Raw genomic sequence first — 49,019 nt, forward strand, 5'->3', positions numbered from 1 at the left:
GTGGCCTCATTACGCCGATCCGAGACTGGCTCCAATACGGCGATCACGCCCTGGCTCCATTACGCCGGTCAGCGGGTGGCGCCTATATGCCGATCATGGAGTGGATCCAATATGCCGGTCGGTGACACGGGGCAAGGGGGGAAAGAGCCGCAGGCCGTGGCGTCCAGCCACGCGTTATCGGGGGCATGTGTTGCCACCGAAAACGGATTTCCCCCCTTGCCCCGGCCTCGAAGAGGACAAGGGGGCGCGGTATTGAGCCGTGGGGTGCTCCTAGGCACGCAGACACCGGCGCCTCGTCCAGAGGCGGAAAGGGGGCGATAGGCGGTCTTCTCGATTGAGTCGGATCAGGCGTCTGATCCGACGGGTGTCGTGAGGTGTACGTAGCTACACGTTGCATGAACACAAGGGTGTGTTCATGCAACAACACAAGGAGCTACCAATGAACGACACAACAATGACCCATTTCGAGCTGGCCGCCATGGAGCCGACGCCAAGCGACGACGTGGGCGAACTTCCGCTCGACAAACGCCTGATTGGCGAGCGCTCCCGTACAAACCTGCTGCACTGGATATACCGGTTCGGATGGCTAACTTCACGCATGGCGGCTGCTCTGGGTTGGGCATCGGCCGCGCAGGGCTGGCAAATGGCTCGCCGTACGTTGAAGGCCATGCAGGAGGATGGCCTCGTCATCAAGCGTGCGCTCCCAGGCGCAGGCACCGACGCATTCCTGCTCTCAGCCAAGGGGGCACGCTTGCTGCGAGAGATGACAGGCGCCGAGGCTGCGAGCGGCCAGAGCATGACGCTGGGCAACGCGGTGCACCGAGCCTGCTCGAACTGGGTGTTAATCGACGCCATCCAGCAAGGCTGCGAAGTCGTCACAGAGCATGAGATTGCCACCGACCGAGCTGCGGTTCGCGTTCTCGGTGGAAAGGTTTCGGATGGTCTCATCCTCTACGAGGGAGGCGACGCCTCGTTTTTGGAGGTAGAGAACAGTTGGAAAGCTGCGAAAGGGCGCGAGGCAATCGTCCGGTTTTGTGCTCAGCACCTGGACCAAGAAGCAATGACGCAGTTGGCCCCCGAGCACTGGTTGCGCAAGGTCCATGTGGTCTCAACGAACACCGATGCCTTGCGCCACCTGGCGGGCACGTTTCTCAAGGCTTTTCGTGCGGGGGAACTGACTGAGAGCCAGTTGCAGCTGGTGGATGTGACCTTGCTGCCGGTCTCTCCCAGCTTGGTGCCTGGCGAGCGGGTTCATGGAAATCTCTGGTTGGATGTCATGCTTCCGCACTTGCAGCAATGAAATGAGGGCCCCGAGGGGCCCTCGCAACTGCCGATCACGAAGACCGGAAATCGACAATTTCGGCCTGCACAACCGAGGAGTACTCAGTCTCGGGCCAAATATCATGCTGCCAAGGCTTTGGTCCGATGGCCGCTGCTGCCTCGGCGGCATGGCACAACTCGGTTGGTCCAAACTCTACGGTTGCATCATGGTCTTCTTCAATCATCTTTGCCAATGAGCAGTGCAGGGCCGCGTACAGGTTTGGCGCCCAACCTCCCACCACAACATGACTGACTCCCACCCATGCAATGGGGATAAGTCTCCCTTCGTTGCACGCGGAATCCACAAGCCTCCCGATATGGCGGTCAAGCTGTAGCCACACCTCCGTCGCATGCTGGTCAGCATCTCTGCGTGCCACCCAGCCCAAGTAGGCGGTGTTTGCCTGGCAACTCACATCCAAATGGTTGAATGCCCCTGGTGTGCTGCCAGCCAGAGCTTCCAGCATTTCCAAGTTACCCAGCTCCTGCGGCAGGATAACCACCAATGAATCGTCACTGGCTGCGTAGGGTGGCCGTCCTTGCGGCGCAATGTAGGGCCGCACCACTCCGTTGATATCTTCGGTTGAAACGAGCGCTGCATGGCAAATAGGCCGTGGCCAGCTCATTTCTTCTGACATGTGCTTGACGACGCCCACCAGTGCGCCGACTTCGGATGAGCGAATGGCTGCTTCGCTGTGGGTAAATGCCAGCGGATAGAGTGCACAGCGCGCGGAGGCAATGTCCGCTAAGAGGGCCGCGTCCACGTCCTCCATGGCACTCATATACCCCGCCAGCTCAGCACTGGGTGATGTCAGGACGTGGCCGCTCAGGTCCTGAGTCAATGCGTCGGCGTGGAGGACGTCCGGGACGGACCCAATGTGATGCGCCAAGTGCTGCTCCTGTGATTCAAAAACGATTTGATTGGTCATGATGATGTGGTTCATAGACGCCAGATTGGCTAGATCAAATACAGCTCTTGTATTTATTTATTCAGTACCACTCATCGAGGCCAGCGCCCACACAGCATCTTCTCCGAGCGCATGAACACCTTGAAGTCCGTTACTGGATGTTGGTGAAGTCTTGAGCGATGGGCAAAACACCCCCCTACCCACGAAGATCGTAGGGGGCCGTGGTTTGCCCATGCGATTTCTGGACGTTGGAGCCAGCCCGTCGCTTAGGGCGCTGCGGACGAATGCTGTTCGCCGCTGCACGACTGGACTTAGGCGCAGACAGCATCCGCCCCCGTTCGCGCCTCCCGTCGTACCACCCGGCGCTGCACCTTTGAACTTCCCGCTCGGTGCCGTTGTGCACGGTCGCGGGGTGTTGAGCCCTCTCCCCCGTGCACAACGTGTAGTCACCAGCGTTTCACAACACCAATTTGCCAGCGCCAGCGCCCCAAAGTGATGAAGGTCAGGTCGTCCGCTGGTCATAAGAACTCAAGATCCACGCCGCAGCAGATACAATCGCCGCTTCGGAGAGCTGGCAGAGTGGTCGATTGCACCGGTCTTGAAAACCGGCAACCCGCAAGGGTTCCAGGGTTCGAATCCCTGGCTCTCCGCCAAATGAGATATTAGAGCCTCATTCAGATAATTCTGGATGGGGCTTTTCTCATTAAGGCGTTATTATCGGAAGGCCTGCACTGAGCTTTCCGAACCATCCTGTAAAGATTTCTTTGCAATTCGAAACAGATTTCACCATAGAAAAGTGGATTCTTGCATCGAACATTCCAAAGTTCCTCGTCCTCTTCACTCTCAGCATTTATCCAGCAATCGACACGGTTCTGGTCAGTCGCCATAGAATCGACATCACCCTTGTAACACTCGAAGCACCGGAGCGCCAATTTTTCAGCCCAAGGTTCGGCATCTACGCGCATGTCTAACCAAAACTGAATGCCTTGTAAACACTCGAGTTCGTCGATTTTCTGCGCCTCCAGTTGCCGACTGATTGAAGGCCAATGCAAAGACTGAGTTACAGCTTGTAGTATCGACTTTGCACTGCAACTCTCCCATGTCAAATCTACATCAAACTCAAACTCATGGAAGATAGCTATGCGGCGGCCAGTTTGTTCTGCGGGTGTCAGCTTATTAAATTCATCGTGATATTCAAGCATCATTTCTCCAATCTGTCCCGAGCCTCTATTGACACGGGATCGGATCAAGTTCGATTGGTTTTGATGTCTTGTGAAGTCATTTTAAAGATGTCGCCAAAAATATCAACAGGAAAGTTGACTTTTTAAAAAATACAACATCGAAAAATGTGTTTTTAAACGAGAAATCATTTAAAAATAGATTTTTGGGTACAGAACTCTGTTCTTTCAGGTCCGGTAATACCAGTCGTGCAAGGGCCGTTACCCGCTCTTCACGGCATAAGAGGGCTCGTGCAGCCAGCTCGCAGTGACTCGCTCCACTGAGCACCAAAGAGCGCACATGCGGCATCAGCAAGACCCTCACGTTGAACGTTAGAAGCGTTCAAACGTGCGCCATCTGGGTGTGCCATAATTCGAAACACGACCACACCTAAGTCATTGATTTAATTGAGCTTGTGGAACAGTGAGTAAATTTCTCACAGTCTCCGCCATCCCCCCCTTTCGCGCCATGACACGCCTGGTCAACGACGAAATCGACATCCTCGCCGAACTGGTGCCCGCGCCCGGCCCGCAGGTCATCGAGCTGGGCTGCGGCGCGGCGCGCATGGCGCGGCAGATGCTGCAGCGCTGGCCCGGCCTGCGCTACCTGGGGCTGGAGGTGGACGCCATCCAGCACGCGCGCAACCTGCAGGACCCGCCCGCCGGCATGCGCTTCATGGCCGCCGGCGCGCAGGACATTCCCTGCGAGGACGCGCAGTTCGACCTGGCGCTGATGCTCAAGTCGCTGCACCACGTGCCGCTGGATGCCATGGACCGGGCGCTGGCCGAGGTGGCGCGGGTCTTGCGCCCCGGCGGGTATCTGTACGTGTCCGAGCCCGTCTTCGCCGGGCCGCTCAATGAGGTCACGCGGCTGTACAACGACGAGGGCGTGGTGCGCGCCGCCGCGCAGGCGGCCGTGGACCGCGCGCTGGCCGCCAGCGCCGGGCCCTGGCGCGAGGCGGCGCAGCGGCGCTTCGACATGCCCGTGGAGTTCAGCGACTTCGCCGATTTCGAGCGGCGCATGATGCGCCCGACCTTCGCCGACCACCGCATCGACGACGCCCTGCAGGCGCGCGTGGCGGCGGCCTTCGCGCCCCACTGCACGCCGCAGGGCGCGCGCTTCGTGCGCCCCATGCATGTCCGGCTGCTGCAGCGCAAGAGCTAAAACAGCATTCCCCCGCCCTCCAGCGCCAGCAGCGCCTGCTTGCGCGGCAGGCCGCCGCCGAAGCCGGTGAGGCTGCCGTCGCTGCCGATCACGCGGTGGCAGGGCACGATGATCGAGACCTTGTTCTGCCCGTTGGCCGCCGCCACCGCGCGCGTGGCCGTGGGGCGGCCGATGGCGCGGGCCTGTTCAGCGTAGCTGCGCGTCTGGCCGTAGGGAATGGCGCACAGGGCCCGCCAGGCATCGTTCTGGAACGGCGTGCCGACCAGGTCCAGCGGCACGCCGAACGCCTGGCGCTGCCCGGCGAAATACCCGGCCAGCTCGGCGCGGGTCTGCTCCAGGATGGCGTTCATGCCCTCGCGCGCCGGGCCGCCGCGCGCCGCCTCGACCTGGGCCTGCTCGCGCCCCACGCCCTTCTGGCCGACGAATTCGAGCAGGCACAGGCCCTGGCCGCTGGCGATGGCCAGCATCTCTCCCAGCGGCGTGGGCAGGTGGCAGTACAGCAGAGGCATGGCGCGGTTCCTGGACGGGTGGCGAGGCGCTCCATTCTATGCGTACCGGTTTTCAGCGAAAAACGGCTCTAGCCCTTGCTCAGCAAGCGCCACCAGCTATCAAAATTCAATCCTCGATGCCGCGCTGCGCGGGCACGCCGGCCTGGAAGGCATGCTTGACAAGCTTCATCTCGGTCACCGTGTCGGCCACGTCGACGATCTCCTGCGGGCAGCGGCGGCCCGTGAGGCACACGTGCACGTCCTTCGGGCGCGCGGCCAGGGTGTCGAGCACCTCCTGCAGCGGCAGCCAGCCGTAGATCAGCGGGTAGGTGATCTCGTCGAGCACCACCAGGAAGTACTCGCCCGAGAGGATGTCCGCGCGGGCCCTGGCCCAGCCGTCGCGCGCGAGCTGGGCGGAGTGGTCCAGGTCCTTGCTTTTCCAGGAAAAGCCGTCGCCCAGGCCCTCGACGGGCAGGCCCACCTGCTCGGCCAGGCGGTGCTCGCCGAAGCGCGCGCTGGGCACCTTCATGAACTGGTACACCTTCACGGCCTTGCCCCGGCCCGTGGCGCGGAACGCCAGGCCGAAGGCCGCCGTGCTCTTGCCCTTGCCGTCGCCGGTGTTGACGATGACGAGGCCGCGGCGCTCGCCCTCGGCCTTGTCGTAGGGCTTGTCGGAGGGTGGGGTTTCGATCTGCATGGAAGAAGCTTTCTGAAAAAGGGTCAGACGCGCGGCAGCGCCATCCACATACCGTCGATCTGGCGCACCTGGATGCGGCGCTCGAACACCTGCTCCAGAGCGGCGTGGGTGGCGCCGTCCTGGCAGGGCCCGTGGTGCGCGATGCGGCCCGCGGCCATGATGAGCATGTCGTCGGCCTGCAGCGCGATGGAGATTTCGTGCAGCACGCTGACCACGGTGCCGCCCGCGGCCACCAAGCTGCGCACGGTGTGCAGCCAGTCGGTCTGGTGCGGCGGGTCGAGGTTGGCCAGCGGCTCGTCCATGAAGGTGACGCGCGCCTGCACCGCCAGCGCGCGCGCCAGCAGCACGCGCTGGCGCTCGCCACCCGAGAGCTGCGACAGCGGCCGGTCGCGCCAGTCCCAGGCCTGGGTGGTGCGCAGCGCAGCCTGCACGGCGGCGTGGTCGGCGCCGGAGGGCGGCGCCATCCACGGGCGGTGCGGCAGGCGGCCCAGCATGGCGATGTCGTAGGCGGGCAGGTCTTCGGCGGCGGATTCGTTCTGGCCCATCCAGGCGAGCTGGCGCGCACGCTCGCGCGCCGGAATGTCCGCCAGCGGACGGCCCAGCAGCGCCACCTGGCCCTGCACGCGCGCGTGGCGCAGCAGGCCGGCCAGCGCCTTGAGCAGCGTGGACTTGCCCGCGCCGTTGGGGCCGACCACGCTGGTCCAGCGGCCCTGCGGCAGATCCAGGTCTATGCCGTGCAATATGGCATGGTTTTGCATGCTGGCGCTTATCTGGCGGGCGCTGACAGCTATTTTTTTCATAGTGAAACCGCCAGCGTGCGCCGGTGCATGAGCCACAGCAGGTAGCTGCCGCCCAGCGCCGCGGTGAGCACGCCCACGGGCAGCTCCTGCGGCGCGATGAGCCAGCGCGCCAGGATGTCGGCCGCCAGCAGCAGCACCGCGCCCATCAGGCTGGACAGCCACACGTGCCGCTGGTGCGTGACGCGCACGATGGAGCGCACCAGGTGCGGCGCCGCCAGCCCCACGAAGGCGATAAGCCCGGTGTGCGCCACCGCCGTGCCGGTGGCCAGCGCCATGGCCAGCACCAGGCCCGCGCGCATGGGCGCCAGCGGCAGGCCCAGGCTGGCGGCGGTGGCCTCGCCCAGCATCAGACCGTCGAGCAGGCGCGACAGCGCCCAGGCCGCGCCCGCGCAGAGCAGCCAGCTGCCCGCCATCAGGACGCAGGCCTGCCAGCCGACGAAGGCCGAGCTGCCCATGGTGAAGACCTGCATGGATTCGAGGATCTGCGGCTTGGCCACCTGGATCAGGTCGCGCGCGGCGCTGAGCACCACGCCCACGATCACGCCCGCCAGCAGCAGGCGCAGCGTGTGCTGCACGCCGCGCGCCAGCACCAGGGTGAGCAGCACGGCCCCGGCCGCGCCGATGAAGGCCGCGCCGGTGACGCCCAGGCCCGCGAGCCAGCTCGCGGTGGTGGGCGACACGCCCAGCATGGCCATGGCCACGGCGCCGCCCAGCGCCGCGCCCGATGCGCTGCCCAGCAGGTACGGGTCGGCCAGCGGGTTGCGGAACAGCCCCTGCGCAATGGCGCCCGCCAGCCCCAGCAGCGCGCCCGCCAGCCACGCGCCCAGGGTGCGCGGCAGGCGGATGTCCCACACGATCTGGCGCGCCAGCGGGTCCTGGCCCGCGTGCAGCACGCTGTCGAAGCCCGTGCTGCCCACGCTGGCGCCCAGCACCAGCAGGGCGCCGCTGGCCAGCAGCAGCCACAGCGCCAGCCACAGCGCGCGGCGCTGGCCTGCGGCCGGGGCGGCGGCCAGCGTCGCAGGGGGCATCACGGCGCTCATGGGAATTTCTCCGACAGGCAGCCGGCCATGATGCGCGCGGCCTCGGCCATGCGCGGGCCGGGGCGGATCAGCACGTCGGACTGCTCGGGGCCGAACTCGCACAGCCGCCCGGCCTTCACGGCGGCCATGTTCTGCCAGCCCGGGTACAGCGCCTGCGGCTGCCCCGTGCGGTTGGAGATCATGACCAGGTCGGGCTGCGCGCGCAGCACGAATTCGGGGCTCAGGCGCGGGAACGGCCCCAGCGCGTCGGACACCACGTTGCGCACGCCCATGCGCGCCAGGGTCTCGCCGATGAACGAGGAGCCGCCCGCCGCGTACGGGCCGCGGCTGACCTCGAAGTACACGCGCACGCCGCGCGCGCGCGCGGGCAGCGACTGCGCCGCGGCCGACACGGCGGCGTCGATCTCGCGCCACACGCGCTGCGCGCCCTGCTGCGGCGGCACGCCCAGCAGGTCGCCCACCACGCCGAGCACGCGGCGCACGTCGGCATGGTTCTTGGGCTCCAGCGCCGCGACCTTCAGGCCCAGCGCCTCCAGGCGGTCGCTCACGCGGCTGCTGACCGACAGCAGCACCACGTCGGGCCGCAGCGCGACGACGGCCTCGATGTTGGGATCGAGCCCGCCGCCCACCTGCGGCAGCGTGCGCACGAAGCCGGGCCAGTTGGAGTAGCGGTCCACGCCCACCAGGCGCTCGCAGTGCTGCAGCTCGCATACGCTCTCGGTCAGCGAGGGCAGCAGGCTCACGATGCGCCGCGGCGGCGCATCGAAGCGCAGCACCTTGCCCCGGTCGTCGGTGATCTGTATGGGCTGCGCCTGCGCCAGGCCGGCCATGAGCAGGCCCAGCAGGACGAGGATGGCAAGCACCCAGAGGATGCGGCGCACGGGTGTGGGTTTCATGGGTTCTTGAGGAATAGCGGCAATCCGGCGGCCATCAGCGTAACGCGCGCGCAGGCCTGGGCCGCCTGCTGGTTGAGCGTGCCCAGCGCATCGACGAAGGCGCGCACCTCGCGCCCCAGCGGTATGACGCCCAGGCCGATTTCGTTGCCCACCAGTACCACGGGCCCGGGGGTCTGCCGGATTGCTTCCAGAAAAAGAGCTGCCTGCGCTTGCCAGTCCTGCCCTGGAGGCTGATTTGGCTCATATTCCGGCGCGCTGGCGGGCATGAGCCAGTTGGTGAGCCACAGGGTCAGGCAGTCGATGACGAGCAGCGTGCCGGGCGCGCCGTGGCGCGCGAGCGCGGCGGCCAGGTCGCGCGGTTCCTCCACGGTCGCCAGGCCCGGCACGCGCTGGGCGCGTTCGCGCTGGTGGCGCGCGATGCGCGCGCGCATCTCGTCGTCCCACGGCTGGCCGGTGGCGACGAGCAGCGCGCGGTGCGCGGGCGACTGCGCCAGCCACTGGCGCGCGAGCAGCTCGGCGCGGCGCGACTTGCCGCTTTTCTGGCCGCCCAGGATCAGCTCGCTGCGCGCAATGGCGTTCATGCGTCCTCCACGCCGAACAGGGCCGCCGTGGCGCGCGGGCTGGACGCGAACCAGGCATGGAAGTAGCTCGCCCGCAGGCCGCCCACGCGGTACACGGCCTCGCCCTCGCCCGGCGCGGCACCCTGCCCCGGGCGCGCGGTGCGCGCATCGACAGGAGCCGTGCTGTCGCACACCGAGTAGTGGAAGGTGTGCCCGCGCAGGCAGCCCTGCGCCAGCGCCAGCTGCTGCGGCCCCAGCGCGGCCAGGCGCCGCTGCATGGCCACGCGGCCGGGCAGCAGGCCCCACAGGGGCACGGTGCGGCCGTCGTGCAGGATGATGGATTCGCACAGCGCCATCATGCCGCCGCACTCGGCCCACAGCGGCTTGCCCGCCTGCACGTGCGCACGCAGGCTGGCCTGGAACGCGCCGTTGGCGGCCAGCGCCCCGGCGTGCAGTTCCGGGTAGCCGCCGGGCAGCCAGACGGCGTCGCACGGCGGCAGCGCGGCATCCTGCAGCGGCGAGAAGAACGCCACGCGCGCGCCCAGCTGTTGCAGCGTCTGCACGTTGCCCGGGTAGATGAAGCAGAACGCCGCATCGCGCGCCACGGCCACGGTGCGGCCCGCGAGCAGCGGCGGCACCGGCGCGCACGCGGGCGGCACAGGGAAGTCAGCGGCGAAGCGCTGCAGGTCCTGCGCGTCCATCCGGCCCAGCGGCGTGGCGGCCAGCGCGTCGGCGGCGGCGTCCAGGCGCTGCAGCGCGTCGGGCAGCTCGTGCGCGCTCACCAGGCCCAGGTGGCGCTCGGGCAGCAGCGGCGTGCGTCCATCCGCGTCCAGCGACAGGCGCGGCAGCGCGCCCAGCCAGTCGGCGCCGTCGCGCAGGCCGGCGCGCAGCATGTCGGCATGGCGCTCGCCCACCACGCGGTTGGCCAGCACGCCGACCCAGGGCAGGCCCTCGCGGTAATGGCGCAGGCCGTGGACGATGGCGCCCAGCGTGCCGCCCATGGCGCCGGCATCGACCACCGCGAGCACGGGCATGCCGAAGCGCTGCGCCAAGTCGGCCACGCAGTCCTCGCCGTCGAACAGGCCCATCACGCCCTCGACCAGGATCAGGTCGGCCTCGCATGCGGCAGCGTGCAGGCGCGCGGCGCAGTCGGCGGGGCCGGTCATCCACAGGTCGAGCTGCTCCACCGGCGCGCCGCTGGCGAGCTGGTGCCAGTACGGGTCGAGGTAGTCGGGCCCGCACTTGAACACGCGCACGCGCCGCCCCTGGCGCGCGTGCAGGCGCGCCAGGGCGGCCGTTACGGTGGTCTTGCCCTGCCCCGAGGCGGCGGCCGATACGACCAGGGCCGGGCAGCGTGCGTCGCGGCTCATGCCGGCCTCAGTGGGCGGGAGCCCATTTCACGCCCACGAAGAACGTGCGGCCCGCCGTCGCGTAGTTGCGCGCCAGCTCGTAGTTCTTGTCGGCCAGGTTGTCCAGGCGGGCATAGACGAGGTAGTCGCGCGCCACGCGGGTGCTGGCGTACAGGTTGAACAGCGTGTAGCCGCCCAGCCGGGGAGCGTTGGCGTTGTTGTTGTCGTAGCGCTTGCCCGAGATCTGCGCCTCGGCCCCCAGCGTCCAGCCCGCGAGAAGCGTGTCGGCGCCCAGCACGGCGTGCTGCTTGGCACGGCGGCCCAGTTGCCTGCCGGTGTCGAGGTTCTTGGGATTCTGCAGGTCGAGCGAGCCGCGCAGCCGCACGCCGCCCAGGCCGTACGCGCCCGCCAGCGTCAGGCCCTCGTAGCGCGCCCGGCCCACGTTGGCGTAGCAGCCCGGGTAGGGGCCGGAGTTGCCGGCGCAGGTGCCGGTGTTGCCCTGCCAGTCGATCAGGTTGCTCACGTTGTTGCGGTACAGCGTGGCCGAGAAGCTGTTCGAGCGCTCGGCCCATTTCAGGCCCAGCTCCACGTTGCGGCTGGTCTCTGGGCGCAGCGTGTCGTCGCCATACATGCTGAAGCGCTGGTACAGCGTGGGCGCCTTGAAGGCCGTGCCCGCCGAGGCGGTGGCCCGCCAGTTGGGCGTGAAGGCGTAGCCGTAGGCGGCGCTGCCGGTGGTCTTGCCGCCGAACTCGCTGTCCTCGTCATGGCGCGCGTTCAGCTGCACCGTGTGCGCGCCCAGGCGCAGGCCCCAGCCCAGCGCCAGCGCGTTCTGGGCGCGGTCGCGCGTGCCGCTGGAGATGCTCGCGTTGGTCAGTTCATCCTCGCGCCGCTCCAGCGCCGCCGTGAACTGGTGCGCGCCCACGCGCAGTTCGTTGAAGAACAGGTAGCCGCGCTGCCGGGTGTCGGTGAAGTAGGCCGAGGGCTTGGTCTCGTAGCGGTCGCGCGAGTCGGTGACGGACAGGCGCGTCTTGTAGCTGCCGCTCCACTGCGCCTGCCAGTTCAGGCCTAGCCCCTGCAGGCGGTGCAGGCTGCGGTCGTCGGCGGTCTTGCTCACGTCGTAGCCGCTGTCGGTGTCGTTGTAGAGGAAGTTGCCCTCCAGGCGGTGCGCCGTATTGAGCTGCCAGCCCAGGCGGCCGCTGGCGGAGGTGCCCTGGTAGTCGTCGCGGTCGGGGTTGCCGTCCTTCTTGGCATTGAAGCCCTTGCTGGTCTCGCGCGCGATGCCCAGGGCGTAATCCACCGCGCCGCTGGCGCCGCTCACCCCGGCCTCGGCGCGGTAGGTGCCGTGCGTGCCCGCGCCCACGCCCACGTAGGGCGCCACGCCGGCCTCGCCCTTCCTGGTGAAGATCTGGACCACGCCGGCCACGGCATCGGAGCCGTAGATGGCGGCGGCGGGGCCGCGCAGCACCTCGATGCGCTCGATCTGCGCGAGCGGGATCGCCTCCCAGGTCGTGCCGCCCGAGCCGGCCTGCGAATCGACGCGCACGCCGTCGATGTAGACGGCGGTGAAGCGTGTCTCGGCGCCGCGCACGTACATGCTGGTGGTGCCGCCCAGGCCGCCGGAGCGGCTCATCTCGATGCCCGGCAGGCGCGCCAGCACGTCGCCCAGGGCAGCGGCTCCGCTTTGCTCGATGGCTTCACGGTCGACGATGGATACGTCGGCCAGGACATCGGTGAGCGGCTGCGCGGTGCGCGTGGCCGTGACCACGACATCACTCAGGACAGGGGCGGCGCCCTCCTGGGCCTGGACGGCGCAGGCGGCCAGGGCGGCCAGGGCGAGCGCGGAAGGACGCAATGCGCCAGCGCGAAGGAACGGATTCATCATAGGGAACCAGAGTCAGCAAAGTTACCCGTGCCAGCCTCCCCGCCAGCGTTGGGTGATACGGCCGCACGCGCCTTGGCGCGCACGACCACCATGTTGGCCGGTATCCGGGCTGGCGGAGCAGCTTTCATGGCCTTCCCAGGCGCTTGTTCAAGGCACCCAGTGGCATGTGCATGAAAGTGGAGCCGGCATGCGACTCATCCGCTGACCGTTGCGGGGGCAGCGCAGGCTCGGGGTGTGCTTCATGGCGAAGGCCCCCTCCCTGCTTCCCGTTGAACTGCGGCATGTGAACCACGCCGCGAGCACCAACGAGGCGATTTTATGCCCAATCGCACGCCGGTCCCTACAATTGGCGGCGTATGGACCACCCCCCTTCCCTCGACCAGATCGCCGAGCGTGTCGAACGGCTGCTGCTGCGCCACACAGAGCTGCAACGCACCAACGCCCTGCTCGCGCAACAGGTCTCGGCGCTCACGCAGGAGCGCGACTCCCTGAAGTCCCGCCTGCAGGCGGCCAGGGCGCGCGTGGATGCGCTGCTCGACCGCCTGCCTGCCACACCCGCTCCCGCAGCCCCCACCGAGACGAAAGACGCGCCATGAAGCAGATCGAGGTCCAGATCCTGCAGCAAAGCTATCTGCTGGCCTGCCCCGACGGCCATGAGTCGCGCCTGCTCGAAGCCGTGGAGCGCGTGGACACCGCCATGACGCGCATCCGCGATGCCGGCAAGGTTCGCGCGCGCGAGCGCATCGCCGTGCTGGCCGCGCTCAATCTGGCCTTCGAGATCGCCGACCGCGAAGCGGCCGAACTGGCCGCTGCCACGGCCCAGCGCAGCGCAGCGCCCGTCACGTCCGCCGCCACTGCGGGTGCCGGGGATGCCTCGCAATCCCCTGCGCAGGAGCTGCGCATACAGCAGTTGCTGCTGCGTCTGGACGAAGCCCTCGGCGACGACGGGCGGCTGTTGTAGCCGGCAGGCCCACGGCCGCCGGCCCCGGCCACAGCCATTACAATGAAACCGTCTGCGATGCTGGCGGGCTTTATATTTCCTTGAACCAATGCTCATTGAGCACGGGCTTGGTACATTGCCAGGTGAGCGTGATCATCTCGCGTCAGATGAACCCAACGCCTGGTTGCCCTCGCCCACCTGAACCCCCGGTTCAGGATGCCGGTCCGCTGGCATTCGCAGACACCTGTCTTCCCGCGCGCACCGCCTCTTGATTCAGCGTTTGGCGCGGCGACTGCGGCATACAGCCGCTTTGGCAACGCGCTTGGCCCCGGCCATGGGCTCCGCCATCCGGGCGCGAAAATCTGCCGCAGGCATGGCGGGCGCGCACAGGAACCCCTGGTAGCAATCGCAGCCCATGCCCTGCAGCGCCTTGCGCTGCGCCTGCGTCTCCACCCCTTCCGCGACCACGCCGATGCGCAGGGCCCGCCCCATGCTGACGATGGCCTGGACAATGGCGCAATCGCCCTCGTCGCCCGGCAGGCCGCCCACGAAGGATTTGTCGATCTTCAGCCGGTGGATAGTCAGTTTCTTCAGATAGGCCAGGCTGGAATACCCTGTTCCAAAATCGTCGATGGACAGGCCCACGCCCAGTCGCGTCAGGGCATCGAGCACCTGCTGCATGTCCTGGGCATCCTGCAGCAGGACGGTTTCCGTCAGCTCCAGTTCCAGCCAGCGCGCCGGCAGGCCGTACTGCGCCAGCAATGCAGAGATGCGCTCCACGAAGCCCGCCTGCCGGAACTCCAGCGCCGAGACGTTGACCGAAACCACCAGGGGCGTGCCGCTGCCCATCCAGTGGGCGGCCTCCCTGACGGCCTGCTCCATCACCCATGCACCCAGCGTGACGATGTAGCCAGACTCCTCCGCCAGCGGCACGAAGGTGCCCGGCGACACCACGCCGAACTCCGGATCCGTCCACCGCACCAGCGCCTCGGCCCCCACGATGCGCCCCGTCGCCATGTCCACCTGTGGCTGGTAGTGCACCGCCATGTGCCCATGGCCCAGCGCCTGGCGCATGGCATGCTCCATCTTCATGCGCGACAGCAGGTGTGCGTTCATCTGCGGCTGATAGAAGCCATAGCTGCCCCGACCGCGCTCCTTGACCCTGTACATGGCGGTATCGGCATGCTTGATGAGGTCGTCGAGCGCATCCCCATCCTGCGGATACAACGATATGCCGATGCTGCACTGGATGGAAAACCCCATTTCATCGAGCATGAAGGGACGCAGCATCTCTTCCTGCACGCGTCGCGCCACGCTCTCGGCAACGGCCGCGTCCGCATCATGCAGATAGATGACGAATTCGTCGCCTCCGAGGCGGCACAGCATGTCGGACTGGCGCAAGCAGCCCTGCAGGCGCTCGGCCACGAGCTTGAGCACACGATCCCCGAAGGGATGCCCCAGGGAGTCGTTGACATTCTTGAATCGGTCGAGGTCCAGGAACAGGATGGCGAACCCGCCGCCCTGGCTGCGCGCGGCCTCGATGGCCGCTGCCACCCTCTTGTTGAGCGGCAGCCGGTTGGGCAGTCCCGTGAGCGCGTCGCTATGGGCCAGTTCCTCGATGCGCTTTTGCGCGGCATGCTGCACGGAAAGATCCCGCATGAAGCCTATGCTCTGCGCAACGGCTCCCGCATCATCGCGCAGCGCCACCCATGACAGCTGCACGCAGCAATGCCCATCCTCTCCCTGGCGCAGCCGCAATTCACCTTCCCAGAAGCCCGCCCGCTCCCAGCCCTGCCGTACCTCGGCCATGAATGCGGCATCGCCCTGCGCGGCGGCGAAAAGCGCCGTGACCCGCCGGCCGACCACTCCCTGCGCCGACGCGCCCAGGAGTTGCCTACATCCAGGGTTGATGCGGGCCACGGCATGCCGTTCGTCGGCGATGAAAATCGCGTCCAGGCTCGACTCGAACACCCGCGCCGCCAGGCGCAGTCCGGCCTGCACCTCGGTCTGCCGGGAAATGTCGCGGAACGAGTACACCCGTCCGGCAGGGCGCCCCTGGATGAGCTGCGGCACCGAGCGCTGCTCCACCGTCATGCCATTGCGCAGGTGCAAGATGTCGGTGGTCTCCAGCATCGGCTCATGCGCGATCACGGCCAGGCGGACACGATAGGCATCGCCATCGAGCACCTGGCTTTCCATGTGCGCCCTTATCGCGGCATCGTCGCGCCGCAGAAGCAGTTCGCGCGGCAACTGCCATATCTGGGCCAGCCGCTGGTTGAAGGCGCGGATCTCTCCATGCAGATTGCAGGTCAATACGCCGTCGGCCGCCGAATCGAGGGTCGCACGCAACTCCGACAACAGGGTTTCCAGTTCGAGCCGGGAGGCCTCGTGCTCCGACCGGTCCAGCATGGTCAGCAGCAGGCACTGGCCTGCGGGGTCGCCTTCGGGCGCCTGGATGGCAAGCACGCGCCGGTCCACCGGCACCAGGTCACCGCTGTGCATATTGCGCACCCAGGTATGCGAGCGAATGCCGGCGGCGATGCCGGCATGGGACTGCCCCCAGAAAACCAGGTCTTCGGGCGTGGCCACCAGCCCATGGACCGGCATGCCCTCCATGTCCGCCACGCTGCGCCCCACCAGCCGCGCAGCAGCCTCATTGGCATGGCGTATCTGCAGCGTGTGGCCATCCACCAGCCACGCGGCCAGATCGATGCCGTTCCATATCGCAGCGAAGGGTTGCCCGCCGATGGTCACGCGCTGCCCCCGCAATCCTGAGGGCTGAGTGCACGCTCGAAGAAGTAGGAGATACGCGGCTGCGGCAACAGATAGTCGAGGGCGTCGCGCGGCAACTGCGCCGGCTTGAGGCTGCGCAAAATGCCGAATCCATCGGTCTGCGCCAGGTTGAGCAATGGCGCCTCGTCCCTGGGCACGGCCGGCTCATACAGCACGACGCAGGGGCGCAGGGAATGCAATGCATCCACCACGACCACCAGCCCGAAACGGCCATCCTCCAACTGGACCAGCGAGCCCGGTGGATATACCCCCATCATGCGGATGAAGGCTCCCAGCACGGTGGCATCGAAGCACTCGCGCCGCAACGCGAAGAGCCTGGCAAGGGCCTCGTGGGGCGTCAATGCCTGCTCTCCGTGCAATGGATTGCACAGGCGGTCATAGCGGTTGACAAGCGCCAATATCTGCCCGCAGCGGCTGAGATCCTCGCCAACGAGGCGCAGCGGGAACCCACTGCCATCCGCCATCTCGTGGTGCTGCGCAATGGCAATCAGCACATCGCTGGACAGTCCCATGCGCTGACCCAGATCTACCGACAGGCCCACGTGCTCCTGATAGCGCTGCATGTCCGAAGGGTTGAGTGCCGCTCCTGGCTCCGCAATATGAATTGGCAAGAGCACCTTCCCCAGGTCATGCAACAAGGCCGACGTCCCCAGAAGGCACAGTGCCTCCGCCTCCATGCGGAGCGAGCGCCCAAGCAGCAAGGCCAGCACCAGCACGTTCACCGCATGGGCAGCCGAGCGCTGGCCCAGGTTGCCGGCCAGCAGATGAACCGCGCATGGCCCCTGCTCCAACAACTGTGCAACGCACGTGTGAATCAGAGATTCCGCCTGCTCGCGCATCTTTTGCGGCGCCGTCTGCACCCCGGTGCAGACCGCTTCATAGACGGTGGCGGCCTCTTGGTAGCGCTGGTTGCAACGTTGCCGTGTGGCGTTGTACATCGCCCGCACATCGGCATCCGTCATGGCGTCGCGCCCCGGCCGCTCGGCAGCGGGTTCGCCCGCATCGTCTGGCTGCACGCCCGCCATCCGCTCGGGCGCCTCTGACGGCGTTTGCGCCAGGGCTGCGCTCTTGGCCGGGATGTGGCGTACGGATTTCAACCCCAGGTCTCGCAAAACGCGAATCTGCTCATGCGTTGAGATTCTGAAGCTGCTCGTCGGAAAGGGATGGTTCATCCAACCCACTTCAAGTTGGATGAACATGCCCACGCGGAGGGCATCGATATCAATCAGAACGGATTGGTTCACTTCAGATCGCAGGATGGGCATATCCACTATCGACTCGCGCCCATCTTACCGAAGCATTATGGTCGGTTACCAGCGTTGCGCATTAGTTACAAACATTGTTGGTAACGAATACGGGGCATTTCTCAAGGCGAGCACCAAGGTGCGGGCTGTCCATGCACCACATCCATCCACAAGGCCCATGCTCCCAGAGTGAAAAGCACCAAACCCGCCAGCCTGGGCCCCCATGTGCTGGCCACACCATCGAGGCGTGCGCGAAGCCGGCCCCATGCCACAGGCCCGGCCACCAGCCAGACGCCACTGCCGGCGCCGAACAGCACCATGCACAGGGCTCCACGCAGGACACTGCCGCTCAATGCGGCGGTAAGCAACGCGGTGTAGAGCAAGCCGCAAGGCAGCAGCGCCCAGGCACAGCCGGTTACGAACAGGCCCCCGGGCCGGGATACCAGAGACCGTACCCGGCCCCAGACCGCCCTGCCGGCATCGTCCAGCCACGCAGGCTGGCGTACCTGCAGCATCATCAACAAACCCCAGGCGAGGATCAGCACATGGAACATGGTCCAGACGGGACGCAACACGGCGCTGCCTTGGCTCAGCCACGCCAGCCGCTCCATGGCAAAGGCGGCCAGGGCGCCCGCCACACCATACCCGGTCAATCGCCCCAGGTGGAACCCCATCGTGCGCTGCGCCACGGATCCCCGCGGCATCCAGCGCACGACCTGCTCACCGCCACGCGGGGCAACCCCTGCCCCCGTCAAGGCGGCGCAGGGCGCCGCACACATGACCAGGCAATGCGTCCCGCCCATCAAGCCCATGAGGAATGCCGTCGAAGCCAGAGCCAGCAGCATGGATCAGATGATGCGAGAGAAACGCGCCCGGTTGCGGTCTGCCTGCAGGTATTTGTCGAACACCATCGCCACGCCGCGCACGAAGAACCAGCCCATCGCGGTGACCTCGATGCCCTCGGCGCCGATCTTCACCAGGCCCTGCTCCGCCATTTCTTCGAGCTGCAGCAGTTCGGCCTCGAAATAGCGGCGGAAGTCGATGAGCCAGGACTGCTCGAGCGGCTCGAACAGCACCTCCCCTTGGCACATCAAGGCCATGATGACCGCGCGGCGCACCAAGTCGTCCCTGGTCAGGGCCAGGCCTCGCACCACGGGCAGGTGCCCATGGTTGATCGCGTCGTAATATTCGTCCAGCGTCTTGACGTTCTGGCTGTACGTTGCGCCTACGCGCCCGATGGCGGAGACGCCGAGCGCTATCAGATCGCAGTCCGGCTGGGTGCTATACCCTTGGAAATTGCGGTGCAGCCGGCCCTGGCGCTTGGCCACCGCCAGGGCATCCTCGGGCAGTGCGAAGTGATCCATGCCCACGTACACGTAGCCCGCATTCATGAACGCGTCGATGGAGCGCGCCAGCATCGATACCTTGGCCGAGGCCATGGGCAGCTCTGCCGAAATGATGCGCCGTTGCGATTTGAAACGCTCAGGCAGATGTGCGTAGGCATAAAGCGCGATGCGGTCGGGCCGCAGTTGCGCCACCTGTGCCAGGGTTCGATCGAAAGACTCCGGCGTCTGGCGCGGCAGGCCATAGATCAGGTCCACGTTCACCGACTCGAAGCCCAGCTTGCGTGCGCTCTCGACCAGTGCAAACACCTTCTCGGCAGGCTGTATACGATGCACCGCCTTCTGCACTTCGGGGTCAAAATCCTGCACCCCGAAGCTGAGCCGGTTGAAGCCCAGCTCCGCCAGCAGGGCGAGCCGCTTCTCATCCACGGTGCGAGGATCCACTTCGATCGAATACTCGCCCCCTGGCACCAGCACGAAACTGCGCCTGAGCATGCCCATGAGCTCGCGCAAGCCATCATCGGACAGGAAGGTGGGCGTGCCGCCGCCGAAATGCAGCTGGCTCACCTGCTGCCCCACGCCGCAGTGCGCGGTGTGCAGGTCGATCTCGCGGCTCAGGTAGCGCAAATAGACCTCGGCCCGCTCCGGATGCCTGGTAATGATCTTGTTGCAGGCGCAGTAGTAGCACAAAGATTCGCAAAACGGAATATGCACGTAAAGAGACAAGGGCATCGCCTTGGCCGCTGACCCTACATGACGCTGCTGCAAGGCCAGGATGTATTCTTTCTCACCAAATGCCTCCACGAAACGGTCTGCTGTTGGGTAGGAGGTATAGCGCGGCCCAGGCACGTCAAAGCGACGCAAGAGCTCGGTTGTAACGACTGTCATGACGGGATTCCTTGCATTTGCGGCGTACTGTGCCGTAGAGTCCCCAGGGCGTTCTTGATACCGATCAAGCACCCATGCGGTCCGGATGGGGACAATTTGACTTTGGATCAAAGTCTTTGAACGATCCGTGACATTCCATGCCTCGACGGCGTTCAGATGTAAGCTCGCGACATGAATAGGGTTTCCATACACTCCAACCTGCAATCCATCAAAGTTGCCTGTTCCAACTGCAACTTGCGCGAGTTGTGCATGCCCGTGGGGCTGGATGAGCAGCAGCTCAAGCGCATTGATGATGTCGTCGCCGTGCGCCGCAAGGTCAAGCGCGGCGGCACACTGTTCCGCAACGGCGAACCATTTACCTCCCTGTTCGCCATTCGCACGGGTTTCTTCAAGACCTGCGTGGCGACAGAGGATGGACGCGATCAAGTGACAGGCTTCCAGATGGCCGGAGAAATCATCGGTCTGGATGGCATCGTGAACGACCGGCACACCTGCGATGCCGTGGCCCTGGAAGACGCCGAGGTTTGCGTCATGCCATTCGACCGCATCGAGGAGCTCTCGCGCGAGGTCACCGCACTGCAAAACCATGTGCACAAGATCATGAGCCGCGAGATCGTCCGCGAACACGGCGTCATGCTGCTATTGGGAAGCATGCGGGCCGAGGAGCGTCTTGCCGCCTTCCTGCTGAATTTGGTGCAGCGCCTGCATGCACGGGGATTTTCCCAATCGGAACTGGTATTGCGCATGACACGCGAGGAAATTGGCAGTTACCTGGGCCTCAAGCTCGAAACCGTGAGCCGCACCTTCTCCAAGTTCGTCGAAGAAGGTATCGTGGAAGTCAGGCAACGCCACGTACGCATCGTGGACACCGACGCTCTGAAGCGCATCGTCAACAGCCAGCAATCCTGCCTCTAATTGCCCCAAAAGCCCATGAGTCAGGGCATGTATTTGGCGCAGTCGAGCGGCCTGTCACCCTCGGGTACAGGGCAGCGGTTGAGTTCAAAGGGGGAGAAGGACAACATCGTGGTAAGCACGCTCGAAGCCATGATGACGATCCAGAAAACGAAGAACGCCACGGTGTAGACGCCTTGCCTCGAAAGATTGACGGGCTGATCAAACCACTGCAATGCCTCGGGATCCACAAAGGCAAACACGACCATTTCCATAACCCCCGCCATGAGAAAGGCGGGCCAGGCTACCCACATCAACCGCTGCTTCCACATCTCTTGCCTCCTTGTCATGGGTCAAAGCCTAGCACCATGTTCTGCGCAAGCAAAGTGCAATCGCCCCCCTGATTCCCCTTAGAACCTCAGCGCGGCTGGTCCTGCATTGGCGTGGCTGCATGGTTGCGCCCCTTCATCGCGGGCGTCATGCCAGGGTCCGTATTCTTCAGCGTCTTGTTGATATCCAGGCCACGCTGGTAGTAGTCTTCTGCCAGCACGGGATCCGGCTGAGAAAGCGCAAGCCAGAGGGTGACAAAACCGGCAATGACCACGATCACCGGACCCGCGATCACCAGCCATACATGACCGTACTTCCACCACGGCTGCGACTCGGGGGCTGCGTTCATTGATCCATCTTTCGACATCGTTACGATCTCCGTGCCCTTTCGGGGCCATGCAAAAACTCGGTGCGGATCCGTGGCCTCAGCGCGGGACAAGGAATACAGATTTCTCTGCCACCTGCCCCTTGTCGCCTTGCGACTGGATATCAAAATACACCGTGTGCGAGCCCGGTGGCGCCGACCCATAGGGGATCTGCAGGCGCACGGCAACCCATCGCGACTCCGCAGGGCCGATATCGACTTCCGACTCGGAAGCCACCTCCAGCCCTTGCAGCCCGCGCGCGCTGATGACATAACGCTGGGCCCCTTCGGTGGCATTCATGATCTGCAACCGGTAAATATTCTCCAGCTTGCCCCCTGCCACGATGCGCGAGAGCGCCGCACGGTCGCGCACCACGTCCACCTTGAGAGGCGTGCGCACCACCAGGCTGGCCAGCATCCCGACGCAGAGCACAACCAGTACGCTGGTGTAAAACAGCACGCGCGGACGCAGCACGCGCTTGATCATCTGCGACTGGGTCCAATGGTTCTTCACACCGTTCTGCGTGGAGAAGCGAATCAGCCCCCGCGGATATTTCATCTTGTCCATCACGGTATCGCATGCATCCACGCACAGGCCACAGCCAATGCATTCGTATTGCAGGCCATTGCGAATGTCGATGCCCGTAGGACAGACCTGCACGCACAATGTGCAGTCGATACAGTCCCCCAACCCCTTGGCCTTGTAGTCAACGCTCTTGGTGCGCGGTCCGCGAGGCTCGCCCCGCTCCGGATCGTAGGTGACGATCAGCGTGTCCTTGTCGAACATCGCGCTTTGGAAACGTGCGTAGGGGCACATGTACTTGCAGACCTGTTCACGCAGATAGCCCGCATTGCCATAGGTCGCCAAGCCATAGAAAAGCACCCAGAAGATCTGCCAGGAGCCATGCAGCATCAGCAGTTCGCCGCCGAGTTCCCGGATCGGGACGAAATAACCGACGAACGTAAAGCCGGTCCAGAAGGCCACAGCGACCCAGATCACCTGCTTGAGCGATTTCTTCCAGATCTTCTCGAAGGTCCACGACCCATTGTCCAGACGCATGCGAGCACTGCGATCACCCTCGATCTTGTGCTCGATCCACATGAATATCTCGGTATAAACCGTCTGCGGACAGGCAAAGCCACACCACAGCCGCCCCGCGACCGCCGTAAACAGGAACAACGACAGCGCCGAAATGATGAGCAGGCCTGTCAGATAGATGAAGTCCTGCGGATACAGCACCAGGCCGAAGATGTAGAAGCGCCGTGCTCCGAGGTCAAACAGCACCATCTGGCGCTCCCCCCATTCCAGCCACGGCAAGCCATAAAAGACCAGCTGCGTCAGAAACACCATCGCCCAGCGCCAGCGCGCGAACACACCGCTGATGGATCGGGGGTAGATCTTCTTTTGGGCCTCGTAAAGCGACACCATCTCGGGCTGCTGGCTCTCCGCTGCAACAGGAGTAATGGGTATCACCTTGCGGGGCCGGTCTTCAGCAGGCTTCATGATGGGATCTCTTGGGGGAAGTACAACTTCCAGAAACAAAACGGCCGGCACCCTCCAAAAGGGAGCCGGCCGCAGAGTTGGCGTCAGCGTGAAGCGCCGGCCTTGTGGGACAAGCCCCAGATGTAAGCCGTCAGCACATTGATCTGTGCGTCGGTCAGTTTACCTGCCTGCGCCGGCATTTCATTGGTCTTGCCGTTGTTGATCATAGCCGTAATGGCGGCCTCGCCCCAACCATGCAGCCAGATGTCATCCGTCAGATTGGGTGCTCCCAGGGCCGGGTTGCCCTTGCCATCCATGCCATGGCAGGCTGCGCAAGCCGTGAACTTGGATTTGCCGAGTGAAGCCTTCAGCGAATCATGCGGGCTGCCCGACAGGCTCAGCACATACTGCGCCACATTGCGCACATCCTCGGGCGATCCAATCGCGGCAGCCATGGGCGGCATCACGCCCACGCGTCCATCGTGGATGGTCTTGCGAATGTCATCGGGCGTGCCGCCATGGAGCCAGTCGCCGTCTGCCAGGCTGGGAAAGCCCTTGCTGCCACGCGCATCCGAGCCATGGCACTGCGCGCAGTTATTCATGAACAGGCGCTCGCCGATGGCCATGGCGGCGGCATCACCTGCCATGTCTTCGGTTTTCATGCTGGCAAAACGGGCATAAAGGGGCTGCAGCTCGGTGTTCGCCTTCTCCACTTCTTGGTTGTACTCACCCAGTTGAGTCCAGCCAAGCTGGCCTTTGAACGTGCCCAGGCCAGGATACGCCGCCAAGTAACCGAAGCCGAACACGATGGTCAACACGAACAACCACATCCACCAGCGTGGCATGGGGTTGTTCATTTCGGTCAGGTCCTCGTCCCAGACATGGCCCGTGGTGTTGTCCGCCGTCGGCTCGACCTTCTTGCGGGAAGTGATCCAAAGCAGCAGGCCGCAGGCAATGATGCCGATGATGGTGATTCCGGCCACATAGATGGACCAGAAATTACTGGTGAAATCGCTCATGGGTTATCTCTTTGCTTTCAGGGAGTTCTTCATCAGTCCTCGGCGAAGGGCAGCCGCGCCGCCTCCTCGAACCGGGCCTTGTTGCGGCGCATGTACGCCCAGAACCAGATGCCCACGAAACACGCCAGCGATGCCAGCGTGGCCACGATACGCATGGTGGTGATGTCCATGGCCACTCCTTGTTATCTGAGCGCGCGGCCCAATACCTGCAGGTAGGCGACCACGGCATCCATTTCCGTCTTGCCCTTGACCTGATCGGCCGCCCCCGCGATGTCCTCATCCGTGTAGGGAACCCCCACGGTGCGCAGCGCCTTCATGCGCGGAGCGACGACGGAGGGATCGATCTGGGTCTTTTCCAGCCATGGATAGGCCGGCATGTTGGACTCCGGCACCACATCGCGCGGATTGTTCAGGTGGATGCGATGCCATTCGTCGCTGTACTTGCCCCCCACCCGATGCAGGTCAGGACCTGTACGCTTGGAGCCCCATTGGAATGGGTGGTCATAGACGAATTCACCGGCCACTGAATAGTGGCCATAGCGCAGCGTTTCCGCACGGAAGGGGCGGATCATCTGCGAGTGGCAGTTGTAGCAGCCCTCGCGCAGATAAATATCGCGCCCGACCAGTTGCACGGCGGTGTAGGGCTTGACGCCCTGCACGGCCTCCGTCGTCGATTTCTGGAAGAACAGCGGAACGATTTCCACCAGGCCGCCCACGGCCACCACCAGCAGGATCAGCACGATCATGAGGAAGTTGCTGGTTTCGACCTTCTCGTGGGTGAAGCCGGGGGATGTGTTGTTTTGACTATTGGACATGACTTGGTTTCCTAGATCCTCAAGCGTGCGCAGCCTTCACGGCCGGAATGGCCACCTTGACGGAACGACCAGAAATCGCAGTCATCCACACGTTCCACGCCATGATGACCATGCCACTGAGATACAGCAGGCCGCCAAAGAAGCGGATGGCATAGAACGGATAGGTTGCCTTGACGCTTTCCACGAAGGTGTAAGTCAGCGTGCCATCCGGATTCACGGCACGCCACATCAGGCCCTGCATCACGCCGGCGATCCACATGGCGGCGATATAGAGCACGATGCCGATCGTCGCCATCCAGAAATGCAGTTCGATGGCCTTGATGGAGTGCATCTTGTCCTTGCCGAACAAACGCGGCACGAGGTAGTACAGCGAACCCATGGTGATCAGGCCGACCCAGCCCAGGGCACCGGAGTGCACGTGGCCCACGGTCCAGTCGGTGTAGTGCGACAGGGCGTTGACGGTCTTGATCGACATCATCGGGCCCTCGAAGGTGGACATGCCGTAGAACGACAGCGACACGATCAGGAAGCGCAGGATGGGGTCGTCACGCAGCTTGTGCCAGGCGCCCGACAGGGTCATCATGCCGTTGATCATGCCGCCCCAGCTGGGAGCCAGCAGGATCAGCGAGAACACCATGCCCACGGACTGCGTCCAGTCGGGCAGCGCGGTGTAGTGCAGGTGGTGCGGGCCGGCCCACATGTAGGTGAAGATCAGCGCCCAGAAGTGCACGATGGACAGGCGGTAGCTGTATACCGGGCGGCCAGCCTGCTTGGGAATGAAATAATACATCATGCCCAGGAAGGCCGTGGTCAGGTAAAAGCCCACGGCGTTATGGCCATACCACCACTGCACCATGGCGTCCTGCACGCCGGCGTAGGCGGAATAGCTCTTCATCCAGCCCGCTGGAATGGCGGCGCTGTTGACGATGTGCAGCAGGGCAATGGCCAGGATGAAAGCACCGAAGAACCAGTTCGCCACATAGATGTGCTTGACCTTGCGCGTACCCACCGTGCCGAAGAACACGATGGCGTAGCTGACCCACGTGATGGCGATGAGGATGTCGATGGGCCACTCCAGCTCGGCGTATTCCTTGCCCGAGGTGTAGCCCATCGGCAGGCTGATGGCGGCAGCCACGATGACGGCCTGCCAGGCCCAGAAGGTGAAGCCGGCCAGCTTGGGCATGAACAGCCGGGTCTGGCAGGTGCGCTGCACCACGTAGTAGCTGGTGGCGAACAAGCCACAGCCACCAAAGGCGAAGATCACCGCATTGGTGTGCAGCGGGCGCAAGCGCCCGTAACTCAGCCATGGAATGCCGAAGTTCAGTTCGGGCCAGGTCAGCTGTGCTGCAATGAACACGCCGACCAGCATGCCCACCACCCCCCAGACCACGGACATGATCGTGAATTGGCGCACGACGGTATCGTCGTAGTGCGCAACTTTTGTTTGTGATGACTCCATCGGTTACACCTCGTTGATATGCAGAAAAAGTTTCAACCGGACTCGCATTATGGTTATTGACGATTGTCAATCATTCCTCAAAATGCGCTCCCCCTCTTGATCGACGTTTTCAAACTGTCCCCGATAGACCGCCCACCACAGGCCGGCCAATACGAACAGTACGAGTACGACAGACAGCGGAATCAGCAGATACAGAATGTCCATGGTCAGGCCACCTCTACAGGCATGGGCGCGGAATGTGCCGATCGTGGAGTGGCAGCAACATCGCCGCCAGGAATGCGCGCCAGGCGCGCCGCATTCATCACCACCAGCAGCGAGCTGAGTGCCATGCCCAGCCCTGCCAGCCAGGCCGGCATGTAACCCGCGATGGCCAACGGAACGCAAACGGCGTTGTACCCGGCAGCCCACCACAGGTTCTGGCGCACGATGTGCAAAGTGCGCCTCGCCAGCAGCAGGGTCTGGGTCACCAGGGCGAGATTGTCGCCTAAAACAACAATGTCAGAACGGGATTGCGCCAGCGGCACGGCCTTGCCGAATGCGAACGAGGCATGCGCGCCCGCCAGCACCGGGCCGTCGTTCAGCCCGTCACCCACCATGGCCACGCGGTGGCCGCCGGACTGGAGGGCCTGCAGGCGCTGCAGCTTGTCCTGGGGCGTGCAGTCGCCATGCGCCACGTCGATGCCCGCACGGGCGGCCACGCCCTGCACCGCCGCGCTGCGGTCGCCCGAGAGCAGCTGCACATCGATGCCGGCGGAGCGAAGCTGCCGTACCACGGCGGCAGCCTCGGGGCGCAGCGCCTCGCTCAAGGCGAAGCGCGCCAGTTCGACGACCTGCCCCGCGCGCTCGGCCGACAGCACCACCTGCTGCCCTTCCATCTGCGCCACGCGCGCATGGACGGCCGACCCCAGGCGCAAGGTCACCTCCTGCGTCCCCGCCTGCCAGGCCCGGGCCTGCAGGCCTGCACCCGGCAGTTCGTGGACCTCGTCCAGGGTCCAGGGCAGGCTCGGCGCCTCCGTTTCCGCCGCCGCGGCGACCAGGGCACGCGAAACGGGGTGCAATGAATGCTGGGCCAGCATGGCCGCCAGTCCCAGGGCCTGCTCCGGAGCCAACCCGGCACCCGGCGCCACCTGCGTGCCGGACACCGTCAGGCGGTCATGCGTGAGTGTTCCGGTCTTGTCGAACACCACCGTATCCACGGTGGCCAGCGCCTCCAGCGCCTGCAGGTTGCGCACCAGCACGCCGCTGCGCGCCAGCGTGCCCGCGGTGGTGAGCATGGCCACCGGCGTGGCCAGCGACAGCGCGCAGGGGCAGGTGACCACGAGGACCGCGACGGCCACCATCAATGCGTGGCCGGGGTCGGTGGGCCACCACCAGACAGCCGCCAGCAGCGCCGCCAGCAGCACCCCCACCAGGAAGGGACGCGCCACCCGGTCGGCCAACTGTGCCAGGCGCGGCTTTTGCAGCGAAGCCGCTTCCATCAGCGCCACGATCTGGCCGAAGCGCGTCTGCGCGCCCAGGGCGTCGACCTCGACCTCCACCGCGGAGCGCAGGTTGTGGCTACCCGCCGTGACCGTGCTGCCCGGCGACTTGCCCACAGGCGTGGATTCGCCCGTCAGCAGGGCCTCGTCGGCCTGCGTTCTGCCGGCCAGGATGCGCCCATCGGCCGGGAAGGCCTCGCCGGGCAGCACCCGCACCACGTCGCCCACCTGCAGCCGCCGCGTGGCCACGCGCACGAAACCGCCCTCCGCGGTGCGGCGCTCGACGCTGTCGGGCAGCCGGTTCATCACGGCCTCGAGCGCGCCGGCCGTGCGGTCGCGCAGGCGCAGCTCCAGCCAGCGGCCGGTGAGCAGAAAGAAAACGAACATGGTGAGCGAGTCGTAATACACCTCGCGCCCGAACGGCCCCGCGGGATCGAAGGTGCCGGCCATGCTCACCACGAAGGTGATCAGCATGCCCAGCGCCACGGGCAGGTCCATGCTCACGCGGCGCTGGCGGATGTCGCGCAGCGCGCTGGAGAAGAACGGCCCGCAGGCAAACAGCACCACGGGCAGGCTGATGACCCACGAGGCCCAGCGCAGCAACTGCTCCATCTCGGCAGTCAGGTCGCCGGGCATGGCCTGGTAGGCGGGCCATGCGTACATCATGACCTGCATCATGCAAAAGCCCGCCACCAGCCAGCGCCACAGCGCGCGACGGCTCTCGCGCTGGCGCTGCTCGCGCGCGAAGGCGTCCATGGCGGGCATGGCGCGGTAGCCGGCCTTGCGCACCGCTTCCATCCATTGCGAGGGCAGGACCCGCCCCGGGCTCCACACCACACGTGCGCGGCGCGTGGCGGCGCTCACGTCGGCCTCGGCCACGCCGGGCACCTGGCGCAGAGCGTCCTCGATGGTCAGGGCGCAGGCCGCGCAGTGCATGCCTTCGAGCACGACATGGGACTCCCACCGCCCACCCGCCGGCAATTCCCCTTCGGCCGCGGCGCCGCACGGCCTGCCGAAGGCAGACCACTCCTGCGGGTCATCCAGCAGCGCCGTCGCATCGGACATGGCCACGCCTGAAGCAGCCGCCCATGGACCGGCAGAATCATTTGACATAAGTCCAAGATTACCTATTCCGCGTAATGGATTCATTGACATGTATCAAGATCAAACCCTTGCGCTATCCTATGCTTCCTACCAATCCAAACCAGCCATGAGGAGCAAAACCCTATGTACAAGCGCATCCTGATCGCCACCGACGGCTCCCCCTTGTCGGAAACAGCCGTCGAAACCGGCCTCTCACTGGCAGGGCTGACGGGCGCATCGGTGATTGCGCTCAAGGTGGTACCGCGCTATCCACGCAGCTATTTCGACGGCGGCCTGCCCGTGGACGCCGCCGAAGTCAAGCGCATCGAGAAGCAGTGGAGCGACGCAGCCCAGGAGCTGGTGAACAAGGTCAAGGTGCGCGGCTCGGACGAAGGCGTGAGCGTCAAGGCCGTGGTGGCCAAGTCCGACCTGGTCGCCGAGGCCGTGATCGCTGCCGCCAAGAAGCACAACTGCGACCTGATCGTCATGGCCTCGCATGGCCGCAAGGGCCTCAAGCGCCTGCTGCTGGGCAGCGAGACGCAGCACGTGCTGACGCACTCGCACATTCCGGTGCTGGTGCTGCGTTAAGCATCCAATTGGCCTACAGCGCTTGCTGGGCAAGCGTTGGCAGCTATTCTTTCAAAAGCACAAAGGCGACCACGGTCGCCTTTGTGCTTTGATGAAGGAGGCACGCGCCTCAGGCGAACAGGCCCTTGTGCTGCTCGCGCAGCAGGTTCTTCTGCACCTTGCCCATGGTGTTGCGCGGCAGCTCGGTGGCGACGAAGCAGCGCTTGGGGATCTTGAAGTTGGCGAGCTGGCTCTTGAGCTGCGCGACGATCGCCTCGCCGTCCAGCATCACGCCGGGCTTGGGGATCACCACGGCCACGCCCACCTCGCCGAAGTCGGGATGCGGCACGCCCACCAGGGCGCTCTCGGCCACGCCGGGCATCTCGTTGATGTAGCCTTCGATCTCGGCCGGATAGACGTTGTAGCCGCCGCTGATGATCAGGTCCTTGCTGCGGCCCACGATGCTCACGTAGCCGCGCTCGTCCACCTTGCCCACGTCGCCGGTCTTGAACCAGCCGTCGGCGCTGAATTCCTCCCTGGTCTTCTCGGGCATGCGCCAGTAGCCCTTGAACACGTTCGGGCCCTTGACCTGGATGTTGCCGATCTCGCCCACGGGCACTTCCTTGCCGGCATCCTGAACCACGCGCAGGCCCACGCCGGGCAGCGCAAAGCCCACGGTTCCGCCGCGCCGCTCGCTCTGCCCGCCGTGGCGCGCGTCGGCCGTGCAGGGGTTGGAGGTGAGCATGATGGTCTCGCTCATGCCGTAGCGCTCCAGGATGGTGTGGCCCGTGCGGTCCTGCCATTCCTTGAAGGTCTCGATGAGCAGCGGCGCCGAGCCCGAGATGAACAGGCGCATGCGGCTCGCGGCGGCCTTCGTGAGCGCCGGCTCGGCCAGCATGCGCACGTAGAGCGTGGGCACGCCCATGAACACGGTGGCGCGCTGCATGGCAGCGATCGCGGCCCTGGGGTCGAACTTCGCCATCCAGATCATCTTGCTGCCATTGATCAGCGCGCCGTGGATCGCGACGAACAGCCCATGCACATGGAAGATGGGCAGCGCGTGGATGAGCACGTCGCCACGACCTTCAGGCCCTCCGGTAGCCGTCCAGCCCCAGTAGTCCTTGAGCACCCGGGCGTTGGAGAGCAGGTTGCCGTGCGTGAGCATCGCGCCCTTGCTGCGGCCGGTGGTGCCGCTGGTGTAGAGGATGGCGGCGAGGTCGTCGGCCTTGCGGACGGCGGGCACATGCTCGTCGCCGAAGTGCGCGGCGCGCTCGAGCAGCGTGCCCGTGCGGTCGTCGCCCAGCGTGAACACGTGCTGCGTGCCCGCGGTGAAGGCGATCTTCGACACCCAGCCGAAGTTGCCCGGAGTGCACACCACCACTGCCGGCTCGGCGTTGCCGACGAAGTATTCGATCTCGGCGCTCTGGTAGGCCGTGTTGAGCGGCAGGAACACGTAGCCCGCGCGCAGCGTGGCCAGGTACAGCAGCATGGCCTCGACCGATTTCTCCACCTGCACGGCGATGCGGCTGCCCTCGGGCAGCCCGAGCGAGGCCAGCAGGTTGGCGATACGGGCACTGGCGCGGTCCAGGTCGCGCCAGGTGTAGAGCAGCGGCTCGCCGCTGGCCGAGGCAGCCTCTACGGCGGTCTGGTCCAGGTCTGACGGGAAGGCGGAGCGCAGCGCATAGAAGAGGTTTTGCGGTGAAGAGCTCATGGTCTGGTAATCATCAAAAGAGAACGTTGGTGCAGGAATACGCTGACGCCCGGCCCTCGCCGTGCATTCCCCCGGCAGTTTGGACATCGAGGTCATGCTGCATTAGAGAAATCGCTACTAAATCAATAGCTTATTGCGCACTATGGCTGGTCAATGGATGCATATTCTATGTACTCTATATACGCTCATCCGGGGGACATGCCACCGGAGCCGGCTGCAACGCCAGTTCCTGCAGTATGCGCACCCGGTCAGCATCCAGCGCCGGCGGTTCGCGGCGCACCAGGGCATCGGCTTGCCCTGCGCGCAGCGGATTGCCGGCAACGCCCAACGGCTGACCATCCGGCGCACGCACCTGCGCGAGCATGCCTCGCGCCTGCACTTGCGGATGCTCGACGATGTCGGCCACGGAGTTGTACTCCCCCCCCGGGATTCCGCTGTCCGCCAGCAGGCGAAGCCAGTGCGCCCGCTCGCGCGTGCGAAGCCGAGCCTCCAGCGCCTCCTTGAGCGCCGCCTCATGCGTGCAGCGCAAGGCGTTGGTCTTGAAGCGCTCATCCTCCGCCAATGCGACCAAGTCGAGCACCTCGCACAGCCGCTTGAACATCGGGTCATTGCCCACGGCGATCACGAACCATCCGTCCCGCGCCGCGAACACATCGAACGGCGCCATTGATGGATGCCGCGATCCGATAGGGCCCGGCACGCTGCCGAGCGCGCCGTAGCGGGCGATGGCGTTCTCGAGCAGCGCCACCTGGCAGTCCAGCATGGACACGTCCACGCGCTCCCCATAGCCAGTGCGGACGCGGCGCATCAAGGCCGCCTGTGTGCCGATCACAGCGTAGAGCCCTGCGCCCAGGTCACCGATGGACACCCCCACACGGCAGGGCCCCGCTCCCGGATAGCCTGTCACACTCATCATCCCACTCATCGCCTGCACAACCATGTCGTATGCAGGGAAGCCTCTGTACGGGCCAGTCTGCCCGAACCCCGATACCGAGGTCATCACCAGCCGCGGATAACGCGCATGCAGTTCCGGCCAACCGTACCCGAGCTTTTCCATGGTGCCGGGCCGGTAGTTTTCCACCAGTACGTCAGCACACTCCAGAAGACGCTCGAAAATCTCGCGGTCCTCGGGTTTCTTGAGATCGAGAGCGATGGATTCTTTGTTTCGGTTGACTGACATGAAGTAGGCAGAGGAGCCCCCCACGAATGGACCGATGGCACGAGCGTCGTCGCCCACGCCGGGCTGCTCGACCTTTATCACGCGAGCCCCCAGATCGCCCAGCAGTTGCGTGCAGGCAGGTCCCGCCAGAACCCGTGTCAGATCGACGACCGTGATGTCCTGCAACGCAAGTTCACCGTGTGTGGCATGCAGGGCGTTGCTCATTGCAGACCGGCCCCCGAACGCAGCGTCAGATCCCGCGACTCCTTGCCCTCCTGAACGGCCCAAGCCTGGAACTCATCCAGCGATGCCGACGGCGCCCCCAGGTTCCCCTGCTTGGCCAGGCGCTCCTTCACATCGGGGTCCTTCAGTGCCCCTACGCTGGCATCGAACAGTCTTTTCTGCACCTCGGCGGGCAGCCCCGCAGGACCGAAGAGTCCGAACCAGAACGTGTACTCGTACCCATCCACACCCGACTCCTTCATGCCAGGCAGATCGGGAAACAACGGCGACCGCTGCGCCGTGGTCGCAGCAAGAATGCGCAGCTTGCCGGCCTGCGCCAGGGGTAGCACCGAGGGCGGCGTGCCGAACGTCATGTCCACCTCGCCCGCACCCACCGCCTGGATCGAAGGCGCCCCTCCCTTGAACGGCACGTGTAGCATCTTGATGCCGCCGTTGGCCTGTGCGAACGACAACGCAGCCAGGTGCGTTACGACCCCCGCACCGGAGGAGGAGTAGCTCAGCCTGTCGGGCTGGCTGCGCGCCAACGCCACCAACTCCTTGACGGACTGCGCCGGCAGATCCTTCTTCACGGCAAGCAGCATCGGCGCCGAACTCCAACGCGAAATCGGGGTAAAGCTCTTGGCGCCATCGTACTTGGCGCTCTTGTACAGCAGTTGGTCCGAGCCGTAGAGATTCGCACTGCCCAGCAGCAGCGTGTAGCCGTCGGCCGGCGCGCGGGCGACCAGTTCCGAAGCCAGCGTCGTTCCCGCACCCGGCCGGTTGTCCACAACCACGGGCTGACCAAGGATCTTTCCGACCTTGTCGGACACGATACGCGCCACCGCGTCCGCACCTCCGCCCGGGGGAAAACCCACCACCAGGGTAATGGGGCGCGAGGGATAGGGCTGCGCCAATGCACTGCCTCCCGCCAAGGCGAGGAGCAACAGAGGAGCGGCGATACGCTTGAGCATGGTTTTGTCTCCTTGGGGTTTATCGATCTGGAAGGCTTGTCAGCGGCCCTTGAACACCGGCTTGCGCTTTTCGCGCCATGCGGCCCCGCCCTCCAGCAGGTCCTCCGAATGAACGCTGCGCATCACCTCCTGCGCGATGGCCTCGGGGTCGTGCATGCTGCGGGCGATCAGGTTCAGGTGCTTCTTCATGCCGAACAGTGGCAGCGGAGCCATGGCACACAGTGTGTCGGTGAGTCCCTGCACCGTCGTCTGCAGCGCCTCGGGCTCCACCAGATGGGTCAGGAAGCCGCACGCCTTCATCTCCCTTGCGTCGAGGCGCTCGCAGGTAAGGAAAAGGCGCTTGGCCGTATCGAGCCCGAGCCGTGTGACATAGCGCTCCAGCCCCCCCTGATAGAAGTGCAGGCCCAGGCGCGCGGCGGGCATGAACATTTCCGCTGCCATACTGCCCACCCGAAAGTCGCACGCTAGCGCCAGATCGGTCGCCCCACCATACACACCACCGTGTATCGCGGCCACGGTCACGGCGCGGCACTGCTCAACTGCATCCACCATCTCGCCAAATCCACTACCTTTTGTCTGGCTGTTTTTTACTTCTGATATATCATAACCGCTGCAAAAATACTTACCCTCGCTGCGCAGCAAAACCACCCGAATGCCATCCCGATGGTTAACACTTTCTATATGGGAAATCAGCACAGGTAGATCCTCTGGAGCCAACCGGTTGGCAACCCCTGGGCGCTGGAGCGTGATCACGGCAAGGTGTCCTTGCCAGTCTATTTTGGGCTTCATGTGTATTAGTACTTGTTTGAGATATATCTAAATTAAAGGGTGTATCCAGAAATGCATCAACTAGAGAAAACCCCAAGCCCGGCCAGCCTTCAGGACCGGATCCGGCTTGCACTTGAGGAGGACTTTCGGTCGGGGCTTCTGATGCCCGGTATGGCCATCAACGAGCCTGCCCTGTGCGAGCGCTTCGACGCTTCGCGGACGCCCGTGCGCGAAGCGCTACTGCTGCTTGCCGCCCGTGGGCTCGTGGAAATCGTCCCGCGCTCGGGGATCTACGTGCGCCAACTGCAGGCACGGGAGCTTGTCGCCATGATGGAGGGACTGGCCGAACTCGAAGGCGTGCTGGCCAGGCTGGCCGCCACACGCATCAATGCCGAGCTGAGCGCCCGGCTCATGGCTGCACTGGAAAAAACCGCCGCGTGCGCCCACGCCGAAGACTCCGAAGGCTACGTACAAGCCAACGCTGAACTGCACAACACCATCTACGAGGCCAGCAGCAATGCGTTCATCGTCGAACAGACACGCATGGTGCGGCTACGCATTGCGCCCTACCGCGGCCGGATGTTCGAGAGGCCTGGGCGGCTGGCCCGCTCACAGATGGAGCACGAGGCCGTGGTCGAGGCTATCCGGACGGGCAACGGGGAAGCTGCGGCCGAGGCGATGCGGATACACATCTCCGCAGGGGGCAGCGCGTTCGCCGACATGGTGCTGAGTCCCCCCGCTTCTGCGCCAGCGTACTCGCGCGCACGCAAACGCTCCGCCGCGAGGTGAGCTCGCACGCGTCGGTCGGAGGGCACTATTCGATCTTGGCGCCCGACGCCTTGACCACCTGCGCCCAGCGCTTGACCTCGCTGCTGATCATCTTGCCGAAGTCCTGCGGGCTCAGGGTGCCGAACTCGGCGCCGTTGCCGGCCCAGATGGCCTTGATCTCGTCGGATGCACCGAGCTTGCGGATCTCCTCGACGATGCGCGCCTGCACGTCGGGCGGCGTGCCCTTGGGCGTCCACAGGCCGTACCAGGTGCTGACGTTGTAGTCGGGCAGGCCGACCTCGGCGGCGCAGGGCACGTCGGGGAAGGCCGGGTTGCGCTTGGAGCCCGCGACCATGAGCGCCTTGATGCGCCCGCCCTTGATGTGCCCGGCCGAGGAGCCCAGGCCGTCGAACATCATGTCCACGTTGCCGCCGATCAGGTCCTGCAGCGCCGGGCCCGCGCCGCGGTAGGGGATGTGGGTGATGAAGGTGCCGGTCTGGATCTTGAACAGCTCGCCCGCCAGGTGGTGCGAGCTGCCCGACCCGGCCGATCCGTAGTTGAACTTGCCGGGGCTGCTCTTGACCATGGCCAGGAGTTCCTGGAGGGTGTTGGCCTTCACGTTGCGCGGGTTGACCACCACCACCTGCGGCACGCTGGCGAGCAGGGCCAGGGGGATGAAGTCCTTCTCGATGTCGTAGTCGAGCCTGGGGTAGACCGAGGGCGCGATGACGTGGTGTGCGCCGCCCATGAACAACGTGTAGCCGTCGGGGTGCGCCTTGGCCGCGATGCTCGCGCCCACGGTGCCGCCCGCGCCGCCGCGGTTATCGATCACCAGGGTCTTGCCCGTGCTCTTGGAGAACTGCGCGGCCAGTGGGCGCGCGAAGGCGTCGGTGCCGCCGCCCGCGGGGAAGGGCACGACCAGGTTCACGGGCTTGGAGGGCCAGGTGTTGGCCCCCTGCGCCCAGGCGCCGCCCGTGGCGGCAGCCAGGCCCGCCGCGCCCGCGGCGCGCAGCATGTCGCGCCGCCGCGGCATGTCCGTGAAGCGCTGGGTGTCGTCTCTCTCTTGCATTGCCGTGTCTCCTTGCTGGTTGGTTCGTTATGACAGGGGGAATGTAAGCGCTTCAGTCGCCGCACAGGCTTTCGATGTCGCCCGACACGGGCACCCGGCCCTCTTCGAGCAGCGCACGGTGCTTGTCGATGCGCTTGAGGTCGTACAGGTAGTTGACCATCATGCCGAAGGACTGCTTCATGCCCTTGGCCGAGGGGTCTGCCGCCCAGTTGAGCCGCTCCACGCGCGCGCCGTTGCCCAGGTGGAAGCGCGCCACGGCGTCCAGGGGCTTGCCGTCCTGCAGCTCGCGGCCCAGGTAGCGCGCCGCGCATTGCAGCAGCAGCTGGCGCACGGGCGACTTCGGGGGCAGTTCCAGCGCCTTGTCGGCCGCGGCCAGCACATGGGCGATCTGCGGCGGCTCGAAACCCACGGCGCGGCCCAGCTCGGCCCGCTGCTTCTCGTCGAGCCGCTCCAGCTGCGCCGCGCCCTGCTTGGCCAGCCAGGAGCGGAAGCCCGGAATGGGCGACAGCGTGGCGAAGGTGCGCAGGCGCGGGAACTCCTCGGTCAGCGTTTCCGCGACATGCTTGATGAGCGAGTCGCCGAAGCTCACGCCGCGCAGCCCCGGCTGGGTGCTGCTGATCGAGTAGAAGATGGCCGTGGTCGCGCGCTGGATGTCGGCGGCCTCGGCCGACTCGTCCAGCAGCGGCGTGATGCTTTCGGAGATCTCGCCCACGAGCGCCACCTCCACGAAGATCAGCGGCTCGCCCGGCAGGCGGGGGTGGAAGAAGCCGTAGCAGCGCCGGTCGCTGTCCAGGCGGTTCTTCAGGTCGGCCCAGCTGCGGATGTCGTGCACCGCCTCGTACTTGATGAGCTTCTCGATCAGCGAGGCGGGCGAGTCCCACGACAGGCGCCTGAGCTCCAGGAAGGCCACGTCGAACCAGGTGGCGAAAAGCTGCTCCAGCTCCGCCTCCAGCGGCAGCAGCCGCTTGTCGCTCTTGAGCAGCGGCAGCAGCTCCGCGCGCAGGTCCACCAGGAAGCGCATGCCCTCGGGAAACACGGCGAAGCGCTGCAGCAGCCGCGTGCGCGGCGACACCAGCGCGCGGCGCAGGTGGGCCTCGGCCTGGGGCGCGTCGGCCGTGCCGGCGGCGGCCTCGTAGCGCTGCTGGGCGGACTTGAAGCGCGTGGCGTCGGGCGCGAACTGCTCGCACATCAGCAGCCACATGTCGCGCCGCTCCTCAGGCTCGGCCCCGGCGTACCACGCGGCCACGGCCTGGGCGCGGCGGCCGCCCTCGATCTCGCTCACGCGCGGGGCCACCACGTCCTGCAGGTCGGCCAGCAGGCGGCGCAGCGCGCGCGGCGACAGGGTCTCGTCGCCACGGCGCAGCGTGGCCAGCAGGCGCTCGTGCGTGCCGCGCGCCAGGGCGGGCTTGCGCGCCGGGCTGGCGCCCTCCTTGTCCTTGCCTGCGGAGCGCAGGCGGTCCACGTTGCGCGAGATCCAGGTCGATGTGGCGTTCATGGTGCGATCCGGGAAGGGTGGTTGCGTGCCAGCTCGCGCAGCGCATCGCGCTGCGCGAGCAGATGGTGGCGCATGGCCTGCTCTGCGGCCCCGGCGTCATGCTGCTTGAGGGCGGCGAACACGGCCAGGTGCTCGGCCAGGCTTTGCTGCAGGCGGCCCGGCACGTGCAGCGTCTGGTGCCGCGCCAGGCGCAGGATCTTGCGCAGGTCGCCGATCACCTGGGCCAGCCAGCGGTTGTCGGCCAGGGTGATGAAGGCCTCGTGGATGGCATGGTTGGCCTCGTAGTACGCGGTGATGCGGCCCACCGCCGCGCTGTCGCGCAGGCGCTGGTGCAGCGCCTCCAGCGCCGCGATATCGGCAGGGCCGGCGCGCTCGGTGGCCTCGTAGGCGGCGCGGCCCTCCAGCAAGGCGATCACGGGGAAGATCTGGTCGACGTCGCGCGCCGTGACCTCGGCCACGAAGCAGCCGCGGCGCGGCTCATGGCGCAGCAACCCTTCAGCCACCAGCACCTTGAGCGCCTCGCGCAGCGGCGTGCGCGAGACGGCCAGCTGCTCGCACAGCGCAGCCTCGTCCACAAAGCTGCCCGACGCCAGATCGCCGGCAAATATCTGCTGGCGCAGCTTCTCGGCGGCCTGGTGGTGCAGGGAATCGGCAACGCAGCGCATGCGGACGAATGGCTAGCCGCCCGTCAACGGCGGGCAGAACAAGGTACGAGGTTCATGATTACGCATAATTTTCCATAATTATGGAAACGGCGAGCCACGGCGGCGATGGGGACTATCACCTATGCGGCGCCAGCCCGGCGCTTCGCCGCCGGTGGCACCCATGGCCCTCCCCATGGCTGGCGGGCCGTCCCGGCACTCGATAATCCGCGCATGCCAACGCCGCGCCCCACCTCCCCGCCCCCGAAGCAAGACCGCCACTTCGTCACGGCACTGGCGCGGGGCCTGGAGGTGCTGGCGTGCTTTCGCTCGGCCGACAAGTTGCTGGGCAACCAGGAGATCGCCCAGCGTTGCAGGCTGCCCAAATCGACCGTATCGCGCCTGACGCACACGCTGACCCGGCTGGGCTACCTGATCCATGTGGGGGATGTCGGCAAGTACCGCCTGGGCATGGCCACCCTGTCGCTGGGCAGCGCCATGCTGGTGCGGCTGGACGTGCGCCAGGTGGCCCGTCCGCTGATGCAGGAGCTGGCCGACTTCGCCAAGGCCGAGGTCTCGCTGGGCACGCGCGACCGCCTGTCCATGATCTACGTGGAGAACTGCCGCAGCTCGGCGCTGCTGACGCTGAGCCTGGATGTGGGCTCGCGCATTGCGCTGGCCACCTCCGCCATGGGCCGTGCCTGGCTGGCCACCGTGCCCGAGGACGAGCGCCGCGCCGCGCTGGAGCAACTGCGCGAGCGCGTCCCAGCGGCCTGGACCGACGAGGTGCGGGCTGGCGTGGACAAGGCCGTGCAGGAGCACCGCAGCCTGGGCGTGACCTGCTCGTTCGGCGAATGGCAAAGAAACGTGAACGCCATTGCGCGCGCCTTCCAGCCCGGCGGCGGGTTGCCGCCCATGGTGATCAACTGCGGCGGGCCCTCGTTCAACCTGCCGCCGGAGTACCTGCTGTCCGAGGTGCGGCCGCGCCTGATCGAGCTGACCGGGCGCATTGAGACGGCGCTGTACCGTTGAACCGTCCCACCCGGAAAGCAGCGGCAAAACTACCGAATTAATAGCTGTCTGCGCTTTACTGGCAAGCGCTGAAGGCATATTTTCCTTCAAATCCAGCCCCACCCAGGAAGCGGTGGCGCCGTTACCAGAGCCTCGGCCTGCGGCACCTCGAAGAGCTGGAAGTCTAAGTCGCGGCGGTTGATGGGCAGGGATGCAGGCCTGGCTCTCCCGCTGTTCTGCAAAGCAGAACCTGGTGGCAGGCCCTCCGCTGCGGAAAGCAGGGGCGGCGGGCAAGGCTCGCCCGCTCGCCGCGAGCCTGTGGGCGCCGCAGCCGGCGGGCAACGCCCGCGAGTTTCGCAGGCGACAGACAGCACGGCGGCCGGCCGGTTAGCATGGCTGCGTCCAAGTTCTGCAGTGCGGAACTTTTGCATGCCAAGACACCAAGGAGGCTCCCATGGGCGTGAAACAGCTTTTCGACCTGAGCGGGCAGGTCGCCCTCATCACCGGCGGCTCGCGCGGCCTGGGCCTGCAGATGGCCGAGGCCCTGGGCGAGATGGGCGCGCGGCTCGCCATCACCGCGCGCAAGGCCGACGAGCTGGCGCAGGCCAGGGCGCACCTCGAAGGCCTGGGCTACGAGGTCGAGACGGTGGTCAATGACCTGTCGAAGTTCGACCAGATCCCGGCCATGGTGGACCAAGTGCTCGCGCGCTGGGGCACCATCGACATCCTGGTCAACAACGCCGGCGCCACCTGGGGCGAGAAGGCCGAGGACTACCCCGACGCCGCCTGGAACAAGGTGATGGACCTGAACGTGAACGCGCCCTTCTTCCTCTCGCGCGAGGTGGGCAAGCGCGTGATGATCCCCAGGGGCCGGGGCAACATCATCGTCACCGCCTCGGTGGCCGCCATCAAGGGCACGCCGCCCGGCATGAACACCATCGCCTACAACACCTCCAAGGCCGCGGCGCTGCACTTCGCGCGCACGCTGGCGTCCGAGTGGGGCCACTACGGCATCCGCGTCAACGCCATCTGCCCGGGCTTCTTCCCGAGCAAGCTGGCCAACGGCCTGATCGACAAGCTCGGCCCCGCCATGGTGGAGCGCACGCCGCTTCGCCGCATCGGCGGCGACGAGGACCTCAAGGGCGCCGTGGTGTTCCTCGCCTCCGAGGCCTCGCGCCACATCACCGGCCAGGGGCTGGTGATCGACGGCGGCGCGAGCCTCATCTGATCCACCCAACAGGACCACACCCATGGACTTCTCCTACTCCCCCAAGGTCGTCGACCTGCAAAAGCGCCTCACGGCCTTCATGGACGAGCACGTCTACCCCGCCGAGAGCGCGTACCACCACGAGGTGGACGCCAACCGCAAGGCCGGCAACGCCTGGCAGCCCACGAAGGTCATGGAGGAGCTCAAGGCCAAGGCCCGCGCGGCCGGCCTGTGGAACCTGTTCCTGCCCGAGTCGAAGTACGGCGCGGGCCTGACCAACCTGGAATACGCGCCGCTGTGCGAGATCATGGGCCGCTCGCACATCGCGCCCGAGGCCTTCAACTGCTCGGCGCCCGACACCGGCAACATGGAAACCCTGGTGCGCTACGCCACCGAGGAGCAGCAGCGCCAGTGGCTGCTGCCGCTGCTGGAGGGCCGCATCCGCTCGGCCTTCGCGATGACGGAGCCTGCCGTGGCCTCGTCGGACGCGACCAACATCGAGGCGCGCGTCGAGCGCGTGGGCGACGAGTACGTGATCAACGGCCGCAAGTGGTGGACCTCGGGCGCGCCCGACCCGCGCTGCGAGATCCTGATCTTCATGGGCAAGACCGACCCCGACCACCCGAGCCGCCACCGCCAGCAGTCCATGATCCTCGTGCCCATGAAGACGCCGGGCGTGACCCTGGAGCGCGCGCTGCCCGTCTTCGGCTACGACCACGCACCCCACGGCCACGGCGAGGTGAGTTTCGACAACGTGCGCGTGCCCGTGTCCAACGTGCTGCTGGGCGAGGGCCGCGGCTTCGAGATCGCCCAGGGGCGCCTGGGCCCCGGGCGCATCCACCACTGCATGCGCCTGATCGGCGTGGCCGAGCGCGCGCTGGAGCTCATGTGCAAACGCGCCCTGAGCCGCGTGGCCTTCCACCGCCCCGTGGCCGACCAGGGCGTGACGCGCGAGCGCATCGCCAACGCGCGCATCCTGATCGACCAGGCGCGCTTCCTCGTGCTCAACGCGGCCTACATGATGGACACCGTGGGCAACAAGGTCGCGCAGAAGGAGATCGCCATGATCAAGGTGGCCGCACCCGGCATGGCCTGCCAGGTGATCGACTGGGCCATGCAGGTGCACGGCGGCGCCGGCGTGTGCGACGACTTCCCGCTCGCCGCCGCCTACGCCCAGGCCCGCACGCTGCGCTTCGCGGACGGCCCCGACGAGGTGCACCGCAACCAGATCGGCAAGATGGAGCTGGCACGCTACATGACCGCACGCTGAACGCCGCCCATGTCCGACCGCCACTTCGCCCACTGGCCGCGCATGCTGCCGCGCCACCTCACGGTGCCCGCCACGCACCTGTACCGCAACATCGAAGTCTCCGCCATGCGCTACCCGGACAAGGCGGCGCTGGTGTTCTACGACTCGGCCGTCTCCTACGCGCGCCTGCAGGACGAGACCGAGCGCCTGGCCGCCTACCTGCAGCAGGCGTGCGGCGTGCGCAAGGGCGACCGCGTGCTGCTGTACCTGCAGAACAGCCCGCAGTTCGTGATCGGCTACTACGCCATCCTGCGCGCCGACGCGGTGGTGGTGCCGGTGAATCCCATGAACCTCGCCGAGGAGCTGCGCCACTACGTGGCCGATGCAAACGCGCGCGCCATCCTCGCGCCGCAGGATCTGTTCGCCCAGGTGCGCCCGCTGCTGCGCCAGGGCCTGGCGGCCGCCTCCGCCGACCCGCAGGCCCCGGGCCTGCGCCATGCCGTGGTGGCCACCTATGGCGACTACCTTGCGGGCCCCACGGATCTGACCGTGCCGGCCTTCGTGAGCGCACCACGCGAGCCATTGGACGAACCCGGCGCCGTAGCCTGGGCCGACGCGCTGGCCGCGGGCCTGCGCCCCGCGCCCCTGGAGGCCGGCCCCGACGATCTGGCCGTGATGCCCTACACCTCGGGCACCACGGGCCACCCCAAGGGCTGCATGCACACGCACCGCAGCGTGATGTACAACACCGTGACCGGCACCCAATGGCTGGGCACGCCGCCGGACTCCGTCTCGCTGTCGGTGCTGCCGCTGTTCCATGTGACGGGCATGCAAGGCGGCATGAACAGCGCCCTGTACTCGGGTGCGACCATCGTGCTGCTGCCGCGCTGGGATCGCGATGCAGCCGCCCAGCTCATCGAGCGCTACCGCGTCACGGGCACGCAGATGATCGTCACCATGGTGGTGGATCTGCTGTCCAACCCGCGCCTTGCCGAATACGACCTGTCCAGCATCCGGCGCCTGAGCGGCGGCGGCGCCGCCATGCCCGAGGCCGTGGCCACCAGGCTCAAAGAGCTGTGCAAGCTGGACTACATCGAGGGCTATGGCATGTCAGAGACCATGGCCGCCACACATATCAATCCGCCCGACCGGCCCATGAAGCAGTGCCTGGGCATCCCCATCTTCGACGTGGACGCGCGCGTGGTCGATCCCGCCACCTTCGCCGAACTCCCCCCCGGCGAGGTGGGCGAGATCATCGTGCACGGCCCGCAGCTCATGCAGGGCTACTGGGGCCAGCCCGAAGCCACCGCGCAGGCCTTCATCACCCTGGAAGGCAAGCGCTTCCTGCGCACCGGCGACCTTGCGCGCACCGACGAGGATGGCTACTTCTACATGGTGGATCGGCTCAAGCGCATGATCAACGCCTCGGGCTACAAGGTCTGGCCCGCCGAGGTGGAGGCGCTGATGTACGCCCACCCCGCCATCCAGGAGGTCTGCGTGATCGCCGCGCGCGACGCGCGCCGGGGCGAGACCGTGAAGGCCGTGGTGGTGCTGCGCGAGGCCTTCAAGGGCAAGGTCAGCGAATCGGAGATCGTGGACTGGGCCCACGGCCACATGGCGGCCTACAAGAGCCCGCGCATCGTGCAGTTCGTGGACGCCCTGCCCAAGTCGGGCACCGGAAAGGTGCAGTGGCGCAGCCTGCAAGACCAGGAAGCGCTGGTCCGCTGACCCTGGAAACCGGCGAAAGGCCTCCCCTATACTGGCTGCGGCCAGGAACGGGGGAGCGCCGGACGCCGGCCATGCCGACAGCACTACCGCCCCTTCCTCCTTCTTTCAGCGGGAGGTTTGCATGGACAGATTCCAGTTTTGCGCAGGTCTGCTGGGTGGCGCGGCCTTCGCGGCACTGCCTTTTCCGGCCTTCCCCCAGGCCGCGCCGGCCCAGCGGCTGGACACTCCCCGCGCCATCGACATGGCGGGGCGGCTGCGCATGCTCTCGCAGCGCAGCACCCGGGCCTATTTGCAGTGGGGCCAGTCGATTGCCAGCGAAAGCGCCCGCGCGCAGCTGCAGGAATCGGTCGCCCGGTACGAGGCGCATCTGGCAGCGCTCAAGACCTTCCTGCCCAATACTGCAGTGCAGGCCAGCCTGCCGCAGCTGCAAACCCTCTGGGCGCAATTCAAGGCACTCTTGGCCGGCGAGCCCAGCCGCACGGGCGCAGCCGCGCTGTACGACGCCAACGAGACGCTGCAAAGTGCAGCCCACTATCTCACCGTGTCCTACTCGAATAGCACCGGCTCCCCGCTGGAACACCTGATCGGCCTGGCCGGGCGCCAGCGCATGCTGTCGCAGCGCATGGCCAAGTTTTACTTCTACCGCACCTGGGAGTTGCATGAGGCTCCGGCCGACATGGAAATGCACCTGAGCCGCGCGCATTTCACGGCCGTACTGACCCAGTTGGAGACGTCGCGCCACATGACGCCGGCCGCCCAGGCCGCCGCCACGCGCGTGCGCAACGCATGGGCGCCCTACCAGCAGGCGCTGTTCGCCAGCAAGGAGCCCGCAGCCATGCGCGCCGGCGCCGGGCGCGTGGCCGAGGGCAGCGAGCGCGTGCTCGCCGCCACCGAGGATCTGGTGGCCCTGATCGTGGCCCAGGCCCAGGGCAAGTCCACATAGCCGCGCCGCTGGCGCTTGCGGCCACGCCAGGTTACTTGGCAGTCTGCACGGCGACGATCTTGCCCCCCTGCACGGCGGCGCCGCGCACGGTCGTGACGGTTCCGCCCTGGGCATCCACCGCCGTGGCGCCACCGGGGTTTTGCGCCGGCGTCAGGGCCTTGTAGGCGGCGTCCAGCTTGGCCTGGATGGCCTTGGCATCGGCGGAGGTACCTGCCAGCTGCATGGCCTTGATGGTGGCATGCAAGGCCGTGTAGTTCCATTGGGCCTCCGAGCCCGGCGTGCGGCCAGGGTAGGCCTTGGAGAAGCGCTCCACGAAGACCTTGGACTCGGCCCTGCCGTCCTCCACCACGGGCATCACGCCTATGGCGCCCTCCAGCATGCCGTAGCCGCCGAGCACGCGCGCCATCTCGTCAAGCTTGGCCTGATCCATGATGACGAAACCACCCTTGAAGCCCAGCTCGCGCGCCTGCTTCACCACCAGGGCCGTGGGCTCCGAGGCGCCGCCGATGAACAGCACGTCCGGCTTTTCCGCGAGCGCCTTGCTCACGCCGCTGTAGAAATCGGTAGCGCGGTTGTAGCTCATGGGGTTTTCGGCCACGACAGTGCCGCCCAGCTTTTCCCAACCGGGCTTGAAGGCTGCTGCCCAGGCCTTCGCGTAGTCGTGGTCGGCACCCACCATGGCCACCTTCTTGCCAAAGCGCTCCATCACGTATCTGGAGAAGGGTTCGATGTAGCCGGTGTACTCCGGCGGGATGCGCAGCGTCAGCTTGTTGCCCTTGGCCGTGATCTGCGGCACCGAGCTATAGGCCAGCACGATGAAGTTGCTGCGCTCATTGGTGGTCTGCAGCGCAAAGATTCCACCCGAATGCGGCACCAGGATGGCCGCCGTCTTGTGCTGCTGCACCAGGCGCTGGGCGTTGATGGCGGTCTCGGACGGGTTGTACTTGTCGTCCAGCGCAACGATCTCGAACTTGACCTTCTTGCCGGCCACCTCGGGGTTGGTGGCGTTGACCTCGGCCAGGGCCATCTGCATGCCGTCGAGCACGTTCTTGCCATATTGCGCCGCACCACCCGACAGCGGGCCGGAGTAGCCGATCTTGACCACCTCTTGCGCCAGCGCCGGGCCAGCGGCGAGCGCCATGGCGACCAAGGGCAGCGCGGCAACCTGGCGGCGGGTGAAACGTGGGAATGCAGACATGTGTGTCTCCTGGTGATGGGGAAAAATCAGGCGCCGATGTACGCCTTGCGAATGGAATCGTCGGCCAGCAGTTCGGCAGGCCTGCCCTCGCGCACGATGCGGCCGTTTTCCAGCACATACGCACGGTGGGCGATCTTCAGCGCCGCGTAGGCGTTCTGCTCGGCCAGCAGCACCGTGGTGCCGGCCTGGTTGATGCGCTGGATAACCTCGAACATCTGCTTGATCACCAGCGGCGCCAGGCCCAGCGAGGGCTCGTCGAGCAGCAGCGCCTTGGGCCGGCCCATCATGGCGCGGCCTATGGCCACCATCTGCTGCTGGCCGCCCGACAGCGAACCGGCCGGGTCGTGCTGCTTTTCACGCAATATGGGGAACAGCTCCAGCACCTCTTCCAGCGTCTGCCGGCTGGGGCCGGGGTCGCCACGGTGCACGTAGGCACCCAGCTCCAGATTCTTGCGCACCGTCATTTGCGGGAACAATTTGCGCCCTTCGGGGCATTGCACCAGCCCGGCCTGCACGATGGCCGAGGGCTTCTTGCCCACCAGTTCCCGCCCCTGCCAGGCGATGGAGCCGCCGGCCGCCCTGTGAATGCCGCTGGCGGTAAGAAACAGCGAGCTCTTGCCCGCGCCATTGGCGCCCAGCAGCACCACCAGTTCGCCCTGACCCGCGTGCAGGCTGACCCGGTCGAGCGCCAGAAAACTGCCGTATTTCAGCGAGACATCCTCAAACTTCAGCATGCTCGCTCCCCAGGTAGGCATCGATCACGGCCGGGTTGCGGCGGATCTCCCCGGGCGTGCCTTCGGCGATCTTCTCGCCATAGCTCAGCACCAGGATCTTGTCGGCCAGGCTCATGATCATTCCCATCTTGTGCTCGATCAGGGCCACCGTCATGCCATGGCGCACCATCTTGCGGATGAGCTCGGCCAGGCCATCGGTTTCCTCGGGATTCACGCCGCCCGCGGGCTCATCGAGCAGCAGCAGCTTGGGGTCGGTGGCCAGGGCCAAGGCAAAGGCCACGCGCTTGCGCTCTTCCTGGCTGATGTCGCCAGCAACGCGCTGGGCGATGTGCGACAGGCCCACGAAGTCCAGCGCCTCGCGCGCCTTCTCGCGGCACACACGCTCTTCCTCGCGCAGGCGGCTGGAGCCGCGCAGCACGTCCCACAGGCCCGCATGCGTGCGCAGGCGGTGGCCCACGATGAGGTTGTCCAGCACCGTGGATCGGTCGAACAGCGCCGTGGTCTGGAAAGTGCGCGCAATGCCCAGCCGGGCCACCTGGTCGGGGCGCAGCGAGGTCACGTCCTTCCCGTTGAAGGTGATGGTGCCGCTCGTGGGCTTGTGCGTGGAGCTGATGAGGTTGAAGAACGTCGTCTTGCCGGCGCCGTTGGGCCCGATGATGGCGTTGATCTTGCCTTCCTCGATGGTGGTGGAGACATTGTTCACCGCCGCCAGGCCACCGAACTTCTTGGTCAGGCGTTCAATCTTGAGCATGGCTGCGCTCCTTCAGGGCGGCGCGGCGCGCGCGCCACTGCAAAAAACTGCCGACCACGCCGTAGGGCAGGAAAATCACCAGCAGCACCAGGATGGGGCCAAAGACGATGAAACGGTATTCCTGCAGGAACTGCAGCGATTGCGTCAGCCAGGGCATGCCGATGGAGCCCAGCAGCGGCCCCAGGACCGTGCCCATGCCGCCCACCATGGCAAAGATCATCATGTCGAAGGTGTGGTGCACGCCCGCCATGTCTGGGCCTATGAAACGCACGAAGCCGGCGTACAGGCCGCCCGCGATGCCGGCGTAGAACACACTCAGCATGAAGGCCAGGATCTTGTTGCGCATCAGGTTGATGCCCAGCGCCTCGGCTAGCTCATCGCTGTTGCGAATGGCGATGAAGGTGCGCCCCAGCAGCGACTTGACGATGCGCCGCTTGGCCCACACCAGCAGCACGAGAAAGCACAGCACGAAGTAGTACAGGCGCACGGGGGTGTCGAAGCTCAGCGCACCAATCGCCTCGGGTTCCGGTATGCCCATGATGCCCACGGTGCCGTGGGTCAGGCCGTCCCATTTCTCGATCACCAGGAACATGATGTAGCCCACGCACAGCGTGAAGATCGAGAAGTAGTGCCCCTTCAGGCGCAGCGACACCAGGCCTATGAAGTAGCCCAGCGCCACGCAGACGATGCCGGACATGGCCAGGGAACCCCAGAATGGCCAGCCATGGTCCACGGTGAGGATGCCCACCGTGTAAGCCCCAACGGCCATGAAACCGGCGTGCGCCAGGTTCAGCTGGCCGGTGTAGCCGGTGATCAGGTTCAGCCCCAGCGTGGCGATGGCGAAGATGTAGGCGGTGCTCATCACCGTCAGGTGGTAGTCGTTGCCCGCCGCCCAGGGAAAGACAATGGCCACGGCCAGCAGCAGAACCCAGGCCAGTTTGCTGTCGACAAAATCCTTCATGTCAGCGCCCCCTCTTGGCGAACAGGCCCTCGGGGCGCATGGACAGAATGAACACCAGCAGCACGAAGGCGATGATGTCTTTGTAGTCGGTGGAGATGTAGTAGGCCCCCAGGCTCTCGGCGAAGCCGATGATCAGACCGCCCAGCACGGCGCCGGGAATGCTGCCCATGCCGCCCAGGATGATGATCACGAAGGCCTTGGTGATCACCAGGTGTCCCATGGCCGGGTAGACCAGGTTGATGGGCGCATACAGCGTGGCGGCAATCGCGGCCAGGGCGCCGGAGATGGCAAAGGTCATCATTGCCACGCGGTTGGCATCTATGCCCACCAGCGATGCCCCCTCGCGGTTTTGCGCCATGGCGACGATGGTCGAACCCGTGGTGGTGCGCGTCAGGAACAGGTGCAGCACGACCATCAGCGCAAAGGCGGCAACGATGATCAAGAGCCGCTGCGCCGGCACCGTCAGCGCGCCCATTTCCACCAGGCTGGTGTAGGGCGTGGGCATGCGCTGGAAGTCCGCGCCCCACAGCGCCTGGGCGCCTGCCTCCAGGAACAGCAGCAGGCCGATGGAAGCTATTTTGGGATGCAGCGGCGAAGCATTGCGCAGCGGGTTGAACACCAGCCGATCGCTCACGATGCCCAGCACCGCCACCGTCGCCGCAGCCAGCACCATGGCGGCCCAGTAGCCCCAGCTCCAGGCCACCATGGCATGAAAGGCCATGAATGCGCCGATCATGTAGAAGCCCCCGTGCGCAAAGTTGGGCACGTGCAAGATGCCGTACACCAGCGTCAGCCCCAGGGCCACCAGGCTGTAGATGCCGCCCAGGGTCAGTCCATTGAGGACTTGCTGCATCAGCATGTCCATCCGCCGCCCCTCCTCTCGTCAGCCGCGGGCCTGCGCCCATGGCGTGAACAGCCGCCGGCAGGACGGTCCGGGGCATCCAGGGTTTTCGGGTTCAGAGTTGTCCGCATCGTCTCGCTCCTCAAGAGGTCGCGCTCCCGTTTTTCGGAAGCGTCGCCAAAGATTGCGGGCGCAGCTTAGCCAGGGCCAAACCGAGGAACCGGAATGATTCCACCATGCAGAACAACTCGAGGGTTAATACCGACGGCGCAGACCGCCTTCAAGTCACCTACATGACTCTTGGCGCGCCAATATCCAACGGTTCGCACGCTGCGCCCCGCGCGGCCGGGCCAGGTGGCCGTGCTGCCCTGCAGAATCAAGGACCCGTCAACTGGCGGGCCCGGAGCCTTGCTCCACGCGGGCTGCTTTTGCGCGCGCCGCCGCGCCCCCCGAGCACGCGACAATGGCCCGCACCCCAGTCACGCAAACGACAGACCATGGACGAACCCATTCTTACCATCGACGAACGCGAGGCGATCAATGGCGGTCGCTGGTTTTCCTCCCTCTCCCCTTCCT

Annotated in this window: 48 protein-coding genes, 1 tRNA gene, 1 pseudogene and 1 riboswitch; of the genes and pseudogenes, 14 read left to right on the top strand and 36 right to left on the bottom strand. The window is 65.8% G+C overall.

Features of this window, described 5'->3' with window-relative positions; all coding sequences use genetic code 11:
• Nucleotides 1–415 precede the first annotated feature (415 nt).
• On the top strand, nt 416–1,300 hold the full coding sequence (locus ACX12L_RS19735) for a hypothetical protein (RefSeq protein WP_459264141.1): 885 nt from the start codon (nt 416–418) through the stop codon (nt 1,298–1,300).
• Between the two features lie 34 nt (nt 1,301–1,334).
• Here ACX12L_RS19735 and ACX12L_RS19740 read toward each other — a convergent pair whose 3' ends face one another.
• Nucleotides 1,335–2,261 carry a hypothetical protein gene (locus ACX12L_RS19740; RefSeq protein ID WP_459264142.1) on the bottom strand — a complete coding sequence of 309 codons (927 nt, stop codon included), beginning with the start codon at nt 2,259–2,261 and terminating at the stop codon, nt 1,335–1,337.
• 529 nt (nt 2,262–2,790) lie between these two features.
• Between ACX12L_RS19740 and ACX12L_RS19745 the strand changes: the two genes are divergently transcribed.
• Nucleotides 2,791–2,878: transfer RNA gene (locus tag ACX12L_RS19745), tRNA-Ser, on the top strand.
• Between the two features lie 21 nt (nt 2,879–2,899).
• Here the strand turns inward: ACX12L_RS19745 and ACX12L_RS19750 are convergent.
• Nucleotides 2,900–3,427, bottom strand: a complete 528-nt coding sequence (locus ACX12L_RS19750) for a hypothetical protein (RefSeq protein WP_459264143.1) — start codon at nt 3,425–3,427, stop codon at nt 2,900–2,902.
• 76 nt (nt 3,428–3,503) lie between these two features.
• Nucleotides 3,504–3,758, bottom strand: a complete 255-nt coding sequence (locus tag ACX12L_RS19755; RefSeq protein ID WP_459264144.1) for a hypothetical protein — start codon at nt 3,756–3,758, stop codon at nt 3,504–3,506.
• A 153-nt stretch (nt 3,759–3,911) separates the two neighbouring features.
• On the opposite strand from ACX12L_RS19755, the gene ACX12L_RS19760 reads away from it, so the two are divergent.
• The gene (locus tag ACX12L_RS19760; protein WP_459264145.1) at nt 3,912–4,607 is read left to right on the top strand and encodes a class I SAM-dependent methyltransferase; all 696 of its coding nucleotides are present in this window, start codon (nt 3,912–3,914) and stop codon (nt 4,605–4,607) included.
• Here the strand turns inward: ACX12L_RS19760 and ACX12L_RS19765 are convergent.
• The 8 genes from ACX12L_RS19765 to ACX12L_RS19800 all read right to left on the bottom strand — a co-directional run bounded on the left by ACX12L_RS19765 (nt 4,604) and on the right by ACX12L_RS19800 (nt 12,316).
• Nucleotides 4,604–5,116, bottom strand: coding sequence for a methylated-DNA--[protein]-cysteine S-methyltransferase (locus ACX12L_RS19765; protein ID WP_459264146.1), 513 nt, complete (start codon nt 5,114–5,116; stop codon nt 4,604–4,606). The genes ACX12L_RS19760 and ACX12L_RS19765 overlap by 4 nt on opposite strands.
• Before the next feature lie 106 nt (nt 5,117–5,222).
• Nucleotides 5,223–5,792 carry a cob(I)yrinic acid a,c-diamide adenosyltransferase gene (gene cobO, locus ACX12L_RS19770; RefSeq protein WP_459264147.1) on the bottom strand — a complete coding sequence of 190 codons (570 nt, stop codon included), beginning with the start codon at nt 5,790–5,792 and terminating at the stop codon, nt 5,223–5,225.
• Between the two features lie 23 nt (nt 5,793–5,815).
• A complete protein-coding gene (locus tag ACX12L_RS19775) occupies nt 5,816–6,592 on the bottom strand; it encodes an ABC transporter ATP-binding protein (RefSeq protein WP_459264148.1) in 777 nt (258 codons plus the stop codon).
• Nucleotides 6,589–7,632 (bottom strand): FecCD family ABC transporter permease, encoded by a 1,044-nt coding sequence (locus ACX12L_RS19780; protein WP_459264149.1) that lies wholly within the window; start codon nt 7,630–7,632, stop codon nt 6,589–6,591. The genes ACX12L_RS19775 and ACX12L_RS19780 overlap by 4 nt, the downstream gene beginning before the upstream one ends.
• On the bottom strand, nt 7,629–8,528 hold the full coding sequence (locus ACX12L_RS19785; protein ID WP_459264150.1) for an ABC transporter substrate-binding protein: 900 nt from the start codon (nt 8,526–8,528) through the stop codon (nt 7,629–7,631). The genes ACX12L_RS19780 and ACX12L_RS19785 overlap by 4 nt, the downstream gene beginning before the upstream one ends.
• Nucleotides 8,525–9,109, bottom strand: a complete 585-nt coding sequence (locus ACX12L_RS19790; RefSeq protein WP_459264151.1) for a bifunctional adenosylcobinamide kinase/adenosylcobinamide-phosphate guanylyltransferase — start codon at nt 9,107–9,109, stop codon at nt 8,525–8,527. Before ACX12L_RS19790 ends, ACX12L_RS19785 begins: the two co-directional genes overlap by 4 nt.
• A complete protein-coding gene (locus ACX12L_RS19795) occupies nt 9,106–10,458 on the bottom strand; it encodes a cobyrinate a,c-diamide synthase (protein ID WP_459264152.1) in 1,353 nt (450 codons plus the stop codon). The genes ACX12L_RS19790 and ACX12L_RS19795 overlap by 4 nt, the downstream gene beginning before the upstream one ends.
• A 7-nt stretch (nt 10,459–10,465) precedes the next feature.
• The gene (locus ACX12L_RS19800; protein WP_459264153.1) at nt 10,466–12,316 is read right to left on the bottom strand and encodes a TonB-dependent receptor domain-containing protein; all 1,851 of its coding nucleotides are present in this window, start codon (nt 12,314–12,316) and stop codon (nt 10,466–10,468) included.
• An 81-nt stretch (nt 12,317–12,397) separates the two neighbouring features.
• Nucleotides 12,398–12,641, bottom strand: a riboswitch (cobalamin riboswitch).
• Between the two features lie 34 nt (nt 12,642–12,675).
• Between ACX12L_RS19800 and ACX12L_RS19805 the strand changes: the two genes are divergently transcribed.
• A complete protein-coding gene (locus ACX12L_RS19805; protein WP_459264154.1) occupies nt 12,676–12,915 on the top strand; it encodes a DUF904 domain-containing protein in 240 nt (79 codons plus the stop codon).
• The gene (locus ACX12L_RS19810) at nt 12,912–13,280 is read left to right on the top strand and encodes a cell division protein ZapA (RefSeq protein ID WP_459264155.1); all 369 of its coding nucleotides are present in this window, start codon (nt 12,912–12,914) and stop codon (nt 13,278–13,280) included. The genes ACX12L_RS19805 and ACX12L_RS19810 overlap by 4 nt, the downstream gene beginning before the upstream one ends.
• Before the next feature lie 252 nt (nt 13,281–13,532).
• Here the strand turns inward: ACX12L_RS19810 and ACX12L_RS19815 are convergent, their stop codons facing one another.
• From ACX12L_RS19815 to hemN, 4 genes are all read right to left on the bottom strand, one after another.
• Complete coding sequence (locus ACX12L_RS19815) at nt 13,533–16,013, bottom strand: sensor domain-containing protein (protein WP_459264156.1); 2,481 nt, start codon at nt 16,011–16,013, stop codon at nt 13,533–13,535.
• Nucleotides 16,010–17,317, bottom strand: a complete 1,308-nt coding sequence (locus ACX12L_RS19820; RefSeq protein WP_459264157.1) for an HD-GYP domain-containing protein — start codon at nt 17,315–17,317, stop codon at nt 16,010–16,012. Before ACX12L_RS19820 ends, ACX12L_RS19815 begins: the two co-directional genes overlap by 4 nt.
• Before the next feature lie 101 nt (nt 17,318–17,418).
• The gene (locus ACX12L_RS19825) at nt 17,419–18,141 is read right to left on the bottom strand and encodes a sulfite exporter TauE/SafE family protein (protein ID WP_459264158.1); all 723 of its coding nucleotides are present in this window, start codon (nt 18,139–18,141) and stop codon (nt 17,419–17,421) included.
• 3 nt (nt 18,142–18,144) lie between these two features.
• Nucleotides 18,145–19,527 carry an oxygen-independent coproporphyrinogen III oxidase gene (gene hemN, locus ACX12L_RS19830; RefSeq protein ID WP_459264188.1) on the bottom strand — a complete coding sequence of 461 codons (1,383 nt, stop codon included), beginning with the start codon at nt 19,525–19,527 and terminating at the stop codon, nt 18,145–18,147.
• A gap of 171 nt (nt 19,528–19,698) precedes the next feature.
• On the opposite strand from hemN, the gene fnr reads away from it, so the two are divergent.
• Nucleotides 19,699–20,442, top strand: a complete 744-nt coding sequence (fnr, locus tag ACX12L_RS19835) for a fumarate/nitrate reduction transcriptional regulator Fnr (protein WP_459264159.1) — start codon at nt 19,699–19,701, stop codon at nt 20,440–20,442.
• 20 nt (nt 20,443–20,462) lie between these two features.
• On the opposite strand, the gene ACX12L_RS19840 is transcribed toward fnr, so the two are convergent.
• The 9 genes from ACX12L_RS19840 to ACX12L_RS19880 form a co-directional block, all read right to left on the bottom strand.
• Nucleotides 20,463–20,750: a hypothetical protein gene (locus tag ACX12L_RS19840; RefSeq protein WP_459264160.1), complete on the bottom strand. Its 288-nt coding sequence runs from the start codon at nt 20,748–20,750 to the stop codon at nt 20,463–20,465.
• Nucleotides 20,751–20,836: 86 nt separating this feature from the next.
• Complete coding sequence (locus tag ACX12L_RS19845) at nt 20,837–21,097, bottom strand: FixH family protein (protein ID WP_459264161.1); 261 nt, start codon at nt 21,095–21,097, stop codon at nt 20,837–20,839.
• Between the two features lie 76 nt (nt 21,098–21,173).
• A complete protein-coding gene (ccoG, locus tag ACX12L_RS19850; RefSeq protein ID WP_459264162.1) occupies nt 21,174–22,616 on the bottom strand; it encodes a cytochrome c oxidase accessory protein CcoG in 1,443 nt (480 codons plus the stop codon).
• Nucleotides 22,617–22,699: 83 nt separating this feature from the next.
• Nucleotides 22,700–23,614 (bottom strand): cytochrome-c oxidase, cbb3-type subunit III, encoded by a 915-nt coding sequence (ccoP, locus tag ACX12L_RS19855; RefSeq protein WP_459264163.1) that lies wholly within the window; start codon nt 23,612–23,614, stop codon nt 22,700–22,702.
• 32 nt (nt 23,615–23,646) lie between these two features.
• The gene (locus ACX12L_RS19860) at nt 23,647–23,784 is read right to left on the bottom strand and encodes a cbb3-type cytochrome oxidase subunit 3 (RefSeq protein ID WP_459264164.1); all 138 of its coding nucleotides are present in this window, start codon (nt 23,782–23,784) and stop codon (nt 23,647–23,649) included.
• A 12-nt stretch (nt 23,785–23,796) separates the two neighbouring features.
• Nucleotides 23,797–24,429: a cytochrome-c oxidase, cbb3-type subunit II gene (ccoO, locus tag ACX12L_RS19865; RefSeq protein ID WP_459264165.1), complete on the bottom strand. Its 633-nt coding sequence runs from the start codon at nt 24,427–24,429 to the stop codon at nt 23,797–23,799.
• 19 nt (nt 24,430–24,448) lie between these two features.
• Nucleotides 24,449–25,888, bottom strand: coding sequence for a cytochrome-c oxidase, cbb3-type subunit I (gene ccoN / locus ACX12L_RS19870; protein WP_459264166.1), 1,440 nt, complete (start codon nt 25,886–25,888; stop codon nt 24,449–24,451).
• A 66-nt stretch (nt 25,889–25,954) separates the two neighbouring features.
• Nucleotides 25,955–26,092, bottom strand: coding sequence for a cbb3-type cytochrome oxidase assembly protein CcoS (gene ccoS, locus ACX12L_RS19875; protein ID WP_459264167.1), 138 nt, complete (start codon nt 26,090–26,092; stop codon nt 25,955–25,957).
• Nucleotides 26,093–26,094: 2 nt separating this feature from the next.
• Complete coding sequence (locus ACX12L_RS19880) at nt 26,095–28,431, bottom strand: heavy metal translocating P-type ATPase (RefSeq protein ID WP_459264168.1); 2,337 nt, start codon at nt 28,429–28,431, stop codon at nt 26,095–26,097.
• Between the two features lie 162 nt (nt 28,432–28,593).
• On the opposite strand from ACX12L_RS19880, the gene ACX12L_RS19885 reads away from it, so the two are divergent.
• Entirely contained in the window at nt 28,594–29,037 is a 444-nt protein-coding gene (locus tag ACX12L_RS19885) for a universal stress protein (RefSeq protein ID WP_459264169.1), read from the top strand.
• Nucleotides 29,038–29,146: 109 nt separating this feature from the next.
• Here the strand turns inward: ACX12L_RS19885 and ACX12L_RS19890 are convergent, their stop codons facing one another.
• The 4 genes from ACX12L_RS19890 to ACX12L_RS19905 all read right to left on the bottom strand — a co-directional run bounded on the left by ACX12L_RS19890 (nt 29,147) and on the right by ACX12L_RS19905 (nt 33,868).
• On the bottom strand, nt 29,147–30,727 hold the full coding sequence (locus ACX12L_RS19890) for a malonate--CoA ligase (RefSeq protein ID WP_459264170.1): 1,581 nt from the start codon (nt 30,725–30,727) through the stop codon (nt 29,147–29,149).
• Nucleotides 30,728–30,902: 175 nt separating this feature from the next.
• Complete coding sequence (locus ACX12L_RS19895; protein WP_459264171.1) at nt 30,903–32,111, bottom strand: CaiB/BaiF CoA transferase family protein; 1,209 nt, start codon at nt 32,109–32,111, stop codon at nt 30,903–30,905.
• A complete protein-coding gene (locus ACX12L_RS19900) occupies nt 32,108–33,079 on the bottom strand; it encodes a Bug family tripartite tricarboxylate transporter substrate binding protein (protein ID WP_459264172.1) in 972 nt (323 codons plus the stop codon). The genes ACX12L_RS19895 and ACX12L_RS19900 overlap by 4 nt, the downstream gene beginning before the upstream one ends.
• 39 nt (nt 33,080–33,118) lie before the next feature.
• Nucleotides 33,119–33,868, bottom strand: a complete 750-nt coding sequence (locus tag ACX12L_RS19905; protein ID WP_459264173.1) for an enoyl-CoA hydratase/isomerase family protein — start codon at nt 33,866–33,868, stop codon at nt 33,119–33,121.
• 51 nt (nt 33,869–33,919) lie between these two features.
• Between ACX12L_RS19905 and ACX12L_RS19910 the strand changes: the two genes are divergently transcribed.
• On the top strand, nt 33,920–34,636 hold the full coding sequence (locus ACX12L_RS19910) for a GntR family transcriptional regulator (protein WP_459264174.1): 717 nt from the start codon (nt 33,920–33,922) through the stop codon (nt 34,634–34,636).
• Between the two features lie 25 nt (nt 34,637–34,661).
• On the opposite strand, the gene ACX12L_RS19915 is transcribed toward ACX12L_RS19910, so the two are convergent.
• The 3 genes from ACX12L_RS19915 to ACX12L_RS19925 are packed head-to-tail and all read right to left on the bottom strand — an operon-like array spanning nt 34,662 to nt 37,844.
• Complete coding sequence (locus ACX12L_RS19915) at nt 34,662–35,684, bottom strand: Bug family tripartite tricarboxylate transporter substrate binding protein (RefSeq protein ID WP_459264175.1); 1,023 nt, start codon at nt 35,682–35,684, stop codon at nt 34,662–34,664.
• A gap of 52 nt (nt 35,685–35,736) precedes the next feature.
• The gene (locus ACX12L_RS19920; RefSeq protein WP_459264176.1) at nt 35,737–37,179 is read right to left on the bottom strand and encodes a malonyl-CoA decarboxylase; all 1,443 of its coding nucleotides are present in this window, start codon (nt 37,177–37,179) and stop codon (nt 35,737–35,739) included.
• On the bottom strand, nt 37,176–37,844 hold the full coding sequence (locus ACX12L_RS19925; RefSeq protein ID WP_459264177.1) for a GntR family transcriptional regulator: 669 nt from the start codon (nt 37,842–37,844) through the stop codon (nt 37,176–37,178). Before ACX12L_RS19925 ends, ACX12L_RS19920 begins: the two co-directional genes overlap by 4 nt.
• Before the next feature lie 210 nt (nt 37,845–38,054).
• Between ACX12L_RS19925 and ACX12L_RS19930 the strand changes: the two genes are divergently transcribed.
• The 5 genes from ACX12L_RS19930 to ACX12L_RS19950 all read left to right on the top strand — a co-directional run bounded on the left by ACX12L_RS19930 (nt 38,055) and on the right by ACX12L_RS19950 (nt 43,958).
• The gene (locus tag ACX12L_RS19930) at nt 38,055–38,852 is read left to right on the top strand and encodes an IclR family transcriptional regulator (RefSeq protein ID WP_459264178.1); all 798 of its coding nucleotides are present in this window, start codon (nt 38,055–38,057) and stop codon (nt 38,850–38,852) included.
• Between the two features lie 433 nt (nt 38,853–39,285).
• The gene (locus ACX12L_RS19935) at nt 39,286–40,059 is read left to right on the top strand and encodes an SDR family oxidoreductase (RefSeq protein ID WP_459264179.1); all 774 of its coding nucleotides are present in this window, start codon (nt 39,286–39,288) and stop codon (nt 40,057–40,059) included.
• A gap of 22 nt (nt 40,060–40,081) precedes the next feature.
• Entirely contained in the window at nt 40,082–41,308 is a 1,227-nt protein-coding gene (locus ACX12L_RS19940; RefSeq protein ID WP_459264180.1) for an acyl-CoA dehydrogenase family protein, read from the top strand.
• A 9-nt stretch (nt 41,309–41,317) separates the two neighbouring features.
• The gene (locus ACX12L_RS19945) at nt 41,318–43,015 is read left to right on the top strand and encodes a long-chain fatty acid--CoA ligase (protein ID WP_459264181.1); all 1,698 of its coding nucleotides are present in this window, start codon (nt 41,318–41,320) and stop codon (nt 43,013–43,015) included.
• A 121-nt stretch (nt 43,016–43,136) separates the two neighbouring features.
• On the top strand, nt 43,137–43,958 hold the full coding sequence (locus ACX12L_RS19950; RefSeq protein WP_459264182.1) for a type IV pili methyl-accepting chemotaxis transducer N-terminal domain-containing protein: 822 nt from the start codon (nt 43,137–43,139) through the stop codon (nt 43,956–43,958).
• A 31-nt stretch (nt 43,959–43,989) separates the two neighbouring features.
• Here ACX12L_RS19950 and ACX12L_RS19955 read toward each other — a convergent pair whose 3' ends face one another.
• The 5 genes from ACX12L_RS19955 to ACX12L_RS19975 are packed head-to-tail and all read right to left on the bottom strand — an operon-like array spanning nt 43,990 to nt 48,467.
• Nucleotides 43,990–45,156: an ABC transporter substrate-binding protein gene (locus ACX12L_RS19955; RefSeq protein ID WP_459264183.1), complete on the bottom strand. Its 1,167-nt coding sequence runs from the start codon at nt 45,154–45,156 to the stop codon at nt 43,990–43,992.
• A 26-nt stretch (nt 45,157–45,182) separates the two neighbouring features.
• Nucleotides 45,183–45,890: an ABC transporter ATP-binding protein gene (locus ACX12L_RS19960; protein ID WP_459264184.1), complete on the bottom strand. Its 708-nt coding sequence runs from the start codon at nt 45,888–45,890 to the stop codon at nt 45,183–45,185.
• Nucleotides 45,877–46,641 (bottom strand): ABC transporter ATP-binding protein, encoded by a 765-nt coding sequence (locus ACX12L_RS19965; protein WP_459264185.1) that lies wholly within the window; start codon nt 46,639–46,641, stop codon nt 45,877–45,879. The genes ACX12L_RS19960 and ACX12L_RS19965 overlap by 14 nt, the downstream gene beginning before the upstream one ends.
• On the bottom strand, nt 46,628–47,602 hold the full coding sequence (locus tag ACX12L_RS19970; RefSeq protein ID WP_459264186.1) for a branched-chain amino acid ABC transporter permease: 975 nt from the start codon (nt 47,600–47,602) through the stop codon (nt 46,628–46,630). The genes ACX12L_RS19965 and ACX12L_RS19970 overlap by 14 nt, the downstream gene beginning before the upstream one ends.
• 1 nt (nt 47,603) lies before the next feature.
• Entirely contained in the window at nt 47,604–48,467 is an 864-nt protein-coding gene (locus ACX12L_RS19975) for a branched-chain amino acid ABC transporter permease (RefSeq protein WP_459264187.1), read from the bottom strand.
• A gap of 473 nt (nt 48,468–48,940) precedes the next feature.
• Between ACX12L_RS19975 and ACX12L_RS19980 the strand changes: the two are divergent.
• A pseudogene (locus ACX12L_RS19980) lies at nt 48,941–49,019 on the top strand (Crp/Fnr family transcriptional regulator); the annotation flags it as partial.

This window comes from Alicycliphilus sp. T452 (assembly GCF_054512775.1).

Coding starts and splice junctions, on each gene's coding strand:
- ccoG (WP_459264162.1), bottom strand. CDS start 22,616: ATGAAGCCTGCTGAAGACCGGCCCCGCAAGGTGATACCCATTACTCCT.
- ACX12L_RS19845 (WP_459264161.1), bottom strand. CDS start 21,097: ATGAACGCAGCCCCCGAGTCGCAGCCGTGGTGGAAGTACGGTCATGTA.
- ACX12L_RS19860 (WP_459264164.1), bottom strand. CDS start 23,784: ATGGACATCACCACCATGCGTATCGTGGCCACGCTGGCATCGCTGGCG.
- ACX12L_RS19915 (WP_459264175.1), bottom strand. CDS start 35,684: ATGCAAGAGAGAGACGACACCCAGCGCTTCACGGACATGCCGCGGCGG.
- ccoN (WP_459264166.1), bottom strand. CDS start 25,888: ATGGAGTCATCACAAACAAAAGTTGCGCACTACGACGATACCGTCGTG.
- ACX12L_RS19805 (WP_459264154.1), top strand. CDS start 12,676: ATGGACCACCCCCCTTCCCTCGACCAGATCGCCGAGCGTGTCGAACGG.
- ACX12L_RS19900 (WP_459264172.1), bottom strand. CDS start 33,079: ATGCTCAAGCGTATCGCCGCTCCTCTGTTGCTCCTCGCCTTGGCGGGA.
- ACX12L_RS19800 (WP_459264153.1), bottom strand. CDS start 12,316: ATGAATCCGTTCCTTCGCGCTGGCGCATTGCGTCCTTCCGCGCTCGCC.
- ACX12L_RS19825 (WP_459264158.1), bottom strand. CDS start 18,141: ATGCTGCTGGCTCTGGCTTCGACGGCATTCCTCATGGGCTTGATGGGC.
- ACX12L_RS19740 (WP_459264142.1), bottom strand. CDS start 2,261: ATGAACCACATCATCATGACCAATCAAATCGTTTTTGAATCACAGGAG.
- fnr (WP_459264159.1), top strand. CDS start 19,699: ATGAATAGGGTTTCCATACACTCCAACCTGCAATCCATCAAAGTTGCC.
- ACX12L_RS19955 (WP_459264183.1), bottom strand. CDS start 45,156: ATGTCTGCATTCCCACGTTTCACCCGCCGCCAGGTTGCCGCGCTGCCC.
- ACX12L_RS19810 (WP_459264155.1), top strand. CDS start 12,912: ATGAAGCAGATCGAGGTCCAGATCCTGCAGCAAAGCTATCTGCTGGCC.
- ACX12L_RS19880 (WP_459264168.1), bottom strand. CDS start 28,431: ATGTCCGATGCGACGGCGCTGCTGGATGACCCGCAGGAGTGGTCTGCC.
- ACX12L_RS19940 (WP_459264180.1), top strand. CDS start 40,082: ATGGACTTCTCCTACTCCCCCAAGGTCGTCGACCTGCAAAAGCGCCTC.
- ACX12L_RS19905 (WP_459264173.1), bottom strand. CDS start 33,868: ATGAAGCCCAAAATAGACTGGCAAGGACACCTTGCCGTGATCACGCTC.
- ACX12L_RS19910 (WP_459264174.1), top strand. CDS start 33,920: ATGCATCAACTAGAGAAAACCCCAAGCCCGGCCAGCCTTCAGGACCGG.
- ccoP (WP_459264163.1), bottom strand. CDS start 23,614: ATGAGCGATTTCACCAGTAATTTCTGGTCCATCTATGTGGCCGGAATC.
- ACX12L_RS19820 (WP_459264157.1), bottom strand. CDS start 17,317: ATGCCCATCCTGCGATCTGAAGTGAACCAATCCGTTCTGATTGATATC.
- ACX12L_RS19975 (WP_459264187.1), bottom strand. CDS start 48,467: ATGGACATGCTGATGCAGCAAGTCCTCAATGGACTGACCCTGGGCGGC.
- ACX12L_RS19780 (WP_459264149.1), bottom strand. CDS start 7,632: ATGAGCGCCGTGATGCCCCCTGCGACGCTGGCCGCCGCCCCGGCCGCA.
- ACX12L_RS19960 (WP_459264184.1), bottom strand. CDS start 45,890: ATGCTGAAGTTTGAGGATGTCTCGCTGAAATACGGCAGTTTTCTGGCG.
- ACX12L_RS19885 (WP_459264169.1), top strand. CDS start 28,594: ATGTACAAGCGCATCCTGATCGCCACCGACGGCTCCCCCTTGTCGGAA.
- ACX12L_RS19950 (WP_459264182.1), top strand. CDS start 43,137: ATGGACAGATTCCAGTTTTGCGCAGGTCTGCTGGGTGGCGCGGCCTTC.
- cobO (WP_459264147.1), bottom strand. CDS start 5,792: ATGCAGATCGAAACCCCACCCTCCGACAAGCCCTACGACAAGGCCGAG.
- ACX12L_RS19765 (WP_459264146.1), bottom strand. CDS start 5,116: ATGCCTCTGCTGTACTGCCACCTGCCCACGCCGCTGGGAGAGATGCTG.
- hemN (WP_459264188.1), bottom strand. CDS start 19,527: ATGACAGTCGTTACAACCGAGCTCTTGCGTCGCTTTGACGTGCCTGGG.
- ACX12L_RS19775 (WP_459264148.1), bottom strand. CDS start 6,592: ATGAAAAAAATAGCTGTCAGCGCCCGCCAGATAAGCGCCAGCATGCAA.
- ACX12L_RS19795 (WP_459264152.1), bottom strand. CDS start 10,458: ATGAGCCGCGACGCACGCTGCCCGGCCCTGGTCGTATCGGCCGCCGCC.
- ACX12L_RS19895 (WP_459264171.1), bottom strand. CDS start 32,111: ATGAGCAACGCCCTGCATGCCACACACGGTGAACTTGCGTTGCAGGAC.
- ACX12L_RS19890 (WP_459264170.1), bottom strand. CDS start 30,727: ATGAGCTCTTCACCGCAAAACCTCTTCTATGCGCTGCGCTCCGCCTTC.
- ACX12L_RS19920 (WP_459264176.1), bottom strand. CDS start 37,179: ATGAACGCCACATCGACCTGGATCTCGCGCAACGTGGACCGCCTGCGC.
- ccoO (WP_459264165.1), bottom strand. CDS start 24,429: ATGTCCAATAGTCAAAACAACACATCCCCCGGCTTCACCCACGAGAAG.
- ACX12L_RS19840 (WP_459264160.1), bottom strand. CDS start 20,750: ATGTGGAAGCAGCGGTTGATGTGGGTAGCCTGGCCCGCCTTTCTCATG.
- ACX12L_RS19935 (WP_459264179.1), top strand. CDS start 39,286: ATGGGCGTGAAACAGCTTTTCGACCTGAGCGGGCAGGTCGCCCTCATC.
- ACX12L_RS19970 (WP_459264186.1), bottom strand. CDS start 47,602: ATGAAGGATTTTGTCGACAGCAAACTGGCCTGGGTTCTGCTGCTGGCC.
- ACX12L_RS19790 (WP_459264151.1), bottom strand. CDS start 9,109: ATGAACGCCATTGCGCGCAGCGAGCTGATCCTGGGCGGCCAGAAAAGC.
- ACX12L_RS19930 (WP_459264178.1), top strand. CDS start 38,055: ATGCCAACGCCGCGCCCCACCTCCCCGCCCCCGAAGCAAGACCGCCAC.
- ccoS (WP_459264167.1), bottom strand. CDS start 26,092: ATGGACATTCTGTATCTGCTGATTCCGCTGTCTGTCGTACTCGTACTG.
- ACX12L_RS19760 (WP_459264145.1), top strand. CDS start 3,912: ATGACACGCCTGGTCAACGACGAAATCGACATCCTCGCCGAACTGGTG.
- ACX12L_RS19925 (WP_459264177.1), bottom strand. CDS start 37,844: ATGCGCTGCGTTGCCGATTCCCTGCACCACCAGGCCGCCGAGAAGCTG.
- ACX12L_RS19750 (WP_459264143.1), bottom strand. CDS start 3,427: ATGCTTGAATATCACGATGAATTTAATAAGCTGACACCCGCAGAACAA.
- ACX12L_RS19735 (WP_459264141.1), top strand. CDS start 416: ATGCAACAACACAAGGAGCTACCAATGAACGACACAACAATGACCCAT.
- ACX12L_RS19965 (WP_459264185.1), bottom strand. CDS start 46,641: ATGCTCAAGATTGAACGCCTGACCAAGAAGTTCGGTGGCCTGGCGGCG.
- ACX12L_RS19945 (WP_459264181.1), top strand. CDS start 41,318: ATGTCCGACCGCCACTTCGCCCACTGGCCGCGCATGCTGCCGCGCCAC.
- ACX12L_RS19785 (WP_459264150.1), bottom strand. CDS start 8,528: ATGAAACCCACACCCGTGCGCCGCATCCTCTGGGTGCTTGCCATCCTC.